This is a genomic window from Nocardioides albidus, from assembly GCF_006335005.1.
Classification (GTDB): Bacteria; Actinomycetota; Actinomycetes; order Propionibacteriales; family Nocardioidaceae; genus Nocardioides; species Nocardioides albidus.
On the sequence record NZ_VDMP01000021.1, the window covers coordinates 157,099 to 202,516 of the forward strand.

Consider the following 45,418-nt stretch of genomic DNA (forward strand, 5'->3'; position numbering starts at 1 on the left):
GGACCACCCTCAGCCTCAGCCGAACCGCGTCCACTGCTCCAGGACGACCAGTGTCTTCGTGCTGGCGACCGCCCCGCCCGAGCGCAGCGAGCTGACCACGCGGCGCAGGTCCTCGACGCCGTCGACGCGGATGCGCACGAGGGCGTCGGGATCGCCGGCCAGGGTGAGCACCTCCTCGACCTCGGGGATCTGGGCGACGAACTCCATGATCTGCGCCAGGTCGAGGTCGTCGGCGAAGTGCAGCTCGGTCATCGCCTCGATGCCGGTGGCGATCCGGCCGTGGTTGATCTTGACGGTGTAGCGCTCGATCACGCCCAGCCGCTCCATGCGCACGATCCGGCGCTGCACCGGCGCGACGGTCAGGCCCACGGCGGTCGCGATCTCGCGCAGGGGGCGGCGCGCGTTCTCCCGCAGCAGGTCGAGGATCGCGCGGTCGGTGGGGTCGAGGATCGCCGCATCGGGCACGCAACGGACTCTACCCCTGACAGGTGGTCTGTTGCACAGAAGAGCCGGCCATCGGCGTACGGGTTGCGGATGGACGCCACACCCGGCGACGGATGTTGTGACCCGGCCCACGATGCCTCAGGCTGCTTCCATGACCGAGCTGCTGTCCCGACCCGCCAGCGAGCCCGCCGCGCCGTACGACCTCGACGACCGCTACCGCGTGGACGCTCCGGCGACCCTGCTGACCGGCGTCCAGGCGATCGCGCGACTCCTGGTCGAGCACCGTGCTCTCGACCGCCGCCGCGGCCTGCGCACCGCGACCTTCGTCTCCGGCTACCAGGGCAGCCCGCTGGGCGGCCTCGACAAGATGCTGGCCGACCTGTCGGACGTGCTGGACGAGAACGACATCCGCTTCGTTCCCGGCCTCAACGAGGAGCTCGCCGCCACGGCCGTGTGGGGCAGCCAGGTCGACCTCCCGCTCGGCACCAGCGCCTTCGACGGCGTGACCGGCTTCTGGTACGGCAAGGGCCCCGGCGTGGACCGCGCCACCGACGCCCTGCGCCACGCCAACATGTACGGCGTCAACCGGCGCGGCGGCGCCGTGCTCCTCGTCGGCGACGACCCCGCCTCGAAGTCGTCGACCGTGCCCGCGGTGAGCGAGCGCTCCCTGGCCGCCCTCGGCATCCCCGTGCTCTTCCCGCGCAACGCGACCGAGATCGTCACCCTCGGCCTGCACGCGATCGAGATGTCGCGCAACACCGGCTGCGTCGTGGCGCTCAAGATCGTCGCGGACGTCGCCGACGGCGCCTGGGTCGTCGACGGCGCCGACATCGACGTCGACCCGGTGATGCCGGCGATCGACTGGAACGGCCACCCCTACGCCTACACGCAGTCCCCGATCGTGCTGCGCCCGGCGATGATCGTCGGCGCCGAGGCCGAGCTGGTCGGTCCGCGCACCGCGCTGGTCCACGACTACTCCGCCCGCAACGGCCTCAACGTGGTCGAGGTCGACGCCCCCGGCGCCCGCCTCGGGCTGGTGGCGTCCGGCAGCTGCTTCGACTCGCTGCGCCAGGCGCTGACCGACCTCGGCGTCACCGACGAGGCGCTCGCCGCCGCCGGCGTCCGGCTGATGCGGATGGGGATGATGAGCCCGGTCGAGCCCGCGGCGGTCCGCCGCTTCGCCGAGGGGCTCGAGGAGATCCTCGTCGTGGAGGACAAGACGTCCTTCATGGAGATGCAGGTCCGCGACATCCTCTACGGCACGGACCGTGCGCCCCGGATCCTCGGCAAGGCGGACGCGACGGGCCAGCGGCTCATCCCCGCCGACGGCGAGCTCACCGCGGGCCGCCTGCTGGCGCCCCTGCGGCACGCGCTCGAGGGCTGGCTCGAGGTGACTCCGCCGCAGCGCGAGCGGATCTCCCTGCCGCTCCTCCCGGTCAACCGGTCGGCGTACTTCTGCTCCGGCTGCCCGCACAACCGCTCGACGGTCCTGCCGGAGGGCTCCATGGGCGGAGGCGGCATCGGCTGCCACGCCATGGTGACCATCTCCGAGCGTCCGGAGAGCGCCGTGACCGGCGTGACCCAGATGGGCGGCGAGGGCGCCCAGTGGATCGGCCAGGCCTGGTTCACCGACGCCGGCCACATCTTCCAGAACGTCGGCGACGGCACCTTCTTCCACTCCGCGCAGCTCGCCGTCCAGGCCTGCATCGCCGCCGGGGTCAACATCACCTACAAGGTGCTCTACAACGACGTGGTCGCGATGACCGGCGCCCAGGACGCCGAGGGCGCGCTGAGCGTCCCCCAGCTCACCCACAAGCTCCACACCGAGGGTGTGAAGAAGATCGTCGTGTGCGCCGACGAGCCGAAGCGCCACCGCCGCCGCGACCTCGCCCCCGGCACCCTGCTGTGGGACCGCGACCGGCTCGACGAGGCGCAGCGGATGCTGCGCGAGGTCCCCGGCGTGACCGTGCTGATCTACGACCAGCACTGCGCCGCCGACGCCCGCCGTCAGCGCAAGCGCGGCACGCTGCCCGCGCGCACCCAGCGCGTCGTCATCAACGAGGCGGTGTGCGAGGGCTGCGGCGACTGCGGCGCGAAGAGCAACTGCCTGTCGGTGCAGCCGGTCGAGACCGAGTACGGCCGCAAGACCCGCATCGAGCAGACCTCCTGCAACACCGACTACAGCTGCCTCGACGGCGACTGCCCGTCGTTCGTCACCGTCGAGACGGCGCCCCGCACGCGTCGTACGGCGCGGCGGGCCGAGCGAGCCGAGCGGTCCGCGGCGAAGAGCGCCCGCAAGGGCTACCCCACGCCCCCCGACGTGGCCCCGAGCGCCGCCGAGGAGCCGGTCGCCGCGACCCAGAACGTCTTCATGGCCGGCATCGGCGGCACCGGCATCGTGACCGTCAACCAGGTGCTGGCGACCGCCGCCCTGCGCGCCGGCTACGCCGTCGAGTCCCTCGACCAGACCGGTCTCAGCCAGAAGGCCGGGCCGGTCACCGGCCACCTGCGCTTCGCCGCCGGCGACCTGGAGCCCGCCAACCGGCTCACCCCCGGCTCGGCCGACTGCTTCCTCGGCTTCGACCTGCTCACCCTCGCCGAGGACCGCAACCTGTCGTACGGCGACCCGGCCGCGACCCGCGCGGTCGTCTCGACCAGCCGCACGGCCACCGGCTCGATGGTCCACGACCCGTCGGTCCAGCACCCGGACGAGTCCGGTCTGCTGGAGCGGGTCCGCACCGCCACCGCCGAGACGTTCGACTTCGACGGGCTCGAGGCGGCCGACCGGATCTTCGGCAACACGGTCGCGGCCAACTTCCTGCTCGTCGGCGCGGCGTACCAGACCGGTGCGCTGCGGCTGCCCGCCGCGGCGATCGAGGAGGCCATCGAGATCAACGGCACCGCCGTGGCCGCCAACATCGCCGCCTTCCGGTGGGGCCGCGCCGCGGTCGCCGACCCCGCCGCCTTCCGCGCGGCCGGACGCGCGCGGGCGAACCGCCCGGTCCGAGAGCGCTCCGTGCCCGCCTCGGTCGCGGCGTCGGGCCTGCAGGGCGAGATCCTGCGGCTGGTCGAGCGGCGCGCCGCCGACCTGGTCGCCTACCAGGACGAGGCGCTGGCCGACTCCTACGTCGACCTCGTGGCGCAGATCGCGGCCGCCGAGCGCGCCGTCACCGGCGAGACCCGGTTCGGGGAGGCGGTCGCCCGCAACCTGTTCAAGCTCACCGCCTACAAGGACGAGTACGAGGTCGCCCGGCTCCTCACCGACCCGGACTTCCTCGCCTCCACCGGCGAGGAGTTCCCCGGCGGCACGATCGCGTTCAAGCTGCACCCGCCCGTGCTGCGGGCGATGGGACGGGACAAGAAGATCTCGTTCGGGCCCCGGTCGCACGGCTCACTGCGCGCACTGGCCCGGATGAAGTCGCTGCGCGGCACCCGTGCCGACATCTTCGGCTACGCCCACCTGCGCAAGGTCGAGCGCGAGCTGCGCGACCACTACCGCGCGATGGTCGCCGACCTGGCCGCCGGACTCGAGCTCGCGTCGTACGACCGGGCGGTCGAGCTCGCCGAGCTCCCCGACCTGGTGCGCGGCTACGAGACGGTCAAGCTGCGCAACGTGGAGCGGTACGTCGAGGAGCTGGCCCGGCTGGGCGTGGAGCCGCCGGCCGTGTGATCCCGTCGGGAGGCGGTGAATCAACGGCGGAGCGTCGGGTAACGCGAGGGCGGAGGGAGTTCTCGGTCCGAGTCACGCAGTCGGTGACTCGATCCGGGCGCTCCCTCTGCTGGTCTCGGGGCCAGCCCACCACCGTTGTCGGCGCGGCTCCCCGCGTCGTGTCCCTGGGGGTCCTCATGTCCCGTGCATCCCGCCTCGGCGCCCGCATCCGCTCCCGCCGGAGCCTCGCTCTCCTTCTTCCTGCCGCGGTGCTGGCGGTCACCTGTCCCACCGGGCTCGCCGGTCCCGCCCACGCCGACTCCGGAGGCGTCCCCAACGGCGCCGCCGCGGACGCCGGATCGCCGCCCGCCGACCCCGGCCCACCGGCGGACAAGCGCCCGCCGCTGCCCGACCAGGCCAAGGTCCCCGATTCCGCTCCTGGCCGCGGTCTCCCCGACGACGACGGCACCCGGCCCACGCCCGGGCCCGGGCTCAAGGGTCCGCGTCCGCCGGCGGCCGCGGGCGCGGGCGCGGGCGCGAGCGCCCCGTCGGCCGACGACCGCGGCCCGGGCCACGCGTCCCCCGCACAGGGCGCCACGACCGGTCCCGACAAGCAGCACCGGGTCGTCGTGTGCAAGTACGTCCGCAAGCCGGGCGTGGCCGAGGTCTACTCCCACCCGATCATCGTGGACTTCCACGCGCTGCTCGGGCAGGGCTTCGCCGGCAGCTTCCCCTTCGCCTTCTCCGACGGACAGCTCACGTCGGTCGCGATCCGCTGGGCGGAGAAGGGCGAGCGGGCGAGCGACGTCGCCGACAGCGAGTGCCCGACGACCGGTGCGCCGCCCGAGCCGCCCCCCGGCGGCCAGGTGACCCCACCGGCCCCGCAGGGCCAGGTGGGCGGCATCGTCGAGGAGGCCAAGACGCCGACCGTGCGGGACGGCGAGAAGGCCGCGGCCGTCACGCGTGGGTCCGGACTGCCCCAGACCGGCGCGCCGGCGTACCTGATGGCGCTGCTGGCAGCGGGTGCCGCCAGTCTGGCCGGAGGCATCGCGATGGTGCGGGCGGGGAGGCGGCGGGTCGTCGGCTGACCGTCAGCCGGCGAAGGCCGCGCGACCCTGCGTGGCCGAGGTGCCGAGATCGCTCGTGGGCAGCGGCGCCCCGGCCTCGACCGCCTGCGCCCACGCCTCGGTGGTCGCGACCGCGGCGAAGTTGGAGTGCAGGAGCACGAGCAAGGTCCGGTGCAGCTCGTCGGCGGAGACCTTGCCGGCCTCGTTGGCCAGGTGGATGGCGCCGCTCGCGTCGGAGAGGATCTCGGCGGCGAGACCGAGGTCCTCAGCGCCCACCGCGGTGGCGAGGTCGCAGTTGTTGGTCATGAAGCCGACGAGGGTGACGGTGTCGACCCCCTGCTCGGCCAGCCACGCGGCGACGTCGGTGCCCGCGAAGACGCTGCTCCTGTCCTTGGTCACGCGCTTCCAGGACGGCTGGAGGCGACGCTCGACCTCGGGGTGCAGCGACCAACTGTCGCTCCCGATCGCGAAGACCGGGGCACCCTCGGGCAGCTCGTGCTGGACGATCACCACGGGGAGGTCCTGGCGCACGGCGACGTCGAGCGCGGCGACGACGTTGGCGAGCGACTGCTCGCGGGAGGGGGACTGGATCTGCAGGATCCCGTCGAAGTACTCCTGCTGGACGTCGACGACGATGAGGGCGCGGCGGGGCGTGGTCACGGAGGGTCTCCTCTGCTCGGTGGGCTCTGTGCTCCTCTCCACTCTGAGCGCCGCCAGGCGCTACCGCGAGTGGCACGAAAGACGACTTCCGATGAGATCGGGCGAGGATGCGCATCGCTCATCGCCGACGCGTGCGGGTTCAGCAGCGTCGTGACCTTCCGGCAGAACTTCGCCACGGCGTTCCCGACGACACCGACCTCCTACCGCGGGAGGGTCGCCGGCTCACCCGGGGCGGCCGAGGGGACGGAGCGAGGGGCCCCCGGTGAGCTGCCGGGCGGTTCGTCACGCGAGAGCGCGAACGAGGTCAGCTGCCTCCACTCCGCACGGCTGCCGTCGAGCCGCGCGACGTACGCGACGGCCGCCGTGGCGTGCCCCGCAGCGATCACCCCCTGACCCTGGACCAACAGGTAGTCGAACCCGACGCTGACGCCTGTCTGGAGACGCGGAGTCCTCAGCCGGCGCTTCACGACCACCTGATGCGCCTCGGACCTCGCCCCACCGACGACCAGGACGCGCCGCTCACCACTCGCGAGATGTTCGACGGCGACAGCCTGGGCGAGCAGGCTCGCCCCTCCGCTCGACGGTGTCGCCGAGACGCGTACGGCGAACGCCCGGGCCTTCGCGAGCACGGCGGCGAGGTCGGTGCGCGCCGACTGCAGCCGACTGCGGTGCTGCAGGTCCGTCGCGTCGGCGAGGCTCTCGACGGCCGCGTCGAGCCTCGCGTCGACGACGGTCGCGTCGATGTCCTCGGCCGTCAGGTCACCGACGATCCGCAAGAGCTCCGAGGCGTCTGCGTCGATGAGACGCGCCCACTGGTGCTGGATCCCGAGCTCCGGTCGCACCTCGAGCAGCCGGCCCATGACAGCTGCCTGCACCGTGGTCGCAGGAATGTCGACGGTGCTCGTGGCCACCTCGACGTCGAGCTCGAAAAGGGAGGCGACCTGGGTGGCGGCCCTGCCGACGACCGCCGCCGCAGCGATGCCCGCCTCGACGGCGAGCCTCGGAGCACCGTCCGCACTCGTCGGCGCTTCGAGGGCCTCCTCGGCGGCCTCCTTCGCCGTACGGAGCCGGTCGCGCAGGATCGCCGCCTCGGCCCTGATCTGGTGGTAGGCGACGAGGGACGCCACCACGTTCGGGTCGGAGGTCACGAAGACGTCGCAGGGCTCCCCCTCGCTCCGCGTGGCGAGCAGACGCGCGGCGACCTCCCCGGCGACCTGCTGCGCGGCGCTCGCGAGTGCGACCGCCGTCGCCTCGCCCTGCCTCAGCGTCGCGCCCTCCCGGAAGGAGACCGTGCTCTTCGCGACGGACGCCAGATCGGGAACAGCCTTGGACAGCTGCTCGATGAGCTTGTCGGTGCGCGCAGCCGTGGCCTGGTCACGGGCGAGGCGGTTCGCGATCCGCTTGCTCTCGAGCTCCGCGAGGTCACCTGCGTTCAGTTCGGGAGTCTCCGTCATTCGATCTCCTCGGGCCAGCGCTCACGGCCGGGACGAGCCGGAGCCTCCTGTCCCGATGGTGGCGCAGGATCCTCCCCGGCGACATCGAAACCAGAACAGAAGGAGGACTCGTGGGGGTTTCCGTCCTGAGGCGCACAAGGGCCGGGCCGGCACGGCACGAGCGAGCTATGTCTGTGCGCGAACCCGGGACGGAGTCCGTCCGAACCAGCGGTGACAGGCCCGGGTCAGTGCGCTCTGCTCGCTGAGCCCGAGGACGCCGGCCAGCTGACCGAGCGGCATCTCGGACTCGCACAGGTAGCGCTCGGCCTCCTCGCGGCGGACCTCGTCCACGAGCGCAGCGAACGACGTGCCCCTCTTCGCCAAGTCGCGCTGCAGAGTCCGCGGATGCACCGCCAGCTGGCCACACACCAGCTCCAGCGTCAGGCCACCGGTGGGCAGCATCGTGCGGACCAGCCGTCGCACGTTCTCGACGGTGCTCATCGAGTGCGGGACGGCAACGGTGTCGAGGTACTCCTCGACGACGGCGTGCACCGCGCTGTCCGCATCGAGCGGCAGGGCGAGGACCGAGACCGGGAACGAGAAGCCGTAGGAGCCGGTCGCGAACTCCACCGGACACCCGAAATGGTCCTGGTAGGCCTCGACCGCCGTCAGTGGCTGATGACGAATCCGCACCACGCAGGGCGTGAACGACGGGCCGGCGAGAAGGCGGAACACCTGGCACGACACCCCCAGCGCGAGCTCGGCCGCCTGGCGGTGAGCGGGCGGCCGGGCGGCGACGACGCGCCACTCGAACCTCGCGAGCTCCTCCCCCGGCGCCCAGGTCACGGTGATCGCGATCGCCGGACTGTAGACGGCCATGTACTTCTCGATCGACGCCATCGCAGCACCCACCGTGGGTGCCGTGCGGGCCGCCACCCCGAGCGGGCCGAGGATCTCGAGACCCTGACGGTCCCCCAGCCGGCGACCGAAGTCGCCGGCTCCCGTGACGCGCGCGGCCGACTCCAGAGCGCCGATGACCCCTCGGTAATCGAGGTAGCTGTCGTGATTGCCGACGCCATCCGGGTCGAGGTGCGCGAGCCGCAGCAGCTCCTCCGGATCAGCGCCGAGCTCCCGGACGAGGTCACCGAAGCCTTGGAGCGCGGTTCCCCGGATGAGCGACATGTCGTCCAGGGTCAAGAAGTCGTCGTCCCGAGTCAAGACCTGGGAGTGACTCGAGAGAGACGCTGAATGCCCCGACGACACCTCACCCAAGGAGAACCCGATGGGCCGCTTCGACATCACCCGGACGAACCTCGCCGTCGAGCGCCTGCTCGAGACCACCACGAACCCGCGCCACCACTGGCTCCTGCAGGCCTACAACCGCCACCGCTACCTGGAGATGGCCGGACGGTGGAAGGAGATCTTCGCGCCGGAGATGACCGTCGAACACCCCGTCTACCACTTCAACGTCTTCGGCATCAGCACCGTCCTCGACGGCGCCGAGGCCGTCCAGGCGGTCTACGAGGAGTGGTCCCGCACGGCCCAGTGCATCTTCTACACCACCGACGAGACGCTCGCCGTCGGCGACAACATGATCGTCTCCACCGCGACCATCTACCAGCAGACCCCCGGTCAGCTCCTCGTCGAGGCCGGCGCCCCCGTCGACCCCGCCGCCCACTACCTGGTCGCGAACGTCGAGCACATGATCTGGCCCTACGACGACGAGGGACGTCTGATCGGCGAGGACGTCTGGGAGATCGACGAGTCGAAGCGCCAGATCATCCCCCTCGACCCGGCCGAGGTGCTCACCGTCGAGGCGTCCTCGCGGCTCCTCGAACCACTCATCAAGCCGCTCCCGGCCCGCACCTTCTGATCACCCTGGCCGGCGCCGCGCGCAGCAGGCCGGGTGAGCCGCAAATGGTCGAAGCCACAGGTCAGCGGGCTGACCTGTGGCTTCGACGTCCTGCGCGCCTGTAGGGATTCGAACCCCAAACCTTCTGATCCGTAGTCAGATGCTCTATCCGTTGAGCTACAGGCGCTCGTCGCTGGGCGACCGCACGAGAATAGCGGAGGCGATGCGCAGATGCCGAATCACCGCCTCCACCGGGTGCCGCGAGCGTGTGGAACCATGACGCCATGACCTCGTACGAGCCCGAGGACCGGGCCCTCTTCGAGGAGGAGGCGACCGGTCTCTACGAGCAGGTGCTGGCCGAGGGCGGGCTCTCCGCCGACGACCCGCGGCTCGTCGAGGGATCGTCGGTACGACGGGCGTTCGACCTGCTGGTGGAGCTCGGTCTACTCCAACTGGACGCCACCCGGAAGACCTGGCGGCCGCTCGAACCGAGCAACGCGCAATCGAGGGTGGTCACGCCGCTCGGCAACGAGGGGGCGCGCCTGCTCGAGGAGTCGGCGCGATGGGCGTCCGCGTTCGCCCACCTCGCGCAGAGCTGGCGGCGCTCACCGGCGGCGAGCGAGTCGGGCCCGTTCCTCTACCTGCACGGCGAGGCGATCAACCCCTACCTCACGACGCTGGTGAGCGAAGCCCAGGAGGAGCTGCTCACGGCCCAGCCGCAGGCGACGCGCAGCGCCAAGACGGTGACGGAGGCGGCGGTCCGCGACGTCGCGGCGCTCAAGCGCGGGCTGGCGATGCGCACGCTCTACCAGCACAGCGCCCGGCGTCACCCGGCCACGCACAAGTACGTCGCGACCGTGACCGAGCACGGCGCCGAGGTCCGCACGCTCGACGAGTTCTTCAACCGGATGATCGTGGTCGACCGCCGGGTGGCGCTGATCCCTGCGGCCGACAGCCTGGCCACCGCGGTCGTCGTACGGGAGCCGGCGATCGTGGCCTACCTGGTCGACGTCTTCGAGCGGGCGTTCGCGCGTGGGCGGCCCTTCGCCAGCGCCGGTCAGAGCGTGACGAAGGAGATCGCCTCCGAGCAGCGCTCGATGACGATCCGGATGCTGATCGAGGGTCATGCCGACGCCGTCAGCGCCAAGAGACTCGGCGTCAGCCCGCGCACGTACGCCGGCTATGTCGCCGAGCTCAAGGAGGAGTACGACGCCGAGACCCGCTTCCAGCTCGGCTACACCATGGGCAAGCTCGGCATCGCCGGTCAGGACGACGACGAGCCGTCCTGACCGAGGACGTCAGCGGGCGCAGGTGGTGCAGACGCGCCAGCCCCAGCCGGTGTCGGCCTCCGCGGCGGTCGGGAGCGAGACGATCCCGGCTGCGGTGATCAGGGCGGCCAACCCGAAGGCGGTGGTGCGAGCGAGCTTCTTCATGAGCTTTCCCCTCACTGGTGGGTGCCCGGGACCGTCCCTCCGGGTACCCGAGCCGTCGGCGCCTACCCCCACGCGGGCTCCAGGAAACATCTTCGCGCACGGCCGCCCAATAAGCGAGACCCCCGGCAGTGGCTGCCGGGGGTCTCAGGTCGGCGGAGGCGGAGGGATTTGAACCCTCGATGGGCGATAAACCCAAACCGCATTAGCAGTGCGGCGCCATAGACCGGACTAGGCGACGCCTCCTCCACTGCTCCGATCATGGACCGGACAGCGCGCCAAGGCTACTAGGAGCGTGCGCGTGGTCCCAATCCGGCCCCGCCGGACAGGTCGGGTCCGGGCTCAGCGGGCCGCGCGCTGCAGGTGGGCACGTACGTCGCGCGCGAAGTCGTCCTTGTCGCCGGCCACCAGCTGCACGGGGATGGTCGTGCTGCGTCCGTCGCGCAGCCGCAGCACGAGGCACTCGATCCCCGACGGGGCGGCCGCGACGGCGTCCTCCACCTCGCTCCAGCGGGCCTCGGTCGCGCCGGCGGCACGGATCATCCGGACCTGGTAGCCGGCCTCGGTGAGCCGGACGACGACCAGACGCGAGCGCAGCCACCAGGCGAGCGCGATCAGGCCCAGGATCCCCAGCCCCAGCACCAACACCAACAGGTCGGCGGGGAGGTCGGCCAAGGCGACGAGGGCGGTGACCGCGAGGAGCAGGAGGGCGAGCAGCACGAGATAGGCGCCGACGAAGCGCGCCATCACCGGTGGGGCGAGGCGGTAGTCGGTGACCGAGGTCGGCTGCGCACTGCTCATGGCCGGCATTGTCCTGTGCCGGCCGAGGACGGGCCAAAGCGGCGGCGTACCCGACTGTCTAGACTCGTCGCGGTGTCCGGCCGGCGTACGCGCCGCGGCGGACCCGAGGAGGGATGCCGGAGTGGCCGATCGGAACCGCCTTGAAAGCGGTCGTAGGGAGACCTACCGCGGGTTCGAATCCCGCTCCCTCTGCTCTGATGGCGCGAGCGTGTCGCCTATCGGCGACCTCGGACGGTCCTCGCTGCGCTCGGACCGCCCTCCGCCGCCGATGCGGCTTCGCCGCCGGGGCGCCACGCTGCCGCGCGGTCGCCACGTCAGAGCAGGGGCGCGAAGCGCCGCGGCTCGGGTCGTACGGCGGCCGCCTGCTCGGCGACCCGGCTGCGGCGGCCCCGGTTGCCGGTCAGCGCCAGGTCGAGCCGGATGAGCAGCCAGCCGAGGATCAGGCCGACCACCAGGCCGTAGACCACCGACAGGCCGGCCTCGGTGACCGAGACGGCCGGGTTGGCGAGGGCGGTCGCGGTGGGCGAGGTGGCCGCGACGCCGAACGCGCACACCCACCAGCCCTGACGCCGCCGGGCGCGCATGTGGCAGCCGTAGGCGAGGGCGGGCACGCCCAGGACCGTGGCGATCGGTCGGGGGAACGCGCCGAGGTGCTCCCGGCTCCACGCCACCCACGAGAGCAGCTCGTCGACGAGCCCGGTCGAGCCGTAGCGGCGCAGCAGCTCGGCGTACAGCAGGGTCGCGGCGAGCACGACCACGCCGATCGCGACGATGATCAGACCACGGCGGCCGAGGCCGTGGAAGCCGGCGCCGAGGCGGTGGACGAGGACGATGGCGCCGAGGAAGGCGAGCCCGAGGCCGACGTACTCGAAGCGCTCCTTCTGGATGGCCGGCTCGAAGCCGATCGCGGCCATCGCGCCGATGCCGGCGACGCACAGCCCCACGACGCATTCGCGGGCCGCGGTGGCGATGCCGGCCGCGGGCACGGTGATCATCACGCCGAGGACGGCGGCGACGGCCGAGGTGCCGACCGCGGCACCGGTCAGCAGTAGGTCCTGGTCACTCCCGACAGCAGCCAGGCCACAGGCCAGGGCGAGCAGCGCGAACACCAGCGGCCGGCCGCCGGTGCGGGCGGCGAGGCCCCAGCTGAAGGCGGTCGCGACCGTGACCGAGCCCGCCGGACCGAGCCAGGCGGGTCCGACGGGCACCATCGCGCAGACGAGGGCGGCGGTGCCGAGCACGACCAGGACGAACCCGATGACCAGCGGCGCCCGCGACGCCCCGAACTCGCCGACGCGCTGCTCGAGCGGGACACGGGAGGGGGCACGGGACACGGAGGAGCAGCCTATCTCCTGCCCGGCAGCGCGGCGGGAGGCGACCTCCGGGAACTTGCTTCGCTTTCGCGTCGCCGGAGACGCGCTCGGGCAGATTCAGCGAAGCCGCCGGTTCGTGAGGGACGGGTTGACGCGGCGGGCCTCCTCGAGCACCGAGCGGTCGACGACGGCGCGGACCACGTCCGGCACGCCGGCGTCGCCCGGACCCGCCTCGGCCACGACCTCGCCGAACGGGTCGACGACCATCGAGTGGCCGCAGTAGCGCTCGGCGGGCTGACCGACGGCGGCGACGTACGCGGTGTTCTCGATGGCGCGCGCGGTCACCAGGGTCCGCCAGTGGTGGACCTTCCGCGGACCGGCGACCCAGGCGGCCGGGATGACGATCAGCTCGGCGCCGCGGTCGACGAGGGCGCGGGCAAGCTCGGGGAAGCGGAGGTCGTAGCAGGTCATCAGCCCGACCCTCCAGCCGTGCAGGTCGACGACCACCGGCTCGAGCGGTCCGGCGGTGAGGCGGTCGGACTCGCGGTTGCCGAAGGAGTCGTAGAGATGGATCTTGCGGTACGACGCCGACACCGCGCCGCGCACGAGCAGGGTGTTGTAGGGCCGCTCCGGATCCGAGCTCGCCTCGAACATGCCGGCGACGATCGTGGTGCCGGCCGCGGCCGCCGCGTCGGCCACCGCCGTGCCGAAGGGGCCGTCCACCGGCTCGGCGTACCCGCTGACGTCGGATCCGGCTTCGCCGAAGTCGCGGGCGTACGCCTCGGGGAGCACCACGAGGTCGGCGGGGGTGTCCGGGCCGGCGTGCTCGGCGGTCAGCCGGGCCAGCGCGTCGCGGTTGGCGGCGGGCTCGAGCGCGGACGCGGCCTGGACCAGCGCGAGTCGCAGTGTGGGGCGCGGCGTGGGGGTCGTCACGGTACCAGCGTAGGAGCCCTTTGGGAGACTCGGGGGGTGGTGATCGAGCTCGGACTGTCCGCCTTCGCAGCCGTCGTCCTCGCCGGCGGGCAGGGATCGCGCCTGGGCGGGGTCGACAAGGCGTCGATCGAGGTGGACGGGCGCACTCTGCTCGAGCACGCCCTCGACGCCGTGATCGACGCGAGCGAGGTCGTCGTCGTGGGCCACCAGGTGCCCACCGACCGGCCGGTGACGTTCGTGCGCGAGGAGCCGCGCTTCGGCGGACCGGCCGCCGGGCTGCTGACCGGACGCGACATGCTGCTGCGCCGGTTCCCGACGATCGCGGTGCTCGCCGTCGACATGCCGCGCCTCGCGCCGGGCACCTTCCGGCGCCTCCACGAGGCCGCCGTCGGCCACGAGGGGGCGGTCCTCGCGGACACCGCGGGCCGCCGACAGTTGGCCCTCGTCGTGGAGACGGCGCGCCTGGACGCCGTCCGCCCCGACCACGAGGGCCAGCACGGCATGTCGGTGCGGGCGCTGCTCGAGCCGCTCGACCTGGTCGAGGGCGCGCCCCTCGGCGACGAGGCACGCGACATCGACACCTGGAGCGACCTGCGGGACCTGGCCGGCCAGGACGAGCCGCGGCCCGAGGGCCGCTCTTTGGACTGATCCCGGACTGGGCCGAAACCCTTGCACCGGCCGGGCCGGCGTATCACTCTGGTCGGGTGAACCTCCACGACTGGATCGACGAGTTGTGCGACGCCCTCGACATCGAGGCCGAGGCCGACGAGGGCCTGCTGGGCGACCTCGCCACGATCACGGTCGAGAACGTCCATCCCGCTGCTGGGCTGGTGACCTCGTTCCTGCTCGGGTTCGCCGCCGGCGAGCAGGGCGCCGATCCCGACGCGGTGGAGCGGCTCGCGGCCAAGGCCCAGGCGCTGGCCGAGGCGTGGGACCGCCCCGCGGGTGCGGCCGCCGACGAGGACGACGTGGACTTCGAAGAACTGGCGGACGCCGACTACGCCGACGAGGACTCGTTGGTCTGACCTTCCGCCGTCCTGCCAGACTGCGGACATGCGCGCCGTCACCCAGACCGCACCCGGCGGACCCGAGACCCTCGCCGTCACCGAGCTGCCGGATCCGGTGCCGGGTCCCGGCGAGGTGCTGCTCGACGTGGCCGCGACGGCGGTCAACCGCGCCGACCTCCTCCAGCGCCAGGGCTTCTACCCGCCCCCGCCCGGAGCCTCCGACGTGATCGGACTCGAGTGCAGCGGCACCGTCGCCGCACTCGGCGAGGGAGTCACCGACCTGGCCGTGGGCGACGAGGTGTGCGCACTGCTGGCCGGCGGCGGCTACGCCAGCCGGGTCGCCGTACCCGCCGGGCAGGTCATGGCCCTCCCCGCGGGCGTCGACCTCGTCACCGCCGCGGCGCTGCCCGAGGTGGCCTGCACGGTGTGGTCCAACGTGTTCATGGTCGCGGGCCTGCGTCCCGGCGACGTCTTCCTCGTGCACGGCGGGGGCGGCGGCATCGGCACCTTCGCGATCCAGCTGGCCGCGGCCTCCGGCGCCCGGGTGTTCACCACCGCGGGCAGCGAGGACAAGCTCGCCCGCTGCCGCGAGCTCGGCGCGGAGGTGGCGATCAACTACCGCGAGGACGACTTCGTCGACGTCGTACGCCGCGCGACCGACGGCCGTGGCGCGGACGTGGTGCTCGACAACATGGGCGCGAAATACCTCTCCCGCAACGTCGACGTGCTGGCCGACGAGGGCCGGCTGGTCGTCATCGGCATGCAGGGCGGCACCAAGGCCGAGCTCGACATCGCGCGCCTGCTCGCCAAGCGCGGGGCCGTCATCGCGACGGCCCTCCGGTCGCGCCCGCTCGACGGGAAGGCGCGGATCTGCGCCTCCGTCGTCGAGCACGTGTGGCCGCTCGTCGCCGACGGGACGATCCGGCCGGTGGTCTCGGCCGTGCTGCCCTTGGAGGAGGTCGGCGAGGCCCACCGGATGATCGAGTCGGGCGAGGCGGTCGGCAAGGTGCTGCTCACCCCCTGACCGACCGCCCGATCAACCGGTCCGGCTGTCGTCGAGGCACAGGATGTTGTCTTCGCTGTCCTTGAACCAGGCGGCGTGACCCAGGCCGGCCAACCCGGCGACGTCGCCCTCCCAGGTGACGCCCGGCATGTCGTAGTGCTCGAACGTGAGGCCGCGCGTGCGCAGCTCGTCGACCACCGGACGCACGTCGTCGACGTGGAGCTGGGCGATGGTGTGCCGGGACTTGCCCGCCTCCTGGGTCTCGTAGAGGAAGAAGTCCGTCCCACCGGTCCGGTACATCAGCCCGCCCGGGTTCTCGCCTACCGGCTCGAGGCCGAGCGTGTCGGCGTAGAAGCGGCGGGCTCGGGTCAGGTCCGCGGCCGGGATGTTCGCGGTGACCCGGCAGTCCTCCAACATGGCGGCCGCTCAGGCGCTCTGGAAGTGCGGGTGGCGGAGGTCGTGGAAGGTCGCGCCCTGCAGCGCGTACTCCAGCTCACGGCGTACGTCGGCCGGTGGCTCGACCTGCTCGCCCTGCCGTGCCGCCTCCTCGGAGGTGAACGCGACCGTCTCGATGAAGGTGCCGTCGGGCTCCACAGCCAGCGTCCCGCCGAGGATGTCCGGTCGCATCTCGTGCAGCGTCGTCGTGTCGGCGAGCATCGCCTTCAGCCGGCTGGGGTCGTCGACCCGGCCGCGGATGATCTGCACGAAGCCGGCGTCGTCGGACCCGCCGTCCAGGAAGAGGGTGACGTCGTCGCAGTCGTGGAACTCGAGCGGTCCGTCCATGAGGGCGGTGAACCGCTCCGCCCAGGCGCTCTGCTCGGCACGATCGGAGTTGGCCATCGCGGCGTCGCGCGACGCGAAGCGGACCACGGCCATCAGCTGGTCGTCGTCGGTGAACCCGTAGGTCCCGCCCAGCCAGCCGGTGGCACCGGGAGCCAGGTCGCGGCGCCACTCGTCGAGCATCGCGTCGACCTCGTCCTGCCGGGTGCAGGGGCCTTGCATCATCTGGATGAACATCTTGTCGTCTCCTCGTTCCGGTGGGTGTCCGCAGCACCGGTCGAGGCGGTTCGTCGGGCCCCGGCCGGGCCCATTCGCAACCTACGCCGACCGGGCACTCGCTGCCATCACCCGAAAGAGGCATCACCGGGTCCCAGTGCCGGGATCCGCCGGGCGCGCGGGGCGTCCGGCACCCCGGTAGGTTGGGGCCTATGAGCGAGAACGCCTCCGGGAGCGAAGAGCAGATCGTCGTCGGGCCCGACGGCCAGCCCCTCGGCACCGTGCCCGCGTCGGTCGTCCAGCAGGCCGCCGGCAGCCACGGCGAGGGCGACGACGAGGACGAGGGCGAGCGCGGCCTCACCGACCTCGTCGAGCAGCCCGCGAAGGTGATGCGGATCGGCAGCATGATCCGCCAGCTCCTCGAGGAGGTGAAGGCCGCTCCGCTCGACGAGGCGAGCCGCAGCCGCCTGGCCGCCATCCACCGCTCCTCCATCGCCGAGCTCGAGCAGGGCCTGGCCCCCGAGCTCGTCGAGGAGCTGGAGCGGCTCTCGCTGCCGTTCTCGGAGGACGCCACCCCGTCGGAGGCCGAGCTGCGCATCGCCCAGGCGCAGCTGGTCGGCTGGCTCGAGGGCCTCTTCCACGGCATCCAGACCGCGATCTACGCCCAGCAGATGGCGGCTCGGGCCCAGTTCGAGCAGATCCGGCGTGCGCTGCCCCCGGGCATGAGCCTGGGCGGGCCCGGCGGTGCGGCCGCCCACCCGCCCGAGCAGGCCGGGCAGGCTGGGCCGGGTCAGGGCACCGGCGATCAGTCGTCGGGGATGTACCTCTAGCCAGGTCTGGTCGGCGTCAGGAGCGGCGTCAGGAGCGGCGGCCGAGCCGCGAGACGAGCAGGAGGCCGAGCAGGCCGATCAGGCTGATCGCGGCGCCCGAGGCCACGACCCGGCCGATCTGCGGCGGATCGCCCAGCGGGTCCTCAGGCTGCCGGAAGCTCACCGGCTCGGGCGTCGGCCCGGGCGCCGGCGGGGGCTCGACGGAGGCGAGGAACTTCTTGAGCGTCCCCGCGAGCTTCGGGGTCAGGCCCTTCGGGAGCAGCACGGCACCCCCGCAGGCATCGGCGATGATCCCGTCGGGGCTGTCCTTGGTGAAGAAGAGGTACGACGCGCCCTGGGCCACGCCCTGCTGCGCGCCGACCGGCCAGTCGATGGTCACCGCGGCCTGCTGGCCCTTCGCGACGTCGCCCAGCCAGGCCCGCTCGACGGTGACGGAGTAGCCGACCAGGCCGGCGGCGGTCATCGGGCCCGCGGCGTCGACACGGGCGACGAACACGTCGTCGGCGGCGGCTGCCCGCTGGTCGACCGCCGCCTCGTTGGCGAGGTCGACGGGCGCACAGTCGGCGGGCAGCGCGCTCGCGGCCGAGCCCGGCAGCACGACGAGCGCCACGGGCACCGCCAGCAGGGCAGCGCGAAGCAGACGGGGGGCCTTCACGCCTCCATCCCACCAGATCCGGCGACGGGGAACCAACGGCCGATCTCCACGGCGGCCCCGTCGTCCTCGACGGAGTCGGTGACGGCGTCGGCGATCGCCTTGACCTCGTCGACCGCCTGGCCCATGGCCACGCCCCGGCCCGCCCACTGCAGCATCTCGATGTCGTTGCGGCCGTCACCGATGGCCAGCACGTCGGCGCGGTCGACGCCGAGCTGCTGGGCGACGTACTCCAGGCCGGAGGCCTTGGAGACGCCGACCGGCGCCAGGTCGAGCCACGCGGTCCAGCCGACGACGTAGTCGGTGCCCTGCAGCCCGAGGTTGGCCGCGAGCGTCACGAAGTCCTCGGCGGTGGCGTTCGGGTCGCGGATGATCACGCGGCTCACCGGCTCGGCGACCATGTCCTCGACGTCGGCGACGATCGTCGTACCCCCCAGCTCGCCGTCGGGGAACGGGCCCGAGACGCGGTAGCCGATGCCTCGCTCCTCGACCGCGACCAGTGCCTCGGGGTGCTGCTCGAGGACCGCGGCGACCGCCGGGCGGGCGTCGAAGGTGACCTCGTGGACGACCTCGGCGGGCGGGTAGCGCAGGACGACGGCGCCGTTGGCGGCGACGATCCACAGCCGCTCGCCGTGGCCGTGCAGGTCGAGCATGTCCGCGACCATGGTCATGTTGTGGGGCGCGCGGCCTGAGGAGAGGACGACGTGCGCTCCGGAGTCGAGGACCCGCTGGACCGCGTCGTGGACCGCCGGGGTGACCTCCTCGTGGCTCATCCCGAGCCCGGCGACCCAGCGGAGCAGGGTGCCGTCGATGTCGAGCGCGACGAGGCGGGGGTGCCAGTCGGGGCCGGGATCGGTCATGGGTGGAGGGGCTCCAGGACCTCGAGGCCGCCCATGAACGGCTGGAGCGCCTTCGGGACCCGGACCGAGCCGTCGGCCTGCTGGTGGGTCTCGAGGACGGCGACGATCGCGCGGGTGATCGCGGTGAGCGTGCCGTTGAGCGTCGCGATCGGCCCGGTCCGCTCGCCGAACCGGCCGCGGGTGTCGAGGCGGCGGGTCTGGAAGTCGGTGCAGTTGGAGGTCGAGGTGAGCTCGCGGTACTTGCCCTGGGTGGGGATCCACGCCTCGCAGTCGAACTTGCGGATCGCGCTGCCGCCGAGATCGCCGGCCGCGATGTCGACGACCTGGTAGGCGAGCTCGAGCTTGTCGAGGAACTCCTTCTCCCAGGCGAGCAGCCGCTGGTGCTCGGCCTCGGCGTCCTCGAGCGTGGTGTAGACGAACATCTCGACCTTGTCGAACCAGTGGACCCGGATGATCCCCTTGGTGTCCTTGCCGTGCGAGCCGGCCTCCTTGCGGAAGCAGGGGCTGAAGCTCGCATAGCGACGGGGCAGGCTGTCGGCGTCCAGGATCTCCTTGGAGTGGTACGCCGCCATCGGCACCTCCGAGGTGCCGACCAGGTAGAGGTCCTCGCCCTCGATCCGGTAGATGTCCTCGCCGCCGCCCTGGTCGAGGTAGCCGGTGCCCTCCATCGCCTCGGTGCGCACCAGCGACGGCGCGATCACCTGCGTGAAGCCTGCGTTGCGGGCCTGCTCCATCGCGAGGTTGACCAGCGCGAGCTCGAGCTGCGCGCCGACCCCGGTGAGGAAGTAGAAGCGGCTGCCGCTGACCTTGGCGCCGCGCTCGAGGTCGATGGCGCCGAGCATCCGGCCGAGCTCGATGTGGTCGCGCGGCTCGAAGCCCTCCGCGGCGAAGTCGCGCGGGGTGCCGACCGTCTCGAGGACGACGAAGTCGTCCTCACCCCCGGTGGGGGTCTCGTCGGCGACCACGTTGGGGATGGCCTTGAGGGCGGTGGTCCAGGCGTCGTCGGCGTCGGCCTGCGCGGTCTCGAGCCGCTTGACCTCCGCCGCGAGCTCCTTGACCTGGGCGAGCAGGGCCTGCTTCTCCTCGCCCTTGGCCTGCGCGACCTGCTTGCCGAAGGTCTTCTGCGCGGCCCGCTTCTCCTCGAAGGCGGCGATCGCCGTACGACGCGCGGCGTCGGCCTCGAGCGCCGCGTCGACCACGGCGGGGGACGCCCCGCGCTTGGTCTGCGAGGCACGGACGCGGTCGGGCTCGTCGCGGAGGAGGCGCGGGTCGATCATGGCGCTCAGGCTATCGGTCCGCCGCGGTGGGCGCGGTGCGAGGCTGGCCGCATGTAACTCGGTGTTACGGCATCCACCACGGCGTAACGGCAACTACCACGGTGTCCTGACCGGTCAGGACACCGTGGTAGTGCACCGAACACCGAGTTACATGCGTGCTCAGTACGGCGAGATGGGCTCCGGCGCGGGGAAGAGCAGGTCCAGCTCGGCGAGGTCGTCGGGGGTGGGGACCCACTGGTCGGCGGCGGCGTTGGCGGCGACCTGCTCGGGGGAGGTGGCGCCGGCGATCACGGACGCGACGGGGGACTGGGCGAGCAGCCAGCCGATGGCGACGGTCACCTCGGAGACGCCGCGGGCGCGGGCGAACTCGGAGTAGGCCCGCAGGGTGGGGGACACGGCGTCCTCGAGGAGGTGCTGGCGGGTGTGCGCGAGGCGCGACCCGGCGGGCGCGGCGCCGGAGGCGTACTTGCCGGTCAGCAGGCCGTTGGCGAGCGGGAAGTACGGCAGCACGCCGAGGTCGAACGCCCGGGCGGCGGGCAGCACCTCGAGCTCGGCGAGCCGGTCGGTGAGGTTGTAGTGGTTCTGCGCGGACACGAACCGCTCGACGCCCAGCTCGCGCGCGACGTACTCGGCCTGCGCGATCTGCCAGCCGGCCCGGTTGGAGTGGCCGAGATAGCGCACCTTGCCTTCGCGGATCAGGTCGTCGAGGGCCGACATCGTCTCCTCGATCGGGGTGCGCGGGTCGGGGGTGTGGAACTGGTAGAGGTCGATCCAGTCGGTGCCGAGGCGGCGCAGCGACTGCTCGACGGCGGTGCGGACATAGCGGCGCGAGCCGCGGGCGTCGAAGTCGGGGCCGTTGTAGCCGCGCATGTCCATGCCGAACTTGGTGGCCACGACGACCTCGGAGCGGCGGGCGCCGAGCGCCTTGCCGAGTCGCTCCTCGGCCAGGCCGGGCGTGGCGCCGTACGTGTCCGCGACGTCGAGGAAGGTGATCCCCGCCTCGAGGGCGGCGCCGACGACGCGGTCGGCGCCCTCCTGGGACTCCGTGGCGGTGCCCGGGCGACCGAGGTTGTTGCAGCCCAGGCCGACCCGGGAGACGACGAGGCCCGAGCGGCCGAGTGTGACGGACGACGGTGACACCGATGGTGTCACGGAAGCGGGGGACGTCATGGCTCGACGCTATCGTCTGGGGGTGCTCGACCGACCCCGCCGGACCCCGCTGCTGGCCTCGTTGATCCTGCTCGCCCTGTTCGCGGCCGTGGCCAGCGCCGTCGCCGCCGACTGGGCATGGGTGATGGAACTCGACGGCAACGGCGGGTCCGCCCGCGCCTGGGCCGGCGACCAGGCCTGGCTGGGCGACCCCCTGCGCGGGATCGAGATCGCCTTCGGGACCGCCTGGATGACCGCGATCACGGCGGTGCTGTCCGTGGCGCTGTTCGCGAAGGGTCACCGGCGGGCCGCGATCCTGACGGCCGCCGTGATGGGCGTGACCGCGCTCGCGACGTACGGCACCAAGGTGCTCGTCGGCCGCGGCCGGCCGGTGTGGCAGGACCCGGAGTACTTCCTGCACTCCAACGCCTTCCCCTCCGGGCACACCTCGTCCGTCGCGGCGCTCGCCGGGCTGGTGATCCTGCTGGCGGTGATGCTGGTACGACGCTCCGGGATCCGCCGCGCGATCTCCTCCCTCGCGGTGCTGATGTGGCTGGTCGTGGCCGCGGACCGGGTGCTGCTGGGACGCCACTACCCCAGCGACGTCGTCGGTGGCACCCTCCTCGGCGCCGGCCTGCTGCTCCTCGGCGTGGCCCTCTACAACCCGCTCCCCCGCAGCCATGCGCTCAAGGCCGAGCCGCTGCCCGAGGCGTACCCGTCCGCGCGCCGACTGGCCGTCGTCCTGAACCCGATCAAGGTCGAGTCGGTCGAGCAGTTCCAGGCGATGGTGACCCAGATGGCGCTGGACTCGGGCTGGAACGCGCCCCGCTGGCATCTCACCACCGTCGAGGACTCCGGCACCGGCCAGGCCGAGCAGGCCGCCGTCGACGGCGCCGACCTGGTCATCGTGTGTGGCGGCGACGGCACCGTGCGCGAGGTGTGCGCCGAGCTCGCCGGCACCGGCATCCCGGTCGGCGTCGTACCGGCCGGCACCGGCAACCTCCTCGCCCGCAACCTGGAGATCCCGCTCTTCATCCGCGCCGCCATCGACATCGCCCTCACCGGGCAGGACCGGGCCATCGACATGGTCGAGGTCGACGGCGACGGCCTGGAGCCCACCCATTTCATGGTGATGGCCGGCATGGGCTTCGACGCCGCGATCATGGAGGGCGTCAACGAGGACCTGAAGAAGAAGGTCGGCTGGCTCGCCTACGTCCTCTCCGGGCTCAAGGGCCTGATGTTCCCGGCGATGAAGCTGGAGATATCGGTCGACGACCTGCCGTTCACCAAGCACCGGGCGCGGACCTGCGTGATCGGCAACGTCGGCAGCCTGCAGGGCGGCATGAACCTGCTCCCCGACGCGGCCATCGACGACGGCCAGCTCGACGTGGTGCTCCTCTACCCGCGGCGCTTCCTCAGCTGGATCCCGCTCGTGCTGCGCGTGGTGACCCGGCGCGAGCGCAACGCCGGCGAGTCGGTCGCGCGGATGACCGGCCGCAAGGTCGTCGTACGCGCGTCCGGCGAGGTGCCGCGCCAGCTCGACGGCGACACCATCGGGCTCGGCTCGGAGCTGCGGATGGAGTGCATCCACGGGCGGGTGCTGGTGCGGGTGCCGCGCAACTAGGCCCCTGCCGGTCGGCCCGGGACGTCATGCGGACGGTGGCCTCCAACCCACGGTTCGTATGACGCAAACCGCGGAGCGGGGGTGCGGACCAGGTCGAAGGTCAGCTGCGGGCGAGGCGGGCGTGGGCTACGGCCTCCGCCTCCTCGGGCGACAGCTCCTGCTCGCCGCTCCACCCGGCGACCGACTTGGCGTAGGTACGGGCCTCGTTGCGGCCGCGGATCGAGGTGAGGACGACCCCGTCGCCGGCGTCGTCGAGCAGGGCGAGGGACCAGGACAGCCGGCCCCCCATCTCGTCGAAGGCGTCGTACCGGACCACCGCCAGGTGACGGAGCGCGCCGACGACCTCGGCGCGCAGCGCGGCCACCTCGCGGCGGAGTCCGGCGGCGTCCGCCGGCAGGTCCTCGGAGCCGGCGCCCGACGCCGCCCGGGCGTTGCGGATCCCGACCACGAGGGAGGCGACGGCGACGGCCAGGGCGAGGAGGGCGAGTACGACGGCCATGGGGGCGAACGTAGTCAACGAGACGGCCGCCGGTGCGCCCACGCGCCGCCACTACCCTGAGCGACATGGCCCGCATCGCGTACCAGGGGGAACCCGGCGCCAACTCGCACATCGTGTGCAAGCAGCACTATCCCGACGCCGAGGCGGTCGCCTGCGCCTCCTTCGAGGACGTCTTCGCGGCCGTCGCCAGCGGCGACTGCGATCTCGCGCTGATCCCGATCGACAACTCGATCGCCGGCCGGGTGGCCGACATCCACCACTTCCTGCCCGAGTCGGGCCTGCACATCGTCGCCGAGCACTTCCTGCGCATCCAGTTCCACCTGATGGTGATCCCGGGCGCGGACGTCGACACGATCCGCACGGTGCACAGCCACGTGCACGCGCTGGGCCAGTGCCGCAAGGTCATCCGCGAGCTCGGGCTGACGCCGATCATCTCCGGCGACACCGCCGGCGCCGCCCGCGAGATCGCCGAGGCCGGCGATCCCACCCAGGCCGCGATCGCGCCGCCCCTGGCGGCGGAGATCTACGGCCTGGAGATCCTCCGGGAGGACGTCGAGGACGAGGACCACAACACGACCCGCTTCGTCGTCCTCTCCCCCGACCTCGTGGAGGCGGCCCAGGGCAACGGGCCGGTCGTGACCAGCTTCGTGTTCAACGTGCGCAACCTCCCGGCCGCGCTCTACAAGGCGCTCGGCGGCTTCGCCACGAACGGCATCAACATGACCAAGCTGGAGAGCTACATGGTCGGCGGCGAGTTCACCGCCACCCAGTTCCTCGCCGAGGTCGACGGCCACCCCGACGACCCCGGCCTCAAGCGGGCGCTGGAGGAGCTCACCTTCTTCACCACCGACATCAAGGTGCTCGGGGTCTATCCCGCGGACCCGTTCCGCGGCTGAGCTCGCCCTGCCCCAGCCGGGGCCAGGCCGATCCGGGCCGGGGGCTGATCCGGGCCGGGCTGATCCGGCGCCCGGCGCGCCCGCCAGCATCGACCCGCGCCACAGCGACCGGGATAACCGATGTGTCCGGAACACGTTGTGACAGGTGTCCCCCACACCGGCACGGGTGCCACTAGGGTCGGCGGTGTCGGGGCGGGGAGGGACAAGGCGAGCCGGGCGGCCTGCGCCGGGCACAGCGAAAGGGTCAGCATGGCAACGTTCTTCGAGCACTTCTCGCCTCAGGAGATCGCGCGGATCAGCGCGACCGGCCGGCGGGTGAAGCTCCCCGAGGGCTGGTCGCCGATCTGGGCGGACACCCCGGCCGACAAGGCGTACATCATCCTCTCCGGCACCGCGTCCGTACGACGCGACGGCGCCGAGATCGCCCAGCTCGGCCCGGGCGACATCGTCGGCGAGGCCGCGATCGTCGGGCAGAAGCTGCGCAACGCCACGATCGTCGCGCTCACGCCCCTCGACACGATCCACCTCACCGACGAGACGCTCCGCGAGCTCGACGCCGAGTGGCCCGCGTTCCACGACGCGCTCGTCGAGGTCGCCCAGGCGCGCCTCCGCGACGCCTGACCGGGACGGGACCCCGTGAGCGCGACCGACCCCGCCGGTGACGGCGGGGTCGTCGGCGCGCTCGAGGAGCACCTCCTCGGCGAGGCGCCCTGGCTCACCCAGCAGCAGGTGGCCGAGCGGGCGGGGGTCTCCCTGGAGACCGCCAACGAGCTGTGGCACCTGCTCGGCTTCGCCCACGTCGCCGACGACGAGGCGGCGTTCACCAGCGCGGACGTCCGCGCCCTCGAGCTCACCGACGACCTGATCCGGCTGGGGATCCTCAGCCACGAGCGGCAGGACGGGCTCGTCCGCACCTGGGGTCGCAGCTTCGCCCGCCTCGCCGACTGGCAGGTCGCCCTGCTCGCCTCGGTCGCGGCCGAGATCGGCGCCGACCCGGGCGAGGGCATGCTCGCGATCTCCGACGAGGCCCTGCCGCGGGTCGAGGAGCTGCAGACCTACGTGTGGCGCCGCCACCTGCTCAGCGCGGGCTCGCGCCTGCTGGCCGAGCAGGCGACCGGCCCGTCGTCGATGCTGGCGGTCTGCTTCGTCGACATCGTCGGCTACACCTCCCGCTCACGCACGCTCACCGATCGCGAGCTGGTCTCCTGGCTGGAGTCGTTCGAGACCACGGTCCTTGGCCTGACCGTGGACCGCGGCGGACGGATCATCAAGAACATCGGCGACGAGCTCCTCATCGTCGCCGACACCCCCGAGGCGATGGCCGACATCGCCCTCGAGCTGACCCGCCGCGGCGCCGACCCGGACGACCCGTTCCCGGCGGTGCGCGCGGGCATCGCGTACGGCGAGGTGGTGACCCGGCTCGGCGACGTCTTCGGCCCCGTCGTCAACATCGCCGCGCGGCTCACCTCGGTGGCCCGGCCCAACGCCGTGCTGGTCGATCTCGGCGCCTACGAGGCGCTGACCGGGCGCGACCACCAGGACGACGACACCGACGAGGACGCCCCCGACCAGACCGGCGGCTACCGACTGCGTCGGCTGCGCCGGATCTCGGTGAAGGGCTATTCGCGGCTCAAGGTCTGGTCGCTGCAGCCCGCCTGACCCTCGAGGTCAGCGGATGGTGACCTGCCGGTTGGCCAGTCCGTTGCGCGCCGAGCGCTGCTCGGTGGTCAGGTCGCTGGTGTCGGCGAGCGCCGCGTCGAGCGTGGTCTTGAACGCCGCGGCGGCGTCCTCGAGCGGCTCGGGGCCGGTGCCGACCGGCAGGTCCCACACGGGGGTGAGCAGGCCGTGGGCGCGGAACATGCCGACGAACCGGGCGTCCGGGACGATCACGTCGTCGCCCGACACGTGCAGGCGCGCGAGCGCGGCGAGGAGGGCGTCCTCGGGCTCGGGCATCACCCAGCGCAGGTGCTCCTTGGCGCCCATCCGGGTCCAGTACGCCGCGTCGACGCCGGCGAGCCGAGCGGTCGGCGCCGCCGCGCCCTCGGCCTGCTCCAGCGCCTGGGCGAGCTCGGAGTCGGCGTCCATGTCGGCCACCCAGTAGTCGAAGCCCTCGTGCACCTCGACCGCGAGCTCGCCGTCGGCGACGAGGTCCTGCAGGCGCGGCCCGGGCCCGGGAGGAGCGGTCAGGCCGACCATGCCGGCACCGGCCTCCGCCGCGAGCGCCTCGAGCAGCACGGCACCGAGGTCGCGGGCGGGGTCGCCGAAGTTGTGCTGCACCTGCAGCCCGAGCCAGATCTCACCGCTGTCGCGCACGAGGGCGGGCGCGGCCATCGGCAGCAGCGTGCAGAGCTTGACCACGCGGTCGGCGTACTCGCCCCGCAGCGGCAGCGGCGCCGTGGCGGCCGGGACCAGCTCGCGCAGGGCCACGACGTCGCACTCGGAGGGCAGTCCCTCGAAGGGCCGCTTGACGAAGACCTGGCCGCCGCCGGGCGCGCCGTGGCAGGCCTTGTAGCGCTTGCCGGAGCCGCAGGGGCAGGGCTGCCGGGGGCCGACCTCGCCGGGCTGGTTCTCCCGGTCGGCAGCGTTGGCCGAGGTCTTGGTGCGGTTCTTCTTCGCCATGCGCGGAAACCTACTGGGCGGGACCGAGCCGCTGCTCCAGCAGGTCGAGCATCAGCCGCGGACGGTCGCTGATCACCGCCGCGACGCCGAGGTCGAGGCAGCGGTCGAGGTCCTTCTCCTTGTTGACCGTCCACACGTGCACGTCACGCCCGGAGCGGGCGATGGACTCGGCGACCCGCGGGTGCTCGCGCAGCATCTTGATGCCGGGGCCGACGATCCACTCGCGCCCGATCACCCGCTTCAGCATCGGCCACGCGGGCGGCTTGTCGAGGAGCTGGACCAGACGTACCTCGGGGGCGAGTCGCTCGACACGCTGCAACGCGGTGAAGGAGAAGCTCATCACCCGGACCGGCGCGCCGGCCTGGTCCCAGCCGAAGTCGCGGAGCATGTCGACGAGCCGCTTCTCCACGAGGCCGCCGTACCGGGTGGGGTGCTTGGTCTCGATGGCGACCTCGACCCGGCGGTCGTAGTCGGCGACCGTCTCGAGGAGCTTGCGCAGGGTCAGTACGCCGCGCAGGTTCTCGTCCTCGTCGGGCGCCTCGTCGTCGAGGTCGGCCCACGGGTTCTTCCACGCGGCGAAGTCGAGCTCGGAGAGATCGGCGAGCTCCATGGTCGACACGATGCCCCTGGTCGCGGCGGTACGCCGCAGGTCGCGGTCGTGCACGCAGACCAGGTGACCGTCGGCGGTGAGCCGGACGTCGCACTCCAGTCCCCCGGCGCCGGTGTCGAGCGCCTCGAGGTAGGCGCCCAGGGTGTGCTCGGCGAGCTCGTGACTGGCGCCCCGATGGGCGACCACCTGGGGTCGTACGGTGGGCACGACCTGATTGTCGCAGGTCCGACGCGCTCGACCCCGCATGTCGACCCTCAGGGTCGTCTCCGGGTGCGACCGGGGTCGTTCCCCGATGTGCGGGACGCGTCGAGCGGGCACGGTTGAGCCATGACCAACTACGACAGCTACCCCGGTCCCCACCAGCCCGCCGCGCCCCGCCGCCTGACCCGCCGCGAGGACGACAAGGTGATCGCCGGCGTGTGCTCCGGCATCGCCGCGCACGTCGGCATGGACGCCACCGTCGTGCGCCTCCTGATGGTCGCGGCGATCGTCTTCACCGGCGGCGCCGCCCTCCTGCTCTACCTCGCCGGCTGGTGGCTCATGCCGCGCGGCTGACACCCTGGGCCGGTGCCCGCGCCCGATCTCGTCGCCCGGCTCCGTGCCGCCGGCTGCGTGTTCGCCGAGGAGGAGGCCGAGGTGCTGCGGTCCGCGGCCGCCTCGGCCGAGGAGCTCGAGGAGATGACGTTGCGCCGGATCGCCGGCGAGCCCCTCGAGTACGTCGTCGGCCGGGTCGAGTTCGACGGCGGCCCGGTCGCCCTGGAGCCGGGCGTCTTCGTCCCGCGCCAGCGCACGGCGTACCTCGTCGAGCTGGCCGCGCCACGGCTGGCGGCCGGCGACCTCGTCCTCGACCTGTGCTGCGGCAGTGGCGCTCTCGGGCTCGCCCTGGCCCGCCGGGTCCCCGGCCTCGTCGTGCACGCCAGCGACGTGGACCCGGTGGCGGTCGTCTGCGCGGCGCGCAACCTGGCCGCGGTCGGCGGATCCGCGGCCGTCGGCGACCTGGACTCCGCCGTACCGGGGACCCTGCGCGGCACCGTCGCCGTGATCGTCGCCAACGTCCCCTACGTCCCGACCGCCGCGGTGGCGCTGATGCCGCCCGAGTCCCGCGACCACGAGCCGCGCGGCACGGTCGACGGCGGCCCGGACGGGCTCGACCTGCTCCGTCGGGTGGCCGCGCTCGCCCCGGCCTGGCTGCGTCCCGGCGGGGCGCTGCTCTCCGAGATCTCCCTCGACCAGGCTCCGCTCGCGACCAGGGCCTTCGAGGCGGCCGGGCTGATGGCCGAGGTGCACCACGACGACGAGCGGGAGGCGACGGTGATCAGCGGCGTCGTGGGCTGAGTCGACATGATCGGGGACGATCACGACCAGCCGGTGACAGCGATCACCCCCGATCAGCACAGGCGGGGCACATCCTCGGCGTACCGCGCCAGCCTCGCCGCTGGAGCAGGAGACCGAGCTTGGCCGCGGTCGAGCATGGCCGTCCGACAACCTGGCCGTAGCCGAGGCGGACGGTGTCGGCGAGCCCGACGGCGGCGTCCAGGTCACGCTCGAGATCGCGGTCCCGAGCCCCCGCCGACTCGTGGAACAGGTGCCCGTCGAGCTCAACGTGCTGAACCCAGGGCGGGCGATGCCCGCGGTAGACGACGTCACGGTAGATCCGCCGACCGTCGGCGCCGCGATCGGGCGATTGACGATCGCCCCGAGGCAGGCCATGGGGCCGTTCGACCTTTGTCAGGTAGGCGTGCTCGAGGACCGAGCAGGTGCCCTCGGCCACGTCCGCGAGAACGCCGGACAGCCAGGTCCTGCGCCGGAGTCGCGGAGTCTCGGCCAGCCGAGCCTGCAGCCGGGTCGCCGTCGTCCGACGGCTTCCGCACGCGTCGGCGAGGATGGCGACCGCCTGGAGCTCGTCGCCGGTCCGGTCGGCCAGCGCGATGATCGCGTCGTCGTACCGCAGGCGAGGCGGAGTGAGTCCCGTGTGCGCGATCTCGGCGAACCGACGCGATCGCCGGACCGTCACGCCGTCGACCCTGACCGGTGTGCTGGCGTGCGGCACCACCACCTCGATCGGCCCACGTCCGTCGAACCCATGCCGTCCCGGCCCCTCGTGTGCACGGATCGCCGACCAGCCGTCGAGCGCGGCCGGCTGGTGGAACAGCACTGCCGCCCAGGCGCGCTGCCGCCACGTCAGGGGACCGGTGTGGACGACGTAGACACCCGGGTGCACAGCCACCCACTCCCGTCGTCGCAGTCGACGGCGGATCGCTGCCTCCGCCAAGCCCGCCGCCAACAGTTGGCGGCGGGAGATCACCCCGTCCTGGAGTACGAGAAGAGCATCGACCTCGTCCATGCGTGACCCCGTCCCCGACCAGGCACTGGCCCACACCCTGGGTCCGCGGGCCTGTGGACGGGAGCGTGGAGGTGGCGTACGCCGGGCGACAGGGGACGATCACGACCAGCCGGCGGCAGCGATCGCCCCCGATCACCCGAGCCGGAGCTCGGTCCCCTCCCAGCGCCGCCGCAGCCACCGGTCGTGCGAGGCCACGACGACGGTGCCGGGGCTGGCGCCGATGGCCTCCTCCAGCTCGGTGACGAGCGCGAGGGAGAGGTGGTTGGTGGGCTCGTCGAGGAGCAGCAGGTCGGGCTCGGTCGCCACGGCGATCGCCAGGGCGAGCCGTCGCCGCTGGCCGACGGACAGCAGGACGACGGGCTTGGCGTGCTCGCGCGGGTGGAGCAGGCCGAGGCTGCGCAGTGGGCGGCGTACGGCGAGATCGGGGCCGACCGCCGCCTCGTAGGTCGCCTGCGCGGTGGCGGTGAGGTCGGGCAGGAGCGGGTCCTGGGTCAGCTCGGCGACCCGCTGCGCCCCGACCTGGACGAGTCCGCTGGTCGGGCCGATCCGGCCGGAGAGGACGCCGAGCAGGGTCGACTTGCCGGTGCCGTTCGCGCCGGCCACCAGCAGGTGCTCGCCGCTGTCGACGTCGAGGACCGGCAGCCGCAGTCGTCCCTCGACGTCGAGGTCGCGCACGGTCACCAGCAGGCCGCTGCTCGGGGCGCCTGTCGTCAGGCCGGTGGAGAGACGCAGCGGAGCAGGCGGCTTGCGGACCTGGCTGCGCTCGGCCTCCTCGAGCCGGCGCTCGGCGTCGCGCTTGCGACGGGCGAGCGCGCGGTCGACGTTCTGGCCCTTGAAGGCGTGGATGAACTTGTCGTTGTCGCGAGGTCCCCGGCCGGGCGCGACGGCGCTCCTGTCGATCCGGGCGGCGTCGCGCAGCCGCTCCAGCTCCTCCTGCTGGGCGGCGAAGGTCTCCTCCCAGCGGCGTCGCGCGGCGGCCCGCGCCTCGGCGTACGCCGTCCACCCGCCGCCGTACCTGCGCCCGCCGCGCCCGTCGGTGCCCATCCCGACCGGGTCGAGGTCGACCAGGTCGGTGCAGACCTCGTCGAGGAGCACCCGGTCGTGGCTGGTGAGGACGACGACGCCCGGCAGGTCCCGCAGGAAGGCGACGAGGAGCGCGACCGCCTCGTCGTCGAGGTGGTTGGTCGGCTCGTCGAGCAGCAGGCACTGCGGGCGGCGGGTCATCAGGGTGGCCAGCGCCAGCCGGGTGCGCTGGCCGCCGGACAGGCTGCCCACGCGCCGGTCCGGCGCGAGATGGTCGAGTCCGAGCTGCTCGGCGGCGAGCAGGGCGCGGCGGTCGGCGTCCCAGGCGTCGTGCGCGAGAGCGAGGTCGAGCGCGGCGGCGTACTCCTCGGCGACCGCGGGATCGTCGAGACCGTCGGCCAGCGTCTCCACCTTCGCCACCGCCTCGCGCAGCGGGCGCAGCGCGGTGGCGAGCACGTCGGCGATCGTGTCGCCGTCGGCGAACGGCGGCTCCTGGGTGAGGAACGCCAGGTCGGCGGGCCGCTCGATCGTGCCGGAGACCTGGGCGATGTCGGGCAGGTCGCCGGCGACCGCGCGCAGCAGGGTCGACTTGCCCGCGCCGTTCTCGCCGATCAGGCCGATCCGGCGCCCGGGCTGGGCGAGCAGGTCGATCCCGTCGAGGACGGTACGACGACCGAACACGACGGTGAGGTCGCGGACCGTCAGGGGACGGAGCGGGGCGAGCGAGTGGGTGGAGGGCGCTGACATGGCTGATCCGATCGGTGACGGGTTCGGACTCGCCGGGCACAGGTCGGTGACGGCCGCGGGCACGAGTCGGGTCAGGCGTGAATCAGCATGATGGGACCAGCCTACGAGCCGGCCGGTCGTGGGCGCGAACGATTTTGCGGGCGGCTCAGATCCCGTCGAGGATCCGGGCCCGCGCCTCGTCGTACTCCTCCCGGCTGACGAGGTCCTGCCTGAGCAGGTCGTCGAGCTCGGCGAGGCGCTCGGCCGGGGACCGGGTCTCGGCCGGGGCCGACGTGGCGGCGAGGTGCCGGGCGGGGCGGGCGGACTCCCAGTCGATCTCCCACTCGCGGGTCTCGGGATCGACGAGCACCGGGAGCTCGCCTCCGTAGAGGAGCGGCATCCGGACGTCCGGGACCACGGTGCGGCTCTCGACCTCGAACGGAGCGAGGTCGTCGCCGTGGATGCGCAGGCGCAGCTTGAGCAGCGGCTGGTCGTTGACCCGCACGTTGGTCTGGTCGAAGGAGAGCACCTCGCCCCGCGCGGGACGGCCGTCGGCGCGCAGTCGGTGGAGCTTGTGCTGCGCGCGATAGCGGCCGAGGCCGATCAGGACGCCGATCACCAGGTCGAGCAGGGTGATGCCGATGCCGGTCGGCAGCAGCCAGCCGGTCTCCGGTCCGCTGGCGACCAGGCCCATGACGAGGAAGATCGGGCCGACGACACCCGCGACGAGCAGGAACAGGACCGGTGGCAGCAGGCAGCGCGCCAGGGACGGCGGTCGGGGCTGGCTCATCGAGGTCCGCTACGCGGGGCCCTCGCCGGCGTCGACGTGCTGGGCGAGGTACTGCTGGGCGCCGATCCGGCTGATCGCGTCGAGCTGGCTCTCGAACCAGTCGGCGTGCTTCTCCTCGTCGCGCACCATCTCCTCGAAGACGGCGGCGGTGCCGTGGTCACCGAGGTCGTGGCACTCCTGGGCCGCGGCGTTGAACTGGGCGACGGCGGTCCGCTCGCTGGCCAGCGCCAGGTCGAGCATCTCCTCGGCGCTCTCGCCGACCTGGATGGCGCCGAGGCGCTGGACGTTGGGGTGACCGTCGAACATCAGGATCCGGTTGATGAGGTCGTCGGCGTCCCGCATCTCGTCGATGGAGAGGTCGTAGAACACCTTCCCGAGCTTCGGCAGCCCCCAGTTGTCGAGCATCCGGGCGTGCAGGAAGTAGGTGTTGGTGACGGTGAGCTCGAACGTGAGGGCCTCGTTGAGGAGCTCGACGACACGGGGATCGATGGGCTGCACGGCGTACCTCCGGGATTGGGGACCTGTCGCCGATGCTGGCACAGGCCGGTCCGGGTGTGTCCAGACTCAACTCCGGATCGGCTCCCGATCAACCGGCGATCAGCTGGCGATCAGCTGGCGGCACCGTCGGCCCGCAGGTGCGCGCACTCGCGCTCGTGGTGCTGCTGGACCAGGGCCTTGACGGAGAAGATGCAGGTCCCGCACTCCTGGGCGGCGCCCGTCGAGCGACACACGGCTCCGACCGTGCGCGCGCCGTCGGCCAGGGCGGCATCGACCTGACGGTCGGTGACGACGCGGCACTGGCAGACGATCATGAGCCAAGGTTAGCCGAACCTAACCCTGCGCGCGAAGGTAGCGCCCGAAATGCGGGACGGTGAACGCGATCCGCCCCCGCTCGCCGGAGTAGATCAGGCCCTTCTTGAGCAGGGAGTCCCGGGCCGGCGAGAGCGACTGCGGCCGCTTGCCGAGGACGGCGGCGACATCGGCCGTCGCCACCGAGCCGACCGGGTCCTCCCCGCCCTCGTCGGCGGACGCCGCATCGGCCATCGCGCGCAGGTAGTCGCGCTCGGCGGGCGTGGCGCGCTCGTAGCGCGAGCCGAAGAAGCCGACCGCCAGCTCGACCTCCGCCTCCGGGCCGGCGACGGCCACGTCGTCGGCGGTGATCGGCGTACGGGGGGCCAGGTCCCAGACCGAGCGGCCGTAGGCCTGGATGAAGTACGGGTAGCCGCGGGTGGCGTCGTACATCGCGGCGAGGGCGTCGGGCGTGAACTGCGCGTCCTCCTCGGCCGCCGGCGCGACGAGCGCGCGGTCGGCGGCGTCACGCGAGAGCCGGTCGATGCGCTGGTAGGAGAAGAGCCGCTCGGAGTAGGACTTGCTCGCCGAGAGGACGGCCGGCAGGTGGGGCAGTCCGGCGCCGACGACGATCACCGGGAGGCCGTTCTGGCTCAGCTCGTGGCAGGCCGCGCACAGGGCGGAGATGTCGTCGGGGCCGAGGTCCTGCATCTCGTCGATGAACACCCCGACACCGCGGCCGACGTCGGCGGCGAGCCCTCCCACGTCGGTGAGCAGCTCGACGAGGTCGATCTCGACGTCGCCGGAGTCGGCGCGCCCGCGGACGACGGGAGCGTCGATGCCCGGCGACCACTTGTCGCGGAGCTTGGCGTCGGTGCCGGCCTCGCGCTGCGCGAAGGACCGGATCACGCCGAGCACGTGCGCGGTCTCCGCAGGCTCGGGATGGCCCAGCTCGCGCACCGCCTGGTGGAGCGCGGAGGACAGCGGCCGGCGCAGCGACTGGTCGGGGCGCGCCTCGAGCTTGCCGGTCCCCCAGCCCTTGCGGACCGCCGCCGAGCGCAGCGCGTTGAGCAGGACCGTCTTGCCGACCCCGCGCAGCCCCGTGAGCACCAAGGAGCGCTCCGGGCGGCCGCGCGCCACCCGCTCGAGCACGATGTCGAAGGCCGCCAGCTGCTCGTCGCGGCCGGCCAGCTCCGGCGGTCGCTGCCCGGCGCCCGGGGCGTACGGGTTGCGGATCGGGTCCATGATCCGACGCTATCGAGGTGTCTAGCGAGATCCCTAGATTCAGCTAGCGTGTCGGATCGAGTGCTCAGGCTCCCGTCGCCGGCAGGGCACCGGAGGCAGGGGTGGCGGTGGCGGGGGTGGCGGTGGCCGGGGCGACCTGGCCGTCCGGTACGACGACCGCGTCGATCACCGGCTGAACCTCGCCCACCCCCAGCACGGCGGGGACGAACGGCACCGGGGCCGGCGACCCGGGCGGGGGTACGACGGTCGGCGGGTCCACGCCCTCGTCGATCGGCAGCACGCAGGCCGGCGTGGCCGGGCGGCCCGGGACCACGATGTAGTCCTCCACCCAGGCGGGCGTCTCGACGACCTCGTGGGCGACCTCGACGAGCACCTCGACCGACGACCCCGGGACCTGCGTCCAGCCGTCGCCGGCGGGAGGGAGCGACGAGGTGGCGCCGGACGTCTCCAGGCCCGGGGATCCGGCACGGGTGCGGCCGGTGGCCACGAAGCCGGCGCCGGGCGTCGTCCCGTCGGCCAGCCAGGCCAGCTCGTACTCCGCGGCGGAGATCTCGGAGGTGGCGCTCTCGACCCAGCCGCTGCCGGCGGGCGACTCGCCGGCCGGCAGGTCCTGCTCCTCCGTGGCGGACGAGGCCACGCGGGTGCGGCCGGTCGGCGCCGAGCCGGCCGGGGGCGTCGTACCGTCGACGACCCAGGCGGTCTCGACGTGCGACTGCTCGGGCTGGGCGGGGACGGCGGCGCGGTCGACGACCCACACCTCCTCGGTCTCGGCGGGGGTCACCTCGCTGACGCGGGTGCGCCCGGTGGCGGTCCACCCGTTGCCGTTGTCGGCGCCGTTCCAGCCCGCGCGCTCCCAGCGGGTGTTGCCGTTGTGCTGTTGGGCGTACTCCACCTCGACGACCGTGACGGCCGGCGTGACGACCCGGGTCTCGGTGTGGCCCTCCTCGGGGGAGGCGGGCCGGGCCGGGGTGTCGACGACGGTGCGGGCGTACTCCCGCTCCGTGACCTCGACGGTGCGCGACCAATGGACGAGGACGACGGCCGCCACGCTCTCGCGGGCGTACTCCCGCTCGAGGGTCGCGGTCGCGCGCTGCCAGAGCCACTCGGTGCGAGTGGTCGCCTCGACCGTTCGGGTCACGGCGGGGTGCACGATGGTGCCCCACTGAGCCGGGACCTCGGGCTGTCCGCACCCGTTGGCGCCGCCGGCGCCGCCGGCGCCGCCGGCGTCGAGGGGTGTGCCGGGGGTGGCGGCCGCGGGCGGGAGGAGTCCCGATCCGGCGCCGAGAACCGCCACGAGGGCGAGCGAACCCAAGGTGAGATGCCTGTCGAGCATGAGGGAGATCCCTTCGGAGGGGTGGTGGAGGGCTCCCGAGCGGCGCCGATGACCCGACCAACGCGAGTCCCGGAGCCGGGTGATGGACCGGCGGCGGAATCAGGACGAAGTCCCGGTTCGCCCGGTTGCGTCGGCGTGAGGTCCTAGGAGGTTCCGCCGATAGGCTGAGTGCGTGCCCGAGCTGCCCGAGGTGGAAGCCCTGGCCCTCGACCTCCGGGGCCGGCTGGAGGGTCGCGCCGTCACCCGCGTCCACATCGCGGCGTTCAGCGCCCTCAAGACCTACGATCCGCCGCTGTCGGCGGTCGAGGGGACCCTGGTGGACGACGTACGACGCCACGGGAAGTTCCTCGACATCGAGGCCAGCGGTCTCCACCTGGTCCTCCACCTGGCCCGGGCGGGCTGGGTGCGCTGGAAGGACGAGGTCCCCGCGCTGCCGCCCCGGCCGAGCACGAAGTCGACCCTGGCGGTCCGGGTGGTGCTCGACGAGCGCGACGGCCTGACCCCGGGACTCGACATCACCGAGGCCGGCACCAAGAAGTCGCTCGCCCTCTACCTGGTGCGCGACCCGCTCGACGTCCCGGGCATCGCCAGCCTCGGCCCCGATCCCCTGACCGACGACTTCACGGCCGAGCGGCTCGCGACGATCCTCACCGACGCCGGGCGCAAGCAGCTCAAGGGCGTGCTGCGCCACCAGGGCACCATCGCCGGGATCGGCAACGCCTACTCCGACGAGATCCTGCATGCCGCGCGGATGTCGCCGTTCAAGCCCGCCGACAGCCTCACCGACGAGGACCTGGCCACGCTGTACGCCGCCATCCGCGACACCCTCGGCGACGCGGTCGAGCGCTCACGCGGGCTCGCGGCGAGCGAGCTCAAGGCCGAGAAGAAGTCGCACCTCGCGGTGCACGGCCAGACGGGCAAGCCGTGCCCCGTGTGCGGCGACGTCGTGCGCGAGGTGTCCTTCGCGGACTCCAGCCTGCAGTACTGCCCGACCTGTCAGACCGGCGGCAAGCCCCTCGCCGACCGCCGGTTGAGCAAGCTGCTGAAGTAGTCCCCAGCAGCTCGCCCTGGAGGGGCGGTGGCTCAGCCGATCCGCACGTTGATCTGCTTGGTCTGGGTGAATCCGGCGAGCATGCCCTCGAGCGAGACCTCGCGGCCGATGCCGCTCTGCTTGTAGCCGCCGTACGCCTGGCCGACGACCTGGCCGCCGCCCTGGTTGACCTGCACCCAGCCGGCCTCGAGCCGGTGGGCGGTGTCGATGGCCTGGTTGAGGTCCTGGCTCCACACGTAGGCGGCGAGGCCGTACGCCGAGTCGTTGGCCATCCGGACGACCTCGTCGGTGTCGGTGAACGGGATCGCCATCACGACCGGGCCGAAGATCTCCTCGCGGGAGAGCCGGAAGGTGTTGTCGGCGCCGGAGAAGATGGTCGGCAGGTGGTAGAAGCCGTCGGCGAGCGGGCCGCTCTCGGGCGGGAGGCCGCCGAGCTCGACCTTGAGCGCGGGGTTGGCGAGGCCGTCCTCGAGGAAGCCCTTCACCGAGCGGAACTGCGTCTCGTTGATGACCGCGCCGATGTCGGAGGTCTCGTCCAGCGGGTCGCCGACGACCAGCTGGCCCATCCGGGCCACCAGCCGCTCGAGGACCTCGTCGTGGACGTCGCGGTGCAGGAAGAGCCGCGAGCCGGCGGTGCAGCTCTGGCCCTGGCGGTGGACGCGCGAGGAGAGGAGCAGGCCCTCGATGAGCTCGTCGGTGACGGCGCCGGGGAACACGATGGAGGGGTTCTTGCCGCCCAGCTCGAGGGAGACGTGGGCGAGCCGCTCGCCGGCCTCGCGGGCGATGTGGCGCCCGACCTCGGTGGAGCCGGTGAAGGACACCTTGTCGACGCCCGGGTGCTCGACCAGGGCAGCGCCGGCGCTCTCGCCGTCGCCGGTGACCACGTTGAGCACGCCGGCGGGCAGGAACTCCTGGCAGATCTCGGCGAACAGCAGGATCGCCAGCGGCGCGTCCTCGGCCGCCTTGAGGACCACGGTGTTGCCGGCCGCCAGCGCGGCGGGGACCTTGAAGCCCGCGATCATCAGCGGCGAGTTCCACGGCAGGATGCCGGCGACCACGCCGAGCGGCTCGAGGCGGGTGTACTGCAGCTGGGCGGACCCGGCGGGCAGCGTGGTGCCCTTGACCTCGCCGGCGACGCCGCCGAAGTAGCGGAACAGGTCGGCGAGCACGCCGGCCTCCGGGCGGGCCTGGGTGCGCAGCGCGTTGCCGGTGTCGGCGGCAGTGACGGCGGCCAGCTCCTCGGCCCGCTCGGCGATCGCGTCTGCGATCTTGAGCAGGGCCTTCTGCCGGCCGGTGAAGTGCTGGTCGCGCCACCCCGGGAAGGCGGCGCGCGCGGCGCTGACCGCCCGGTCGACGTCCTCCTTGCCACCCTCGGGCACCTGCGCCAGGACGTGGCCGTGACGGGCCGGGCTGAGCACGTCGCGCCAGGCGCCCGACACGCTCTCGACCCACTCCCCGCCGATCAGCATGGGGCGCTTCGCGGGCGCCCCGCCGTCGACGGCCTGGTCGGGGTTCAGCACGTTCTGGGTCATCGTTGTTCCTCGGGTTCGCTGGAGGGTTCGCGGGAGCGGTTCAGGCGGATTCTGGCCGGTTCAGGCCGGGCCGTGCGCCTCGGCCAGGGCCTCGTCGAGGATCGCCAGACCCTCCTTGGCCTCTTCGGCGGTGATGGTCAGCGGCGGTACGACGTGGATGCGGTTGAAGTTCGCGAACGGGATCAGTCCGCGGCGCATGCACCCGGACACGATCGCGGCCATCTCGGGGCTCGAGCCGCCGTACGGCGCCAGCGGCTCGCGGCTCTCGCGGTCGCGGACCAGCTCGAGCGCCCAGAAGGCGCCGGTCCCGCGGACCTCGCCGATCCAGGGGTGACGGGACGCCAGGGCGCGCAGCTCGGGCTCGATGACCTCACGGCCCAGCGCGTCGACGCGCTCGACGATGCCCTCGTCCTCCATCGTCTCGATGGTGGCGACCGCCGCGGCGCAGGCGAGCGGGTGGCCGGAGTAGGTGAGCCCGCCGGGGTAGGCACGCTGGGCGAAGGTGCGGTAGACCTTCTCCGAGATCGCGACGCCGCCGAGCGGGACGTAGCCGGAGTTGACGCCCTTGGCGAAGGTCAGCAGGTCGGGGACGACGCCGCCGTGCTCGACGGCGAACCAGCGTCCGGCGCGGCCGAATCCCGCCATCACCTCGTCGGCGATGAGGAGGATGCCGTTGCGGTCGCACAGCTCGCGCACGCCCTGCAGGTAGCCCGGCGGGGGCATCATGATGCCGGCGGTGCCGGGGATGGACTCGAGGATGATGGCGGCGATGGTGGAGGCGCCCTCGAGGGCGACGACCTGCTCGAGGTGGGCGAGGGCCCGCTGGCACTCCTCCTCCTCGGTGGTCGCCGCGAACGGGGAGCGGTAGAGGAACGGGCCGAAGAAGTGGACCGTGCCGGTCGAGCCGTTGTCGCTGGGCCAGCGGCGCGGGTCGCCGGTCACGTTGATCGCGAGCTGGGTGCCACCGTGGTAGGAGCGGTAGGTCGAGAGGACCTTGTGCTTGCCGGTGTGCAGGCGCGCCATCCGGATGGCGTGCTCGTTGGCGTCGGCCCCGCCGTTGGTGAAGAAGACCCGGTCGAGGTCGCCGGGCGTGTGCGACGCGATCAGGCGGGCGGCCTCGGAGCGGGTGCCGTTGGCGTAGCTCGGGGCGATGGTGCACAGGCTGGCGGCCTGCTCCTGGATCGCGGCGACGATCCGCGGGTGCTGGTGGCCGAGGTTGGTGTAGACCAGCTGGGAGGAGAAGTCGAGGAGCCGGTTGCCCTGGCCGTCCCACAGGTAGGAGCCCTCGGCCCGGGTGACCACCATCGGGTCCAGCGTCTCCTGGGCCGACCACGAGTGGAACACGTGCTGACGGTCCAGGTCGTAGGCGCGCTCCGCGTCGGCGGTGAGCGCGGCCGGTCCGGTGAGCCGGGTCGGGGAGGTGCTGGTCATCGGGCTTGTCCTTCCACGGGGAGATCGCCCCCCATCCTGAGGCTGGCGGCCCGCGTCCGGGCCCGGCAGAATGTTGGAGTTATCCGCTGCGGCCGACATTCCGTCGGGCGTGCCGCCGACGTCCGAGGAGCCCCCATTGGCCCAGCTCACCGTCGCCGAGGTGCTGCGCATGCCCGCGGTGCGCCAGGCCGGTCCCGAGGTCGTCGCCGGCGCCGCCGGACTGGACCGCCCGGTGCAGTGGGTCCACTCCGGGGAGCCCGCCGACATCGCCTCGGTGCTGCGCGGTGGCGACCTGCTGCTCACCACCGGCATCGCGCTGCCGGACTCCGACGACGAGCTGCGCGCGTTCGCGACCAGCCTCAGCGACGGCGAGGTCGCGGGCCTGGTCATCGAGCTCGGCCGCCGGTGGCGCGACGTGCCTCCGACGCTCGTGGCCGCCTGCGACGAGCTCGGGCTGCCCCTGATCGCCCTGGCCCGCGAGGCGCGCTTCGCGGCCCTCGCCCAGGCCGTCGGCGAGCGGATCGTGGACGAGCAGCTCGACGAGCTGCGCGACGCCCAGCGGGTGCACGACACGTTCACCGAGCTGACCATCACCGAGGCCGGTCCGCGCGAGATCCTCGACGCCGCCCAGCGTCTGGCCGGGGTCGCGGTCGTCCTCGAGGGCGAGGACCACCGGGTCAGCGACTACCGGTCCGGACCCGACGACATCGGCTCCTTCCTGGCGGACTGGACCGAGCGCTCGAGCCGGGTCCGCCTCGAGGGCCGCACGACCTGGGACCGGACCCAGGGCTGGCTGGTCACCCGCCTGGGACGCCGCGAGCGGCGCTGGGGGCGGCTCGTCATCGAGTCGCCCACCGAGCCGCCGCAGCGGCTGATCGCGGTCGCGGAGCGGGCCGCCGCCGCCCTCGCCCTGCACCGGCTGCACGAGCGTGACCGCGACAGCCAGGTACGGCGTACCCACCACGAGCTGTTGCACGGGCTGCTCAACGAGCCCGGCAACGAGGAGATCCAGCTGCGCTGCGAGCTGGCGGGCCTGGTGACCAAGCAGCGCCACCTCGTCGGGCTCACCCTGCGCCCGGTCCTCGACGCCCACGACGCGAGCCGCCCGGCCACGCCCGCCCTGGACGAGCTGATCGCCGCGACGGTGCACGCCGCCCACGAGCTCAAGGTGCCGGTCCTGGCCTCCCAGAGCGACGGCGACGTACGCGCCCTCCTCTCCGTGGCCGCGAGCGCCGACCCGTCCGGCGAGGTGGACGCCCTCGTCGCCCGGGTCAGGCGGCGGCACCCGGCGATCGCCGGCGCGGGGCGGCCGGTCGGGCGGCTCTCCGAGGCCGACCAGACCCTCAAGGAGAGTGCTCACGTCGTCTCGTCGGTGCGCACCCCCGACCCGGCGCGCCTGGTCCACCGCCTCGAGGACGTGCACCTGCGCGGCCTGCTCACCCTCCTCGGCGACGACGACCGCGTCCGCCTGTTCTGCGAGCGCGAGCTGCGCCAGCTGCGCGAGCACGACGCCCAGTGGGGCTCGGGTCTCGTCGAGGCCCTGCGCGCCCTCGTCGAGCATCCCGCGAGCAAGTCGCTCGCCGCCGCCAGCCTCCACGTCTCGCGAGGGGCGTTCTACGACCGCCTCGCCAAGATCGAGCGGGTGCTCGGCGCCAGCCTCAACGACCCGGACATCCGCGTCTCCCTGCACGTCGCCCTGATCGCCGAGGACCTCGAGATCCACTAAGAGGTTCCGCGACGCAGACCCGACCCCGATCGGCGCCCGGCAGATCGTCGGCGAATCGCGCGGCTTCCGGCATTCTGTTCTTGGTCGGTGTGACCGCCGTCTCCTAGCCTCCTCGAACCACCACCGAAGGAGGCACGCATGGGCGCTGGTCCAGAGCTGAAGGCAGGGCTGTCCCAACGACAGCTCAACATGATCGCCATCGGGGGCGTGATCGGAGCCGGCCTGTTCATGGGCTCCGGCGCCGTCATCGAGGCCACCGGACCGGCATCGTTCCTGACATATGCGCTCGCCGGCGTGCTCGTCATCCTGATCATGCGGATGCTCGGCGAGATGGCCACCGCGAATCCGTCGACAGGCTCGTTCTCCGACTACGCCCGCCAGGCCATGGGCGGCTGGGCGGGATTCTCGGCGGGCTGGCTCTACTGGTACTTCTGGGTGGTCGTGGTCGGCTTCGAGGCCGTCGCCGGCGCCGAGATCATCCGGTACTGGGTGCCCGGCGCTCCCCTGTGGCTGGTCTCCCTGGTGCTGATGATCGCGATGACCACGACCAACCTGTTCTCGGTGGCCTCCTTCGGCGAGTTCGAGTTCTGGTTCGCCGGCATCAAGGTCGCGACCATCGTCGGCTTCCTGGTGATCGGCACGCTGTTCGTCTTCGGCCTGCTGCCCGGCTCCGACCTGAGCTTCAACAACCTGACCGACCACGGCGGCTTCTTCGCCCAGGGCCCGAGCGCGGTCACCGCAGGCGTGGTCATCGTGATCTTCTCGATGGTCGGCGCCGAGATCGCCACCATCGCCGCGGCCGAGACGCCCGACCCGGCCAAGTCGGTCGCGAAGGCGACCAACTCGGTCATCATGCGGATCGCCGTGTTCTTCATCGGCTCGATCTTCCTGCTGACCTGCATCCTGCCGTGGGACAAGTACGAGGCGGGCACCTCGCCGTACGTCCAGGCGCTCAGCGAGATCGGGATCCCCGGCGCCGCCGACCTGATGAACGCCGTCGCGCTCACCGCCGTGCTCTCCTGCCTCAACTCCGGCCTCTACACCGCCTCCCGGATGGTCTTCGTGCTCGCCGCCCGCCGGGAGGCGCCTGGCGCCCTGATGGTGGTCAGCAGGTCCGGCGTTCCGCGCAACGCGATCCTGGCCTCGTCCTTCATCGGCTTCCTGTGCGTCATCGCGGCAGCGATCTCCCCGGAGACCGTCTTCCTGTTCCTGCTCAACTCCTCGGGCGCCATCATCCTGTTCGTCTACGGCCTCATCGCCGTCTCGCAGTTCGTGCTGCGCCCGAAGACCGACCCGAGCAAGCTGATCGTCAAGATGTGGGGCTACCCGGTCCTGTCGATCGTCGCGATCGTCGGCATCGTCGCGGTCCTGCTGCAGATGGCTCTCAACGACAAGGTCCGGCCCCAACTGCTGCTCAGCCTGCTGGCCTGGGGCGTGATCCTGGCGGCGTACTTCATCGTCAAGGCGATGGGCGGGAGCGTCGCTCCCGGCCCGGAGGACGTGCCGACCGGACGGGCCCACCGGGTGCTCGTGCTCGCCAACGAGACGCTCTCCCGCGACGAGCTCCGCACCGCGCTGCGCCGGGTCGACCGGGACGGGTCCGCCGAGTACTTCGTGTGCGTGCCGGCCAACCCGATCGACACCGGGCAGGCGCTGACCAAGGGCGCCGTCTACGTCTGGGATGCGACCACCGAGGCCGCGCAGCAGCGCCTGGACCAGTTGCTCGAGTCGTTGCGGGCCGACGGCCACGTGGCCGAGGGCGCGCTGGGCGACTACCGCCCGCTGCGCGCCCTGGAAGACGCCGTGGCGACCTTCGGTCCCGACCAGATCGTGATCTCGACCCTCCCGCTGGCCCAGTCGAACTGGCTGCGCTACGACGTCGTCGACCGCGCTCGCGAGAAGTACGCCATCCCGGTCGAGCACGTCGAGTCGGACTCGGCCCTGGCGGGCAGCTGATGAGCATCCTCGTAGGTCTCCTGCCGGACGAGCGGTTCCACGCCCCGCTGCGGCTGGGCATCTCCATGGCCCTCGCCGGCAACCTCCCCCTGCGCCTGTGCACCATCGTCAGTGGCTCCGCCCACGGCCTCAACGCGGTGGACAGCGCCTATCTCGAGGCCCTGGAGGCGTCGGCGACGGCCGGCCTCGCCGAGATGGCCGCCCTGGTGACCAAGGAGGTGAAGGTGAGCACCGAGGTCCGGCGCGCCCGGTCGGTCCCGGCCGGGCTGCTGGAGGCCGCGGGCGACGCCCGCTACCTGGTGGTGGGCTCCTCCCCCAGCGGTGTCCTGGGACGGGTCGCCCTCGGCGGGATCGGCGACCGGCTCCTGCACACCTCCACCATCCCCGTCGGGCTCGCGCCGCGCGACTACGACGTCGACTCGCGGACCCGGATCAACCGGCTGACCGTCGCCTTCGGCGGCACCGCCTCGGCACAGCTGATCGCCGCCAGCGCGGCCCAGGCGGCCGAGCTCGGCGCCGAGCTGCGGATCGCGAGCTTCAACGTCCACCCCGTCGCGATGTTCGGCTCGATGATCGAGAGCGGGCCGCAGGCGCTGATCGCGGAGAAGTGGGCCGAGGCCAAGCGGGCCGAGATCGACGCGACCCTGCTCACGGCGCGCTCCATCGCCGCCGTCGACGCCGATGTCGTGGTCGGGCACGGCACCAGCTGGGCCGAGGCCCTCGCGGACGTGCCGTGGCGCGCCGGCGACGTCCTCGTGGTCGGCTCCGGTGCGGGCGGCCTCGCCGGGCGGGTGTTCGTGGGATCCCAGGCATCGCGGATCATCAGGCACGCTCCCGTGCCGGTGGTGTGCGTGCCCCGACACGCGGTGACCGCCGCGGCCGTCTGAGCCCGGGCCGGGCCGAGGGTGCGCGCGGGTTCCTAGGATGGACGGCATGATCCCCAGCATCGAGATCGACGCCGTCCCCGACCCGCTGCCCGAGGACCTGGTGGTGCTCGACGTACGCGAGGACGACGAGTGGGCCGCCGGCCACATCGACGGGGCGGTCCACATCCCGCTCATGGACCTGCCCGCGCGGCTGGGCGAGTTCGTCGAGCTCGAGGCACCCCAGACCCTCGTCGTCTGCAAGGGCGGCGGGCGCTCCGCGCGGGCCGTCGCCTATCTCGCCCAGCAGGGGTACGACGTGGTCAACCTCGTCGACGGCATGCTCGGCTGGGAGCGCGCCGGGCGGGCGATGGTGGCCGACGGCGACCAGCCGCCGACCGTGGTCTGACGGGCTGGTCGCGCCGGGCCTGCGTCAGCCGCCGAGCTGGTCGGCGCAGGTCTCGGTGAGGTAGTCGAAGAACTTGTCGGCGTCCTTCTCGTCGTCCTTGGACACGCCGGGGATGTTGTCCTCGCCGTCCTTGTCGCCGAAGGACTTCTTGGCCTCGTCGTAGTCGAGGTCGGTGATCGCGTCGACGATGACCTCGAAGCCGTTGCGCTCGGTGTCGCTGATGCCCTTCGGCGTACCGATGTCACCGAGGTCGCCGTAGGCCTCCTGGAGCTTCTTCCACTCCGCCTCGGTCGGCTCGTCGCCCTCGACGGAGTTCGTCGTGGTGATGACGTCCTCGACGCCGCCGCAGAACTCCTTCTTGGAGGCGTCGGTCGGGTGGCCGCCGCCACCGCAGGCGCTCAGGGTGAGGCCCAGCAGCACGGCGGCGCCGGCGGCAGCCAGGGGGCGCTTGAAGGGGGTCATGTCGTTTCCTTTCCTAGGGGCCGGGGCTCGTCGCCGCTCCCGTTCCGGGGGCGCGGCGGAGCGGGCGACCACGCGCCCACCCTGTCCCCACCGGTCTCACACTATTCACAGGCCCGGCGAACAGCAGATTGCCG

46 protein-coding genes and 3 tRNA genes are annotated in these 45,418 nt (G+C 72.7%); 20 read left to right on the forward strand and 29 right to left on the reverse strand.

Annotated features, from left to right (window positions below; genetic code table 11):
• Nucleotides 1-15: 15 nt before the first annotated feature.
• Nucleotides 16-465 (reverse strand): Lrp/AsnC family transcriptional regulator, encoded by a 450-nt coding sequence (locus FHP29_RS08435; protein WP_139622423.1) that lies wholly within the window; start codon nt 463-465, stop codon nt 16-18.
• Between the two features lie 130 nt (nt 466-595).
• Between FHP29_RS08435 and FHP29_RS08440 the strand changes: the two genes are divergently transcribed.
• Both FHP29_RS08440 and FHP29_RS08445 read left to right on the forward strand, forming a co-directional pair.
• Nucleotides 596-4,114 carry an indolepyruvate ferredoxin oxidoreductase family protein gene (locus tag FHP29_RS08440; protein WP_139622424.1) on the forward strand — a complete coding sequence of 1,173 codons (3,519 nt, stop codon included), beginning with the start codon at nt 596-598 and terminating at the stop codon, nt 4,112-4,114.
• 176 nt (nt 4,115-4,290) lie between these two features.
• Nucleotides 4,291-5,181, forward strand: a complete 891-nt coding sequence (locus FHP29_RS08445; RefSeq protein WP_139622425.1) for a hypothetical protein — start codon at nt 4,291-4,293, stop codon at nt 5,179-5,181.
• 3 nt (nt 5,182-5,184) lie between these two features.
• Here the strand turns inward: FHP29_RS08445 and FHP29_RS08450 are convergent, their stop codons facing one another.
• From FHP29_RS08450 to FHP29_RS08460, 3 genes are all read right to left on the reverse strand, one after another.
• The gene (locus FHP29_RS08450) at nt 5,185-5,820 is read right to left on the reverse strand and encodes an isochorismatase family protein (protein ID WP_139622426.1); all 636 of its coding nucleotides are present in this window, start codon (nt 5,818-5,820) and stop codon (nt 5,185-5,187) included.
• A 200-nt stretch (nt 5,821-6,020) separates the two neighbouring features.
• Nucleotides 6,021-7,274, reverse strand: coding sequence for a hypothetical protein (locus tag FHP29_RS21645; RefSeq protein ID WP_158296523.1), 1,254 nt, complete (start codon nt 7,272-7,274; stop codon nt 6,021-6,023).
• Nucleotides 7,275-7,439: 165 nt separating this feature from the next.
• Nucleotides 7,440-8,435 carry an AraC family transcriptional regulator gene (locus tag FHP29_RS08460; protein ID WP_139622428.1) on the reverse strand — a complete coding sequence of 332 codons (996 nt, stop codon included), beginning with the start codon at nt 8,433-8,435 and terminating at the stop codon, nt 7,440-7,442.
• Nucleotides 8,436-8,535: 100 nt separating this feature from the next.
• Between FHP29_RS08460 and FHP29_RS08465 the strand changes: the two genes are divergently transcribed.
• Entirely contained in the window at nt 8,536-9,126 is a 591-nt protein-coding gene (locus tag FHP29_RS08465; protein ID WP_139622429.1) for a hypothetical protein, read from the forward strand.
• 93 nt (nt 9,127-9,219) lie between these two features.
• Here the strand turns inward: FHP29_RS08465 and FHP29_RS08470 are convergent.
• Nucleotides 9,220-9,292: transfer RNA gene (locus FHP29_RS08470), tRNA-Arg, on the reverse strand.
• A gap of 97 nt (nt 9,293-9,389) precedes the next feature.
• Here FHP29_RS08470 and FHP29_RS08475 point away from each other — a divergent pair.
• Complete coding sequence (locus FHP29_RS08475) at nt 9,390-10,394, forward strand: phospholipase D-like domain-containing protein (RefSeq protein ID WP_139622430.1); 1,005 nt, start codon at nt 9,390-9,392, stop codon at nt 10,392-10,394.
• Between the two features lie 9 nt (nt 10,395-10,403).
• Here the strand turns inward: FHP29_RS08475 and FHP29_RS23115 are convergent, their stop codons facing one another.
• The 3 genes from FHP29_RS23115 to FHP29_RS08485 all read right to left on the reverse strand — a co-directional run bounded on the left by FHP29_RS23115 (nt 10,404) and on the right by FHP29_RS08485 (nt 11,336).
• The gene (locus FHP29_RS23115; protein ID WP_275669433.1) at nt 10,404-10,538 is read right to left on the reverse strand and encodes a hypothetical protein; all 135 of its coding nucleotides are present in this window, start codon (nt 10,536-10,538) and stop codon (nt 10,404-10,406) included.
• A 153-nt stretch (nt 10,539-10,691) separates the two neighbouring features.
• A tRNA-Ser gene (locus FHP29_RS08480) sits at nt 10,692-10,781 on the reverse strand.
• Nucleotides 10,782-10,877: 96 nt separating this feature from the next.
• The gene (locus tag FHP29_RS08485) at nt 10,878-11,336 is read right to left on the reverse strand and encodes a hypothetical protein (RefSeq protein WP_139622431.1); all 459 of its coding nucleotides are present in this window, start codon (nt 11,334-11,336) and stop codon (nt 10,878-10,880) included.
• Between the two features lie 107 nt (nt 11,337-11,443).
• Here FHP29_RS08485 and FHP29_RS08490 point away from each other — a divergent pair.
• Nucleotides 11,444-11,528 (forward strand) — tRNA-Ser (locus FHP29_RS08490).
• Between the two features lie 122 nt (nt 11,529-11,650).
• Here the strand turns inward: FHP29_RS08490 and FHP29_RS08495 are convergent.
• Nucleotides 11,651-12,670: a hypothetical protein gene (locus FHP29_RS08495; protein WP_139622432.1), complete on the reverse strand. Its 1,020-nt coding sequence runs from the start codon at nt 12,668-12,670 to the stop codon at nt 11,651-11,653.
• A 96-nt stretch (nt 12,671-12,766) separates the two neighbouring features.
• Nucleotides 12,767-13,582, reverse strand: coding sequence for a carbon-nitrogen hydrolase family protein (locus FHP29_RS08500; protein ID WP_139622433.1), 816 nt, complete (start codon nt 13,580-13,582; stop codon nt 12,767-12,769).
• Nucleotides 13,583-13,618: 36 nt separating this feature from the next.
• On the opposite strand from FHP29_RS08500, the gene mobA reads away from it, so the two are divergent.
• From mobA to FHP29_RS08515, 3 genes are read left to right on the forward strand one after another with little or no spacing between them, the layout of a single operon-like run.
• Nucleotides 13,619-14,230, forward strand: coding sequence for a molybdenum cofactor guanylyltransferase (mobA, locus tag FHP29_RS08505; protein ID WP_139622434.1), 612 nt, complete (start codon nt 13,619-13,621; stop codon nt 14,228-14,230).
• Nucleotides 14,231-14,286: 56 nt separating this feature from the next.
• A complete protein-coding gene (locus FHP29_RS08510; RefSeq protein WP_139622435.1) occupies nt 14,287-14,607 on the forward strand; it encodes a DUF6457 domain-containing protein in 321 nt (106 codons plus the stop codon).
• A gap of 28 nt (nt 14,608-14,635) precedes the next feature.
• On the forward strand, nt 14,636-15,613 hold the full coding sequence (locus FHP29_RS08515; RefSeq protein ID WP_139622436.1) for an NAD(P)H-quinone oxidoreductase: 978 nt from the start codon (nt 14,636-14,638) through the stop codon (nt 15,611-15,613).
• Nucleotides 15,614-15,625: 12 nt separating this feature from the next.
• Here FHP29_RS08515 and FHP29_RS08520 read toward each other — a convergent pair whose 3' ends face one another.
• Together FHP29_RS08520 and FHP29_RS08525 are read right to left on the reverse strand one after the other, a co-directional pair.
• Nucleotides 15,626-16,009 carry a VOC family protein gene (locus tag FHP29_RS08520; RefSeq protein WP_139622437.1) on the reverse strand — a complete coding sequence of 128 codons (384 nt, stop codon included), beginning with the start codon at nt 16,007-16,009 and terminating at the stop codon, nt 15,626-15,628.
• Between the two features lie 9 nt (nt 16,010-16,018).
• A complete protein-coding gene (locus FHP29_RS08525; protein ID WP_139622438.1) occupies nt 16,019-16,609 on the reverse strand; it encodes a hypothetical protein in 591 nt (196 codons plus the stop codon).
• A 191-nt stretch (nt 16,610-16,800) separates the two neighbouring features.
• Here FHP29_RS08525 and FHP29_RS08530 point away from each other — a divergent pair, with 191 nt between their 5' ends.
• Nucleotides 16,801-17,418, forward strand: coding sequence for a bacterial proteasome activator family protein (locus FHP29_RS08530; protein WP_139622439.1), 618 nt, complete (start codon nt 16,801-16,803; stop codon nt 17,416-17,418).
• Nucleotides 17,419-17,446: 28 nt separating this feature from the next.
• Here FHP29_RS08530 and FHP29_RS08535 read toward each other — a convergent pair whose 3' ends face one another.
• From FHP29_RS08535 to FHP29_RS08550, 4 genes are all read right to left on the reverse strand, one after another.
• Nucleotides 17,447-18,073 (reverse strand): hypothetical protein, encoded by a 627-nt coding sequence (locus FHP29_RS08535; protein ID WP_139622440.1) that lies wholly within the window; start codon nt 18,071-18,073, stop codon nt 17,447-17,449.
• The gene (locus tag FHP29_RS08540) at nt 18,070-18,930 is read right to left on the reverse strand and encodes an HAD family hydrolase (protein WP_139622441.1); all 861 of its coding nucleotides are present in this window, start codon (nt 18,928-18,930) and stop codon (nt 18,070-18,072) included. Before FHP29_RS08540 ends, FHP29_RS08535 begins: the two co-directional genes overlap by 4 nt.
• Entirely contained in the window at nt 18,927-20,207 is a 1,281-nt protein-coding gene (gene serS, locus FHP29_RS08545; protein ID WP_139622442.1) for a serine--tRNA ligase, read from the reverse strand. The genes FHP29_RS08540 and serS overlap by 4 nt, the downstream gene beginning before the upstream one ends.
• Before the next feature lie 159 nt (nt 20,208-20,366).
• The gene (locus tag FHP29_RS08550; RefSeq protein ID WP_139622443.1) at nt 20,367-21,377 is read right to left on the reverse strand and encodes an aldo/keto reductase; all 1,011 of its coding nucleotides are present in this window, start codon (nt 21,375-21,377) and stop codon (nt 20,367-20,369) included.
• A 22-nt stretch (nt 21,378-21,399) separates the two neighbouring features.
• Between FHP29_RS08550 and FHP29_RS08555 the strand changes: the two genes are divergently transcribed.
• A complete protein-coding gene (locus tag FHP29_RS08555) occupies nt 21,400-22,980 on the forward strand; it encodes a bifunctional phosphatase PAP2/diacylglycerol kinase family protein (RefSeq protein ID WP_240044396.1) in 1,581 nt (526 codons plus the stop codon).
• Between the two features lie 100 nt (nt 22,981-23,080).
• On the opposite strand, the gene FHP29_RS08560 is transcribed toward FHP29_RS08555, so the two are convergent.
• A complete protein-coding gene (locus FHP29_RS08560) occupies nt 23,081-23,479 on the reverse strand; it encodes a DUF4446 family protein (protein ID WP_139622445.1) in 399 nt (132 codons plus the stop codon).
• Between the two features lie 65 nt (nt 23,480-23,544).
• On the opposite strand from FHP29_RS08560, the gene FHP29_RS08565 reads away from it, so the two are divergent.
• The 3 genes from FHP29_RS08565 (at nt 23,545) to FHP29_RS08575 (ending at nt 26,034) form a co-directional block, all read left to right on the forward strand.
• The gene (locus FHP29_RS08565; protein WP_192903991.1) at nt 23,545-24,375 is read left to right on the forward strand and encodes a prephenate dehydratase; all 831 of its coding nucleotides are present in this window, start codon (nt 23,545-23,547) and stop codon (nt 24,373-24,375) included.
• Between the two features lie 249 nt (nt 24,376-24,624).
• Nucleotides 24,625-24,996, forward strand: a complete 372-nt coding sequence (locus tag FHP29_RS08570; protein ID WP_139622446.1) for a Crp/Fnr family transcriptional regulator — start codon at nt 24,625-24,627, stop codon at nt 24,994-24,996.
• Nucleotides 24,997-25,011: 15 nt separating this feature from the next.
• A complete protein-coding gene (locus FHP29_RS08575) occupies nt 25,012-26,034 on the forward strand; it encodes an adenylate/guanylate cyclase domain-containing protein (protein ID WP_139622447.1) in 1,023 nt (340 codons plus the stop codon).
• A gap of 9 nt (nt 26,035-26,043) precedes the next feature.
• Here the strand turns inward: FHP29_RS08575 and FHP29_RS08580 are convergent, their stop codons facing one another.
• Both FHP29_RS08580 and FHP29_RS08585 read right to left on the reverse strand, forming a co-directional pair.
• Nucleotides 26,044-26,994, reverse strand: coding sequence for a DUF5926 family protein (locus FHP29_RS08580; RefSeq protein ID WP_139622448.1), 951 nt, complete (start codon nt 26,992-26,994; stop codon nt 26,044-26,046).
• Nucleotides 26,995-27,004: 10 nt separating this feature from the next.
• The gene (locus FHP29_RS08585) at nt 27,005-27,811 is read right to left on the reverse strand and encodes a glycerophosphodiester phosphodiesterase family protein (RefSeq protein WP_240044397.1); all 807 of its coding nucleotides are present in this window, start codon (nt 27,809-27,811) and stop codon (nt 27,005-27,007) included.
• A 120-nt stretch (nt 27,812-27,931) separates the two neighbouring features.
• Here FHP29_RS08585 and FHP29_RS08590 point away from each other — a divergent pair, with 120 nt between their 5' ends.
• Both FHP29_RS08590 and FHP29_RS08595 read left to right on the forward strand, forming a co-directional pair.
• Nucleotides 27,932-28,159: a PspC domain-containing protein gene (locus FHP29_RS08590; RefSeq protein ID WP_139622450.1), complete on the forward strand. Its 228-nt coding sequence runs from the start codon at nt 27,932-27,934 to the stop codon at nt 28,157-28,159.
• Nucleotides 28,160-28,171: 12 nt separating this feature from the next.
• A complete protein-coding gene (locus FHP29_RS08595) occupies nt 28,172-28,939 on the forward strand; it encodes a putative protein N(5)-glutamine methyltransferase (RefSeq protein WP_139622451.1) in 768 nt (255 codons plus the stop codon).
• Nucleotides 28,940-28,982: 43 nt separating this feature from the next.
• Here the strand turns inward: FHP29_RS08595 and FHP29_RS08600 are convergent, their stop codons facing one another.
• The 7 genes from FHP29_RS08600 to FHP29_RS08630 form a co-directional block, all read right to left on the reverse strand.
• Nucleotides 28,983-29,948: a type IV toxin-antitoxin system AbiEi family antitoxin domain-containing protein gene (locus FHP29_RS08600; protein WP_139622452.1), complete on the reverse strand. Its 966-nt coding sequence runs from the start codon at nt 29,946-29,948 to the stop codon at nt 28,983-28,985.
• 132 nt (nt 29,949-30,080) lie between these two features.
• A complete protein-coding gene (locus tag FHP29_RS08605; RefSeq protein ID WP_139622453.1) occupies nt 30,081-31,718 on the reverse strand; it encodes an ABC-F family ATP-binding cassette domain-containing protein in 1,638 nt (545 codons plus the stop codon).
• Nucleotides 31,719-31,863: 145 nt separating this feature from the next.
• Nucleotides 31,864-32,487, reverse strand: a complete 624-nt coding sequence (locus tag FHP29_RS08610; protein WP_139622454.1) for an SHOCT domain-containing protein — start codon at nt 32,485-32,487, stop codon at nt 31,864-31,866.
• A gap of 9 nt (nt 32,488-32,496) precedes the next feature.
• A complete protein-coding gene (gene bfr / locus FHP29_RS08615) occupies nt 32,497-32,985 on the reverse strand; it encodes a bacterioferritin (RefSeq protein WP_139622455.1) in 489 nt (162 codons plus the stop codon).
• A 110-nt stretch (nt 32,986-33,095) separates the two neighbouring features.
• A complete protein-coding gene (locus FHP29_RS08620) occupies nt 33,096-33,299 on the reverse strand; it encodes a (2Fe-2S)-binding protein (protein ID WP_139622456.1) in 204 nt (67 codons plus the stop codon).
• Between the two features lie 19 nt (nt 33,300-33,318).
• Nucleotides 33,319-34,521, reverse strand: a complete 1,203-nt coding sequence (locus FHP29_RS08625; RefSeq protein WP_139622457.1) for an ATP-binding protein — start codon at nt 34,519-34,521, stop codon at nt 33,319-33,321.
• 64 nt (nt 34,522-34,585) lie between these two features.
• Nucleotides 34,586-35,854: a hypothetical protein gene (locus FHP29_RS08630; RefSeq protein ID WP_139622458.1), complete on the reverse strand. Its 1,269-nt coding sequence runs from the start codon at nt 35,852-35,854 to the stop codon at nt 34,586-34,588.
• A 172-nt stretch (nt 35,855-36,026) separates the two neighbouring features.
• On the opposite strand from FHP29_RS08630, the gene FHP29_RS08635 reads away from it, so the two are divergent.
• Nucleotides 36,027-36,905 carry an Fpg/Nei family DNA glycosylase gene (locus FHP29_RS08635; RefSeq protein WP_139622459.1) on the forward strand — a complete coding sequence of 293 codons (879 nt, stop codon included), beginning with the start codon at nt 36,027-36,029 and terminating at the stop codon, nt 36,903-36,905.
• A gap of 32 nt (nt 36,906-36,937) precedes the next feature.
• On the opposite strand, the gene FHP29_RS08640 is transcribed toward FHP29_RS08635, so the two are convergent.
• Entirely contained in the window at nt 36,938-38,437 is a 1,500-nt protein-coding gene (locus FHP29_RS08640) for an aldehyde dehydrogenase family protein (protein WP_139622460.1), read from the reverse strand.
• Nucleotides 38,438-38,497: 60 nt separating this feature from the next.
• The gene (locus tag FHP29_RS08645; RefSeq protein ID WP_139622461.1) at nt 38,498-39,868 is read right to left on the reverse strand and encodes an aspartate aminotransferase family protein; all 1,371 of its coding nucleotides are present in this window, start codon (nt 39,866-39,868) and stop codon (nt 38,498-38,500) included.
• Between the two features lie 136 nt (nt 39,869-40,004).
• Here FHP29_RS08645 and FHP29_RS08650 point away from each other — a divergent pair, with 136 nt between their 5' ends.
• The 4 genes from FHP29_RS08650 to FHP29_RS08665 all read left to right on the forward strand — a co-directional run bounded on the left by FHP29_RS08650 (nt 40,005) and on the right by FHP29_RS08665 (nt 44,822).
• Complete coding sequence (locus tag FHP29_RS08650) at nt 40,005-41,594, forward strand: PucR family transcriptional regulator (RefSeq protein ID WP_240044399.1); 1,590 nt, start codon at nt 40,005-40,007, stop codon at nt 41,592-41,594.
• Nucleotides 41,595-41,732: 138 nt separating this feature from the next.
• A complete protein-coding gene (locus tag FHP29_RS08655; protein ID WP_139622462.1) occupies nt 41,733-43,550 on the forward strand; it encodes an amino acid permease in 1,818 nt (605 codons plus the stop codon).
• Entirely contained in the window at nt 43,550-44,437 is an 888-nt protein-coding gene (locus FHP29_RS08660; protein ID WP_139622463.1) for a universal stress protein, read from the forward strand. The genes FHP29_RS08655 and FHP29_RS08660 overlap by 1 nt, the downstream gene beginning before the upstream one ends.
• A gap of 46 nt (nt 44,438-44,483) precedes the next feature.
• A complete protein-coding gene (locus FHP29_RS08665) occupies nt 44,484-44,822 on the forward strand; it encodes a rhodanese-like domain-containing protein (protein ID WP_275669434.1) in 339 nt (112 codons plus the stop codon).
• Nucleotides 44,823-44,846: 24 nt separating this feature from the next.
• On the opposite strand, the gene FHP29_RS08670 is transcribed toward FHP29_RS08665, so the two are convergent.
• Nucleotides 44,847-45,284 carry a hypothetical protein gene (locus tag FHP29_RS08670; protein WP_139622465.1) on the reverse strand — a complete coding sequence of 146 codons (438 nt, stop codon included), beginning with the start codon at nt 45,282-45,284 and terminating at the stop codon, nt 44,847-44,849.
• Nucleotides 45,285-45,418 lie beyond the last annotated feature (134 nt).

Bases quoted from the DNA above. Each gene is read 5' to 3' on its own strand.
- FHP29_RS08440 (WP_139622424.1), top strand. From the start codon at position 596: ATGACCGAGCTGCTGTCCCGACCCGCCAGCGAGCCCGCCGCGCCGTAC.
- FHP29_RS08445 (WP_139622425.1), top strand. From the start codon at position 4,291: ATGTCCCGTGCATCCCGCCTCGGCGCCCGCATCCGCTCCCGCCGGAGC.
- FHP29_RS21645 (WP_158296523.1), bottom strand. From the start codon at position 7,274: ATGACGGAGACTCCCGAACTGAACGCAGGTGACCTCGCGGAGCTCGAG.
- FHP29_RS08460 (WP_139622428.1), bottom strand. From the start codon at position 8,435: ATGTCGCTCATCCGGGGAACCGCGCTCCAAGGCTTCGGTGACCTCGTC.
- FHP29_RS08465 (WP_139622429.1), top strand. From the start codon at position 8,536: ATGGGCCGCTTCGACATCACCCGGACGAACCTCGCCGTCGAGCGCCTG.
- FHP29_RS08475 (WP_139622430.1), top strand. From the start codon at position 9,390: ATGACCTCGTACGAGCCCGAGGACCGGGCCCTCTTCGAGGAGGAGGCG.
- FHP29_RS23115 (WP_275669433.1), bottom strand. From the start codon at position 10,538: ATGAAGAAGCTCGCTCGCACCACCGCCTTCGGGTTGGCCGCCCTGATC.
- FHP29_RS08485 (WP_139622431.1), bottom strand. From the start codon at position 11,336: ATGAGCAGTGCGCAGCCGACCTCGGTCACCGACTACCGCCTCGCCCCA.
- FHP29_RS08515 (WP_139622436.1), top strand. From the start codon at position 14,636: ATGCGCGCCGTCACCCAGACCGCACCCGGCGGACCCGAGACCCTCGCC.
- FHP29_RS08520 (WP_139622437.1), bottom strand. From the start codon at position 16,009: ATGTTGGAGGACTGCCGGGTCACCGCGAACATCCCGGCCGCGGACCTG.
- FHP29_RS08525 (WP_139622438.1), bottom strand. From the start codon at position 16,609: ATGTTCATCCAGATGATGCAAGGCCCCTGCACCCGGCAGGACGAGGTC.
- FHP29_RS08530 (WP_139622439.1), top strand. From the start codon at position 16,801: ATGAGCGAGAACGCCTCCGGGAGCGAAGAGCAGATCGTCGTCGGGCCC.
- FHP29_RS08540 (WP_139622441.1), bottom strand. From the start codon at position 18,930: ATGACCGATCCCGGCCCCGACTGGCACCCCCGCCTCGTCGCGCTCGAC.
- serS (WP_139622442.1), bottom strand. From the start codon at position 20,207: ATGATCGACCCGCGCCTCCTCCGCGACGAGCCCGACCGCGTCCGTGCC.
- FHP29_RS08550 (WP_139622443.1), bottom strand. From the start codon at position 21,377: ATGACGTCCCCCGCTTCCGTGACACCATCGGTGTCACCGTCGTCCGTC.
- FHP29_RS08560 (WP_139622445.1), bottom strand. From the start codon at position 23,479: ATGGCCGTCGTACTCGCCCTCCTCGCCCTGGCCGTCGCCGTCGCCTCC.
- FHP29_RS08565 (WP_192903991.1), top strand. From the start codon at position 23,545: ATGGCCCGCATCGCGTACCAGGGGGAACCCGGCGCCAACTCGCACATC.
- FHP29_RS08570 (WP_139622446.1), top strand. From the start codon at position 24,625: ATGGCAACGTTCTTCGAGCACTTCTCGCCTCAGGAGATCGCGCGGATC.
- FHP29_RS08580 (WP_139622448.1), bottom strand. From the start codon at position 26,994: ATGGCGAAGAAGAACCGCACCAAGACCTCGGCCAACGCTGCCGACCGG.
- FHP29_RS08590 (WP_139622450.1), top strand. From the start codon at position 27,932: ATGACCAACTACGACAGCTACCCCGGTCCCCACCAGCCCGCCGCGCCC.
- FHP29_RS08600 (WP_139622452.1), bottom strand. From the start codon at position 29,948: ATGGACGAGGTCGATGCTCTTCTCGTACTCCAGGACGGGGTGATCTCC.
- FHP29_RS08605 (WP_139622453.1), bottom strand. From the start codon at position 31,718: ATGTCAGCGCCCTCCACCCACTCGCTCGCCCCGCTCCGTCCCCTGACG.
- FHP29_RS08610 (WP_139622454.1), bottom strand. From the start codon at position 32,487: ATGAGCCAGCCCCGACCGCCGTCCCTGGCGCGCTGCCTGCTGCCACCG.
- FHP29_RS08620 (WP_139622456.1), bottom strand. From the start codon at position 33,299: ATGATCGTCTGCCAGTGCCGCGTCGTCACCGACCGTCAGGTCGATGCC.
- FHP29_RS08625 (WP_139622457.1), bottom strand. From the start codon at position 34,521: ATGGACCCGATCCGCAACCCGTACGCCCCGGGCGCCGGGCAGCGACCG.
- FHP29_RS08630 (WP_139622458.1), bottom strand. From the start codon at position 35,854: ATGCTCGACAGGCATCTCACCTTGGGTTCGCTCGCCCTCGTGGCGGTT.
- FHP29_RS08640 (WP_139622460.1), bottom strand. From the start codon at position 38,437: ATGACCCAGAACGTGCTGAACCCCGACCAGGCCGTCGACGGCGGGGCG.
- FHP29_RS08645 (WP_139622461.1), bottom strand. From the start codon at position 39,868: ATGACCAGCACCTCCCCGACCCGGCTCACCGGACCGGCCGCGCTCACC.
- FHP29_RS08655 (WP_139622462.1), top strand. From the start codon at position 41,733: ATGGGCGCTGGTCCAGAGCTGAAGGCAGGGCTGTCCCAACGACAGCTC.
- FHP29_RS08660 (WP_139622463.1), top strand. From the start codon at position 43,550: ATGAGCATCCTCGTAGGTCTCCTGCCGGACGAGCGGTTCCACGCCCCG.
- FHP29_RS08665 (WP_275669434.1), top strand. From the start codon at position 44,484: ATGATCCCCAGCATCGAGATCGACGCCGTCCCCGACCCGCTGCCCGAG.
- FHP29_RS08670 (WP_139622465.1), bottom strand. From the start codon at position 45,284: ATGACCCCCTTCAAGCGCCCCCTGGCTGCCGCCGGCGCCGCCGTGCTG.